Genomic DNA, 56,573 nt, shown 5'->3' with positions numbered 1-56,573 from the left:
TGTTCGCGTGCTGTCGGACGCCTCCGAGGGGGATATCCCCAGTTCTATTATCTTTCAGTTGTTATCGCTGAATTTGCCGGCCTTGTTGGCATTGATCATTCCGTTGAGTCTGTTCTTGGGAATTCTGTTGGCGCACGGGCGCATCTATGCAGACAATGAGATGACAGTATTACATGCCTGTGGTGTCAGCGAATGGTATGTCACACGGGTGACTCTCGTGGCTGCTTTTCTATTAGCCTTGGTCACTGCTGCACTGACAATGTATGTTGTGCCGTGGTCACTCGAGCAAGAACAAAAAATTGAGGATAAGGCACGTGCTGATAGTGGACTTACCGCGCTGATTCCTGGTCGATTCCAACAGTCGAGCAACGGTAAGGCGGTGATTTTTATTCAAAGCCAGAATGACCAAGGTGATCTTCAGAATGTGTTTGTTGCTCAACACCAAGCAGAACAAGGACAGATTCGCTCAGGCAGTGTTGTGGTCTCTAACTCCGGTGAGGTCAGTACGGAGAGTTCTGGTTCGCAATGGTTAGAACTCCGTGACGGTAAGCGATTTGCAGGTGACGGTGAACATTATCAATTGATGAGCTTTGAACAGTATCGGTTGCAGATAAAAGAACAGCCCGTGGATGAGCAACTACGTGACTTAGAGGCGTACACGATCACTGAGTTATGGCAGGAGAACTCAACAGCGGCGGCAGCAGAGCTGCAGTGGCGTATTGCTATCCCGCTTGCGATGCCGCTACTGACACTCATTGCTGTGCCGTTAAGCCGTGTTAACCCACGTCAGGGCAAGTTTGCGCGTATGGCACCCGCGATATTAATTTACTTAGGTTACTTCTTGGTGCTTATGGCGGCTAAGTCCGCTGTACGAGATGGTGTAATACCCAGCTATATTGGCTTATGGTGGATACATGTTGCGTTGCTGGTTTTTGGTATCGCGTTGTTAAGTCGCGCGCGTCCCGTTGGACTGAAGTTCTGGGCGCACCTGATGTTTTGGCGTCAACGTAGCCGAGGGGTATAACCATGCTGAGTATTTTAGACCGCTATATTGGCGCGACTGTGCTAAGAACCTCGTTAATGAGCTTGATCGTACTGACGGGCTTATCGGGGCTGATACGCTTTGTTGAGCAGCTCAAGTCGGTTGGGCGAGGTAACTACGAAGTATTAGACGCAGCACTTTTTGTGTTTTATAGCATTCCCCGAGATATAGAAGTGTTCTTTCCAATGGCCGCTTTGCTCGGTGGGTTAATTGGTATGGGTGTGCTGGCGAGTAATTCAGAATTGATTGTGATGCAGGCGGCTGGGCGCTCCAAACTGAATATCGCAGGAGCCGTTATGAAAACAGCGATTATTATGATGATCGCTGTGATAGCCATTGGCGAATGGGTGGCGCCGCCGATGGAGGCAAAAGGTCGCTTGATCCGTGCGCAGGAGATTTCGGGTGGCAGCCTTATTTCGGCACAACGTGGTGTATGGGCAAAAGATGGTGACGACTTTATTAATATTTCTGAAGTCGAGGATACAGGGCGGTTAAATGGCGTTCTAATTTACGATTTTGATGGTAAACAGCAGCTCGACAAAGTCACATACGCCCAAACAGCGGTTTTTAACAACGATGCGTGGCGGTTAAACAACGTTGTTGAAACCCAGTTGACCGAACAAGAGGTCATTGAAAATCGCTTTGACTCAACGATGTGGCGGCCGAGTTTAACGCCTGATAAATTGGGTGTGGTCACCATCAAACCGGAGTCACTATCCATTACTGGTCTGATAGATTATCTCACCTATTTAAAAGCGAATGAGCAATCAGCGCAGCGTTATGAACTGGCTTTATGGCGTAAGCTGCTTTCACCCATCACGGTGGCGGTCATGTTGTTAGTTGCCTTGTCATTTATATTTGGTCCGCTGCGTGAGACCAGTATGGGGGCTCGTATACTGATGGGCGTGATTACAGGCTTTGCGTTTCATGTGAGTAATGAGATTTTTGGCCCCTTGGCACAGGTTTATCAAGTGCCTGCAGTCCTTGGAGCCTTGTTACCGAGCTTAGTGTTTGCCGGTGCTGCAGTATTTATCATGCAGCGTAAAAGCTAGAGTTCTTTCCAATAAAACAGCTGGTTGGCTTCTTTTGAGAGGGTAACCAGCTCGGTCTTTGCTGCATAGTCTTGCCAAGCGCGTCGGTTTTTAAAATCGATCAATACCCAGAGATTGCCCAAACCAAAAGCACAGGTGACTAACCTTATCATAACCTGTTTGTTGGTTAAGCGAGCGCCATTGCGTTGTTGTAACTTTAACCGCCATGCTCGCATACCTACGGTTTGTCCTGAGGTTTTCCAGAAGTAACCGAAAAACAACGCCAATACGGCCACTAAATAAATACTTAACCAAGGCCCTTGGTCAATAAATTCGGCGTGGTCCATTCCTTCAGGTAAGTGAACCCAGCCCAAGCTCGTGGTCATTGCCGCAGCTCCGAGCGCCAAGCCAGTAGCTAGCATCACCATTGCACAGGCGACTAAAAAATCATAAATCCATGCTGCGACACGACGTAGAAAAGTCGCTGATGGGAAACTGGCGTGCAATTTTTGAGCTTCTGATGGCATAATTTTATCTCTAACAACCGATGACCCGAACAGTTTATCATGAGGTGAGGCGAGGCGCAGTAGGGTCGTTCGGTTAAGGAATGAGCAAACGAACGTCATTCAGCAAAATTTCTGCAATATTTGCTTGATTAGAACGATGTCATGGGTATAATCCCACCCGTCGACCAAGACAACCTATCTTATGCCGAGGTGGCGGAATTGGTAGACGCAGTGGATTCAAAATCCACCGCTGGTAACAGCGTGGGGGTTCAAGTCCCCCCCTCGGCACCAATAACGCTTTTCAGTTATATCTACCTACACCCCTTAAAACACACTAGCGGATCAAATGCCACTGAGTTTGGCGTCCAGCACTGTAGCGTACCTTATTTCCGTCAAAAAACGCCGTCTGTTCAAGCATGATTTGAATCATCTGACCATCCCATTCGGGTACTGACTGTTTGATATTGCCTTCAATCGCATAGGCGGTATTGGCATATAATGGCCAGTCGCCGCGCACTGGTGTAGGGCCCTGGTTATCCCACATGCCAATTGTCGGACCTGGCGCATGCCCGTAAAAACCAATCGGATGTGTATAAGTGCTACTGTTGATACCCGCCGCGTTGCTCGCCTTGATCGTTGCTGCCAATACTTGATTGCCGCTGCGGCCAGTAACAAACTCAGCGGTTAACGTGTCCTGCCAGCGATTGCCGGTTGCTAGAGCGGCGATTAGGCCCTCAGGCGCCTGGTTTTCATCGTGCTTGAGCACATAGGCCATTTCCTGAGTATCGGTGCACATGGTCAGATAACAAATGCCGACGTCGGTGTGCAGTGCGTCACCACGTTTGATAACTCCCTTACCTGTGCTGCAGAACGGTGTGTTGTCGTCGCATTGATTGCCTTCTCGCTGAAAGGTCACATAAGGCATAAACCACGCATCCAATCCCAGTTGTTCAAAGCGCTCGCGAATGTACCAAGCCACATCATCGGTGGTGGTGACACCGGGGGTGATGGTTTTATTACTGAATGCCTCGGCGATGACGCCGCGGGCAAGGGCAACAGCGGTACTGAGTATGCTTGCTTCTTGCTCAGTACGGGTTTCTACCCAACGCACGACGAGGTCCTCGGCGGAAACAAGTCGCTGTTGATACTGCTGAGGTAACACCTCAAGTAGACGCTCATGTAGACCTTTCGTCAGCCCGTCAGCGACCGGCCAGTCCTTTGATACGTTGATGCCAATACGTTGAGGGTTTTTATCGACGATCAGTTTCGCCAACGCCTCCCATTGCTCGGTTAGGTTGCCCCCAGACCAGACGGACTCATAGGGCTTACCAAACGGATAGGTATTGACTGATAACTTTTCGACATGGCCGTCCTTATGACGATTAAAAATAAGCATGGTGGTGCGTCGAGCAGCGAAAGTAGGTTGAGGTACAAGGGAAAAGTAGACTGGATCTTCAGCGTATTCGCGGTTGATGACCAGCCACATATCAAGGTCGGCTGCATCCATTAATGCCGGGAGTAATGTATCAAGTCGCTCATGCATCATGGCGTTCACAGGTTCAATGCGGTCACGGTGTTCAACAACCTGAAACTGTGCCGCCGATTTAATATCAGGTTCTGGTGCTTGCACCGCCTTGCTATGTAACGGTGTAAATGCGATTAGGCAAATGGTAACTAGCGTAGAAATAGGATAAGTCATAAATTATTCTCGTTATGGTTTTTTGCCAGTTTTGCATAACTTTGCTTGAGTTAGTAGAGGTTAATTTTTCGGCAGCTGTACTGGATTTGATTTATCAGTGTGAAGGTCAGCAGTGTGGGGACGATGCTCAGGTAAAAAAATACCGACCGGTCTAAACGACCGGTCGGTATCCGTGTTAACAAGGTTTAAATCACCTTATGACTTTTCTAAGTCGAAGCGATCAAGCTGCATTACTTTCGTCCATGCTTTGATAAAGTCATTGATGAACTTGTCATCGGCATCATCAAGTGCATACACTTCGGCAACAGCGCGCAACTCTGAATTTGAACCAAAGATCAGATCGACCGTGGTAGCCGTGTACTTTTCTTCACCAGAAGTACGGTCACGACCAATATACAGTGATTCGTCGTCTTTTGATGGCTCCCATTGGGTATCCATGCTTAACAAGTTGACGAAGAAGTCATTGGTGAGTGTGCCGGGTTCATCAGTGAACACACCGTAGTCTGTGCCTTCGTAGTTAGCGCCTAAAGCGCGAAGACCGCCGACCAAAACAGTCATTTCAGGCACTGTTAAGTCTAGGGTATCGGCTTTATCAACCATCATTTGAGCAGGGTTCAAACGGCTTTCTTTACTGTAATAATTACGGAAAGCGTCTGCCGTTGGTTCCAAGAACGCAAACGACTGAACGTCAGTCATTTCTTGCGTCGCATCTGCGCGTCCAGCAACAAAGGGAACTGTTACGTCATGTCCAGCATCTGCAGCGGCTTTCTCAATGGCAGCAGCGCCCGCTAGTACGATGGTATCTGCTAGAGATACTTGCTTATTACCAGAGAGCGATTTATTGAACTCAGTGCGAATGGTCTTAAGTTCATTAAGTACTCGTTTGAGCTCCTCAGGGTTATTCGCTTCCCAATTGATCTGTGGTTCTAATGCAATACGTGCACCATTAGCACCACCACGCATATCTGTGGCACGGAAGCTTGAAGCCGCTGCCCAAGCAGTGCGAACAAGTTCTTGTACCGTCAAATCGCTTGCTAGAATCTGCTCTTTTAGCTCGGCGATTTCGCTGTCATTAATCAACGTGTAATTGATCTCAGGGATTGGATCTTGCCAAATCAAATCATCTTTAGGTGCTAAGTCGCCCAAGTAGCGCGCTTTAGGTCCCATATCCCGGTGAGTTAGCTTAAACCATGCTTTAGCAAAGGCGAGTTCAAACTCCTCAGGGTTTTCTTGGAAGCGTTTTGCTATTTTGCGGTACTCAGGGTCAAACTTAAGCGAAAGATCCGTCGTGAACATAATAGGTGCATGACGTTTACCCTCGGCATGAGCGTCGGGCACCATGTTAGCACCTTGGCCATCTTTCGGGATCCACTGAATAGCACCGGCTGGGCTGCGCGTTTGTTCCCATTCAAAGCCGAACAAATTATCAAGGTACTGAGTGGTCCAAGCCGTTGGATTGACCGACCAGGCACCTTCTAAGCCACTGGTAATAGTGTCTTCAGCGTTACCTTTGCCGCAACTGTTTTTCCAACCCAAACCTTGCTCTTCAACCGGTGCGGAAGCAGGTTCAGCACCTAAACACTCCTCAGGTTTGTGCGCACCGTGTGCTTTACCAAAGGTGTGACCACCTGCAATCAACGCCACGGTTTCTTCGTCGTTCATCGCCATACGACCAAAGGTATCACGGATGTCTTTAGCCGCCAGTAATGGATCAGGCTTACCGTTAGGACCTTCAGGATTGACGTAGATAAGCCCCATTTGCACAGCTGCGAGTGGGTTCTCTAACTTGCGGTCACCCTTGTAACGTTTGTCGCCCAACCACTCGGTTTCTGGTCCCCAATAGACGATATCAGGTTCCCAAGCATCCTCACGTCCACCCGCGAAACCATATGTTTTAAAGCCCATCGACTCGAGCGCCACGTTGCCGGTCAACACCATCAAGTCAGCCCAAGAAATATCGCGTCCATATTTTTGCTTTACAGGCCACAGCAAACGGCGTGCTTTGTCTAAGCTCACGTTATCTGGCCAACTGTTTAAGGGTTCAAAGCGCTGTTGTGCGCCTGCTGCACCACCGCGACCGTCTTGAACTCGATATGTACCCGCACCGTGCCAAGCCATACGAATAAAGAAAGGACCATAGTGACCATAATCTGCTGGCCACCAATCTTGATCAGATGTCATTAGCGCTTCGATATCTTTTTTAACAGCTTCGAGATCAAGTGAATTAAAGGCTTTGGCATAATCAAAGTCAGCGTCAAGAGGGTTTGACTCGGGACTGTGTTGGCGTAGGGGTTCTAAGTTCAGCTGATTAGGCCACCAAAAGCTATTTTCCTTTGCTTGTTGGCTTTGCTGTTGCTTGCCATGGTGATAATCATGTCCTTGCTGAGCCAGAGTCGGCGCAGAGAGCGTCAACGCAACTGCTGCAGACAATGCTGAGATACTAAAATGTCTTCCAATGTTCATTTTGTTAACCTCGTGTTAATTAAACGGCGTTCATCGAGGTGTAATATAGACTAGTTTTATGAATTTATCCCGCCAATATAAATCATAAAAAACGATTAGAATAATCGATTTATCATTAATTTCCGAAGTTAACCTTACTTCGAATAGCTTTTCTCGCATTTGGTATGCGCCTTTGTTGAATATTTAGTATGATAATTGGGTTATTAACTTTGTTATGAGGTTTACATGGTCAAGTTTAGGCTCTCACTCGTTGTAAGCGCATTAGTCAGCGTTTTACCTCTTTCCTCGGTTAATGCGCATGATGGTATTGAGCGTATTCTTGTCTCGGGACATCAGGCGAACCTTCTTGGGCAGTCGATGTCCGCTTCGGAGGGCGTGTTAGGTCAACCAGAGATTGAAATAAGACCGATGTTACGCACCGGTGAGTTGATGGAGCTCATTCCGGGCATGAGTGCCACACAACACAGCGGAAGTGGCAAAGCGAACCAGTATTTTTTACGGGGTTTTAATCTGGACCATGGTACCGACTTTGCCACATACGTTGATGGTATGCCGGTAAACATGCGCAGTCACGGTCATGGGCAAGGTTATACCGATATTAATTTCCTAATCCCAGAAATTATCGCACAGGTGACCTATCAGAAAGGCACCTATTATGGCGACGTAGGGGACTTTTCAGGTGCTGGAAGCGTTGGTTTTAGCACACAAATGACACGACGTGACGGACTCGCTTCGGTCACAGTGGGTGAGGATAACTACCGGCGTACGCTGATTACGGACAGTATCAACTCGGGCAGCCGAAATGCGACGTTATACGCGTTTGAGTATCAAACTTATGATGGACCATGGTCTGATATCGATGAAGATGCCGACAAGCTGAATGGCGTGCTCAAGCACAGTATTCGACTCGATGACGGCGTATTGACACTTGGAGCGATGGGTTATCACAACGAGTGGAACAGCGCTGATCAGATTCCAGCACGAGCGGTACAGTCAGGACTCATCGATGAACTTGGCTCGATTGATCCGACGTTAGGTGGAAAAACACATCGTTACAGTCTTAACGCAATATATACGACAGCCGACTATGCACTGAGCGCCTACGCTATCGACTACGGGCTGTCACTGTTTTCTAACTTTACCTACTATCTTGATGATCCCGTAAATGGCGACCAGTTTGAGCAGGTGGATGACCGTATGATTTATGGCGCGTCGGGTAGTTGGCATATCAATAATAACGTGACTGTTGGCTTTGATACGCGTTACGACGATATTGGCGAAGTGGGCTTATATAAAAGTGAGGCGCGCGAGCGACTTGGTGCAGTGCGCAGTGACCGCGTTGATGAATGGAGCTTTGGCTCCTATGTCACCCACGATTATCAATGGACCGGGCGGTTACGAAGTTCCGTATCGCTGCGCTACGACTATTTTGATTTTGATGTGGCTAGCCGACTTAACCAGAACATCTACGATGTGGCATTAACCGAAAATAATGGCAAAGAATCCGATGCGTTATGGTCGCTCAAGGGAAGCCTCAATTATCTGCTAAAGGACGACATGGAGATCTATTTGTCGGCGGGTCAAGGGTTTCACTCGAACGATGCACGAGGCACGGTTACACGCATTGACCCTAACTCAGGCGATGACGTCGCGCCCGTCGACCCGTTAGTGCGTGCCTTAGGCTATGAAGTGGGTATGCGCTGGCGCCCGAATAGCCAGTTCAACAGCTCGGTTGCGTTGTGGGCACTCGAGCAAGATAGCGAACTATTGTTCGTGGGCGATGCGGGTAATACCGAAGCAAGTCGTCCGTCATTTCGCCATGGTATTGAGCTGGCAGCCTACTATAATGTGAATGACAATCTGAGTTTTGACCTTGAATATGCCTATACCGACGCTGAGTTTGATGATGCGTTGCCGGATACCTATATCCCCGGTGCGGTAGAAGATATTTTGCAGGTCGGTGCGACACAGCGGTTTGGTGACAATTGGCTGTCTACATTGCGTGTGCGCTACATCGGCGAACGCCCGTTGACTGAAGATAATAGCGTGCGTTCGGAGAGCTCGACAGTGGTCAACTTTTTACTCGCTAAGCAATGGGCTAATTGGTCAGCACAAGTTCAGGTACTCAACTTACTCGACAGCAATGACCATGACATCGATTACTACTATGCATCACGTCTACAAGGTGAGCCGGCAGCTGGCGTTGATGATTTACATTATCATGTGATGGAGCCAAGAACGGTGCGCTTTGAAGTGAGTTATACGTTTTAATGCCGTTGGTCGGCATGTAGGGTCAATAAAAAAGGCGGCTTAGCCGCCTTTTTACTTAATCATTTAAGTGTGAGTGATTCACGGCAGATATAATTTCTGCAAACGTTGATGCTGAATGGTAAATATTGACTGATTCACCGGTCACTTGCGCGATACGCAATGATGAAACAACACCTCGAATTGAGCCCGACTCAAATACCAATAAAAAGTCGCGACCTGCTGACTTAAGTGTTGCGGCGGCATCACCAATGCGTGCTTTTTGCAGCTGTTTGTATTCTGCTTGAGGCAATTCGTCCAGCTTTCTCATCAAATCACCTACTGTGAGCTCTGCCCATGGCAGTTGGGTGGATTGGCTCACTTGCATTGCATGGCGACTATGAAACTCTCGCAGCGCAACCAGTCCGATGATCTGTTCGTTGTTATTGACAACACAGGCGTAGCGAACTTTAGCCGAGTGCATTAACTGCTCTGCACGGTCCAAGCTGGTAGTGGCGCGCAGCAGCAACGGGTCATGACGCTCGAAGTCGTCGAATACATGCAGTGCATTGGCGTGCCAATCACATACGAACGGGTCACGTGCTTGTGACGATAAAGTAACAGCATCACCATGAGACACTGATTTGAGTGATTTAAACTCAGTCATAACGTACTCCTTAATTCCAAAATTAATAACTTAAATACAGCGGAATTAAACAGTCGTTGGTGGGGCTCTCAGTTGCGGGCGTATATATTCGACCTCAGCTACGTGCCGAATAGTCGTAAGGATGCGAGCATCTGTTAAGACAACCGACGAACAGAGGTGTTGGCTTGTGATCGTGGGCGTGTGATCAGACTGCTCTGAACCTATATCACTGGCAGAGGATGTCTGGAGGATTCCTTGACAATGCTCGGCATGATATACGGATAAGTCGACATTAGAAGAAACACTATGGACGCTATGCGCACTCAAAGAAGCCATCGCGGGTTGCGCGAGTAGCGTTATCGTGACAATGAGTAGAGCAAAAAATTTCCGATACATCTTAGCGTTCAGCTCTCAACTAATTTAACTTACAGCCTATGTCACCAACATGAACGGTTTCGTGATTTAACGAGACTCAAGTTGATTACACAATTAGGTTTATACCTATTTAGAGGAAAACACAAGGAATTAGTTCAATGCAACTTTCTTTATATCAAGTTGATGCCTTTACAGAAAAAGTATTTGGTGGTAACCCCGCAGCCGTCGTGCCGTTGCTAGAAACCCCGCTGCCTGATGCAAAACTTCAACAGATAGCTGAGGAGAATAACCTCTCCGAAACGGCATTTCTGACACCTACGTTAAGCCCCGAGGTTTTTGATTTACGTTGGTTTACTCCAGCCGCGGAAGTCGACCTCTGCGGGCATGCAACATTAGCAGCCGCTTTTGTTGTATTTAGCCATTTGCGTCCAAACATCACGGAAGTGCATTTCAATACACGCAGTGGCACGTTGAGTGTGAGTCAAGCGACCGCAGGAATGATGATGGACTTTCCGGCGACACGTCCGCAACCGATTGCTACCGATAGGCTAATTAATGAGGGGCTACGAGCGGAGCCCGCCGAATTATTACTCGGATTTGACCATATTGCTGTGTTCGATAGCGCTGCGCAGGTACGCGCCTTGTCACCTGATTACAACGCCCTGAAGCAACTGAGCTCACGTGGCGTGGTCGCGACGGCAGCCGACGGGGATGGTTTCGTCAGCCGTTGTTTCTTCCCTAAGCTGAATGTGAACGAAGATCCAGTCACCGGCTCTGCCCACTGTCAGTTAGCACCTTTCTGGAGTCAACGTTTGCAACGCCAACGGGTCGTTGGTACGCAACTCTCTGCACGCGGAGGGCAGGTTATTTGTGAGCTAGATGGCGACCGCGTGAAGCTTTTTGGACAGGCAGTCGAATATTTGCGAGGAACGATCACGATTTAGTGGTTGGACCATGCTTAAATAACGCGTTATAACAGAGCGTATAAGTTGCCCATGTGATTTACATTGAGTTAAAGCATGTGGTCATTATTTCAACAATTAGATGCGAATAAAGCAGTCTCGCTGTTGTGCTAATAACAATAATTTAAACTTCACAAGGAAAGCGCGATGAGAATTTACAAGACCTCACTGCTCTATCGAGCCTTGCTAATTGCAGGACTCGTATCGTTAGGCGGCTGTAACTTCAGTAACGAAGTGGCTGACTACCAAGCGCCAGAGCCCCCACCAGAACCTGATTACAGCAGTCCGCTACCTGTTCAAGATCCATTGTCAACGTTTGACGACGATGATGAGCTAAGCGCCGACATTCGATGGACCACGTACGGTGTGCCTTACGTTAAGGCGGACAACTTAGAAAGTTTGGGTTTTGGTGTTGGCTTTGCCTTCGCCAATGATAATATTTGTGTGTTAGCTGACCAAATCGTTAAGTTTAACTCGCAACGCTCAATGTATTTCGGTCCCAACAACCCGATTGGCTCGAACAACAATCAAAATTTGATTGATGATTTTGGCTATCTGGCTTTGGGTATTCGCGAGAATGCTGAACAAGGTTTTGATTCACTGAGTGAAGAATCTCAAGCCCTACTGACGGGTTATGCTGCGGGATACAATCAGTATTTGCGCGAGACGGGTGTGAATAACATCGATCCGACCTGTGCTGGGCAGCCGTTCGTACAAGAGATCACGCCGATTGATCTGTTAACTTATGCACAAGGTGTGGCGCTGTTGCCGGGCGCGAGCAACTTTACTGGCGCAGTCTTTGTTGCTGCACCACCTAATCAAAATTATCTGCCGCAGCCTGTCGCACCCACTCAGCAGGCGATGGATTTAGCGCCTGTGCACGTTGAAATGCCAGAGCCTAACCCGACAGAAATGGGATCCAATGGCTGGGCAATTGGCTCCGAATTGTCCGCGACCGGAAACGGCATGGTGCTCGCCAATCCGCACTTCCCCCATACGGGCAATCAACGTTTCTGGCAGTTTGGCACAGAAATTCCAGGTGAATTGAAAGTTGTTGGCGGTTCGTTATCGGGTATGCCGGGCATCGTAAATATTGGCTTTAATGACCACGTTGCATGGACTCATACGTTCTCGACCGCTAATCGTTTTGTGGTGCATCAGTTAGCGCTCGATCCTGAAGACGAGACAGGTACTCATTACATGGTTGATGGTGAGTCCGTGCCGATGACAACCAAAACGCATCAGATCCAGGTGAACACTGGAAATGGCCTCATCACATTAGAGAAAACGAGTTATCACAGTGAGTTTGGTACAATCATTAAAGTGCCAAACTCGCCACTGACTTGGGGAACAGACCCGTACGGAAAAGACGTTGCCTACGCAATTTACGATGCGAACTTACCCAACTTTGAAATTTTCGATCATTGGTTGGCGATGAATCGGGCACGTAATATCGAAGAGTATCGTCAATCGTTCGTCGATTACACAGGGACGGTGTTCAATAACGCGATGGCTGCTGACGAAGACGGCGACGTATTCTTTACTGACGGATCTTCTGTACCTAACCTCAGTGACGAGACGATTGCACAGTGGCAGGGCAATACTGTGTTACAAGGTATTAGTGCATCAGCCGGTTTCCCTGTGGTGCCTGGCACTTCGGCGAGCCATAAAGCGGATGGTAAAATGCCATTCAGTAAGGCGCCACAGCTATTGCGCAACGACTTTGTGCAAAACTCAAATGACAGCTTCTGGCTCACCAATCCAGATAGCCCTATCGAAGATGTCTCTCCGTTATGGGGACCGATTGGTAACCAGCAGTCATTACGTTCACGCTTAGGTCAACAGATGTTGGCTGAAGGTGGCTCGGTCGATGGCTTATTCAGTCGAGATGATATTGAAGCGAAGTTACTTAACAACCGCGCATTCCTTGCCGACGCAATTTTGGAAGATCTCGTGGCGCTTTGTATGGCGCAGGGCGAGAACCCCGTTAATACCGCCGCTAGCGCTATGAGTGTCAAACCCGCCTGTGACGTGCTTGCACAGTGGGATGGCACGATGAACAAAGAGAGTGTCGGGGCTGTGTTGTTCCGTGAATTTGCATCGGAGTGGTCACGCGATCCACAGTGGCAGGTCCCTTATGATGCCGAACAGCCACTGACGACGCCGAGCGGCTTGAAACAGTCAACTGCGCCGTTAGTGTTGTTGGGCAATGCTATGGCACGTATTCAGTCGGTGGGCCTGTCGATTGATGCGCCGTTGGGTGAAGTTCAATTTGTTGAGCGAGCGCTACCGGATGGTACGCCAAGCGGAAACCGCTTGCCTTGGGGCGGCGCAAACAATATTGAAGGTGGTTTCAACGTGTTCCGTGCGAATACTGGATCGGATGGTACGATTTATCCGCGCTTGATTTACCCGCAGCTTGAAGGCTCTAACCTAGCGGCCAATGGCGCCGGTTATCATATCAGTTATGGCTCGAGCTGGATGTTTACCATGGAGTTTACGGATGATGGTCCGCAAGCGCAGGGTTTACTGAGCTATTCGCAGTCGCGCAATATTCTATCTGATCATTATCTCGATCAAACTCAGTTGTATTCGCAAGAACCTCAGCTGCGCCCGATTTGGTATGATGACGCAGATATTGATGACAACGTCATTGAACAGCGCACTATCACGCAATCGCCTGCTAACTAAGGTGACGATATGAAACCCCAGCTTCGGTTGGGGTTTCTTTTTTCTGTCACTGACAATAAGGCATATAAAGCGTATACTGCACGCATAGTAGTCAATATTTACTTTCAACTTTAAAGAGAACTTATGTCAGAAACAGATTCGAACGACCAACGCACCCCAACCTACGAGGTTGAAATACCAAGCAGAGAAGAATTGCTTGAGTTGGTACAGAAGCAGCTAAAGCCTGTTTCGTTTGATGAATTTGTAAATCATTTCAAACTTGATGATGAACGCCAACATATCGGCATCAAACGTCGCTTGCGAGCGATGGAGCGTGACGGTCAGTTAGTGTATACCAAGGCCAACAGCTATGGCCTGCCTGAACGGATGCAGTTGATTAAAGGCCGTATCATCGGACACCGCGAAGGTTTCGGCTTCTGCCAACCTGAAGAGGGCGGTGGGGATATTTTTATCCCACATCACCAAATGTATTCTGTACTTCACGGCGATGTGGTACTCGTAAAAGTGGCCGGTCATGACCGTAAAGGCAAGCGCGAAGGTCGAGTCGTTCGCGTCATCGAGCCACGCGACAATGACATTGTCGGTCGTTACTTTGTCGACCACGACATGGGTATCGTGGTACCTGATGACAGCCGCATCAATCAAGATATATTAATTCCGCCACAGGCAAACGCTGGCGCGCGTCATGGACAGCTGGTAGTGGTAAAAATCACACGCCGCCCGAACAAACGCACTAGCCCGATTGGCGAGATCACTGAAATTTTGGGCGATCATATGGCGCCCGGGATGGAAATTGAAGTCGCAATTCGTGAGCATGATATTCCGAATGAATGGCCAGAAGGGCTCAGCCAAGAGCTCAGCAAAATTGCCGATGAAGTACCGAAGCAAGCTTACGAAGGGCGTGTCGACTTACGTGAACTCCCGCTCATTACGATTGATGGCGAAGATTCGCGTGATTTTGATGACGCGGTATTGGCGATGCCAGAAGACGGTGGTTGGCGGCTGTGGGTTGCCATTGCCGATGTATCATACTACGTCAAGCCCAATACGGTGCTCGACCAAGAAGCTTGGACTCGCGGTAATTCGGTATACTTCCCCAACAACGTCATTCCAATGCTACCGGAAAAGCTATCGAATGGGTTGTGCTCGCTTAACCCGAACGTTGATAGACTTTGTATGGTTGCTGAAATCGAAGTCGGTCCGCGCGGGAAATTAAAGTCTTCGCGTTTTTATCCTGCGGTGATGAACAGCCATGCGCGATTGACTTACACCAAAGTTAAACAAATTTTGGATGGGGATGTCGAGCTGCGTGAGCAGTATAAGCATGTGCTCAGCAATATCGAGTCGTTGCATAGCTTGTACAAAGCACTTGCTTCGGTCCGTAAAAAGCGCTCGGCGATTGAGTTTGATACACAAGAAGTACGTTTCATTTTTAATGCAGAGCGTAAAATCGAACGTATCGAGCCTGTTAAACGTCATGTGGCGCACAAAATCATTGAAGAATGTATGATAGCTGCGAACGTTGCGGCGGCTAAATTGGTGGAGTCGGAAGATGACATCAATGCGCTGTTTCGGGTTCACGAGCCACCGGCTGACGAACGTTTAACCAACTTCCGCAGCTTCTTAGGTGAGTTAGGCCTCGAACTAGGTGGTGGCGAAGAGCCTACACCGACAGACTTTGGTAAGTTGTTATCGGAAGTCGAAGGGCGTCCAGACCGTGAACTGATCGAAACCATGCTGTTGCGTTCAATGCAGCAAGCCGTTTATCAGCCTGACAACGTTGGTCACTTTGGCTTGGCGCTAAAGTCATATTCACACTTTACGTCACCGATCAGACGTTATCCTGACTTGATTTTACACCGTGCTATCAAAGCTATTTTGAAACGTCGTGGCGAGTATAAAGGCGCATTAACGGGCGCGTGGTCATATGATGATGCGGGACTGGATGACTTGGGCGTGCATTGCAGTCACACCGAACGTCGTGCAGATGACGCGACACGACAAGTGGATGAATGGCTTAAGTGCGAATTCATGCAGGACCACATTGGTTCGAGTTTCTCGGGTGTTATTGCGGCTGTGACCAACTTCGGCTTGTTCGTCAGGTTGGACGAATATCAAATCGATGGGCTCGTGCATATTAGTAATCTAGGTGATGATTATTACCAGTTCGATAACACTAAAAACATGCTTGTAGGTGAGAACAGTCACCGTGTGTTCCGACTTGGCGACAAAGTGGATGTACGTGTTAAGCAAGTGAATCTGGATGATCGCAAAATCGATCTTGAGTTACTTAACGCAGAGAGTCCCACGGGCAAATCGCGTATGCCGAAAGGCAATAAAGGTAACCCCAAAGGTCTAAAAAAAGGTGGAAAGAATAACCGCGGTAAACGCTCCAATAAGCGTAAGTCTGGGAATAATAAGCCGACAGGCGAAAAGCAGAATCGCGGCCAAGCAAGCAGTAAAGGACGCACTAAGTCATGAGTCAAAAGGTTACGGTTTTTGGTTTGCATGCCGTTCGCTCGGTGCTCACTCAGCACCCAGAGCGACTTATCGAACTATTTGTTTCACGCGAACGGCAGGATGCTTCTGTTGCCGAGGTGATTGGTCAGGCGGAGGCAATTGGCATTCGTCCGCAGTGGATACCTCGACAGGCGTTGGATAAACGTGCCGAGTTTGGCAACCACCAAGGCGTGGTTGCAACAATAAAAGCAACACCGCCGCTTAATGAAAACGATTTTTCGGGTTTAATCGAAAAGGCCGGTGGTCAGCCGTTATTTTTAGTACTCGATAATGTCACGGACCCTCATAACTTAGGCGCTTGTATGCGTACAGCGGATGCAGCTGGCGCAACCGCGGTGGTGGTGCCAAAAGATAAATCCGCGCAAGTCACACCAACAGTTCGCAAAGTGGCGTGTGGCGCAGTGGACAATATTCCACTGGTCGTGGTCACCAATTTGGCTCGCGCTTTACGTACGCTGCAAGAACTTAATGTGTGGGTGGTCGGTACCGCTGGCGAGGCCGATAAATCGCTTTATGATATTGATTTTAAAGGGCCGCTTGCACTGGTCATGGGTGCCGAGGGTAAAGGTATGCGTCGTTTGACCCGTGAAACCTGTGATGAACTGGCGTCTATCCCACTTAATGGCTCGGTAAGCAGTTTGAATGTCTCTGTTGCCAGTGGCGTCTGTTTGTTTGAAGCAGTGAGACAACGCAATGCCGGTTAGTCGTCGTCTGCTACCCATTATTATTGCGCTAGCACTTATTGGGTTGCTGTTTTTAAGTTGGACACCTAATTGGAATGACGACACGTTTGTGCGTTCGACTAAACCCTATGTCAGCATTGATTATCAGTCTGCGACTGATGCGCCCGTTGTGAATCAGGTTATTGAAGATTTGCAGAATCGCTTTGATGTGCGACATGAATGGCACATCGAATCGGCACAGAACGCAGAATATGCGATTCGTGTCGAGGTCAGCCAAGCCGATGACTTTTTAGCGTTACAAGCGGATATCAGTCAGTCAGGAAGCCCGTTGGATCGTGTCATGGTGCGCGGTCCTGTCGGCGTTAAAACTGAACTTGCCGGACGCTTGGTGTCACTCGTCACCGACGAAGTAAGTTCAGCACACAAAGCATCTCATCCAGAAGCGCGCGATTATTAACCATTGCATTTTGCTTGTAATTTAGTTAAACTCGCGCGGCTCAAATCAGCCGTTTTATCTTTTTAACTAGAGTATTCCTTGCTTCTATGTCAGTTTGGCTGAACTGAAAAGAGGCTACTGAACCAAAAGGAAGCAGTAATGCGTCATTACGAAATCGTATTTATGGTCCATCCAGACCAAAGCGAGCAAGTACCTGGCATGATCGAGCGCTATAGCGAAACGATCAAGCAAGGTGGTGGCCAGATCCATCGTCTAGAAGACTGGGGTCGCCGTCAACTAGCTTACCCAATCAACAAGCTTCACAAAGCACACTATGTATTGCTTAACATTGAAGCGAGCTCAGAAGTTGTTGACGAGCTGGAAACAGCTTTCCGTTTCAACGACGCTGTTTTACGTAACCTTGTTATGCGTAAAAAAGAAGCCATCACTGAACCATCTCCTTTGACTAAAAAGGAAGAGCGTAAAGGTGATAGCGAAGCCGCTTAATTGAGGTTTTGCGCTTCAAGCAACTATGAATCGACTTCACCTAACTGGACACGTTTGTAAGCCTGCCCGACTCGAAAAGAGTCCATCAGGTATTGAGCACATCCAATTCTCTATTGAGCACCGCTCAATGCAAGCAGAAGCGGGAATGAGCCGACAATCGTTTGTCCGTTTACAAGTCATCATGAGTGGCGAAGGGCTTACGCACTGGTTGGATAAATTGACGGTGGGCAGTGAAGTACATACTGAAGGGTTCTTGCATCGTCATGAAGACAAGCAAGCACTAGCCAAGCTGGTTCTTCACGCTCAGCATCTAGAAATGATTTAAGGAGGCCATAATGGCTCGTTTTTTCCGTCGCCGTAAATTTTGCCGTTTTAAGGCTGAAGGCGTAAAAGAGATCGATTACAAAGACATCGCTACGCTAAAAAACTATATCACTGAATCTGGCAAGATCGTTCCAAGCCGTATCACTGGAACATCAGCTAAGTATCAGCGTCAGTTAGCACGTGCTATTAAGCGTGCTCGTTATTTGTCTCTGCTACCTTACACTGATTCACATCAGTAAGTTAGCAAGGGCTCGGATACCAAGATTTAGAGGTAGCGAAAATGAATGTCATCTTATTAGATAAGATCGCTAACCTAGGTAGCTTAGGCGACCAGGTTGCTGTTAAGTCAGGTTACGCGCGTAACTTCTTGTTCCCACAAGGTAAAGCGGTTCCTGCAACAAAAGAAAACGTTGAACTTTTTGAGCAACGTCGTGCTGACTACGAAGCGAAATTGGCTGACCAATTAGCTGCAGCTCAAGCGCGCGCTGAGAAAGTAAATGCTTTGGAATCTGTTACTATCGCTTCTAAAGCGGGTGACGAAGGTAAATTATTTGGCTCTATCGGTACTCGCGATATCGCTGACGCAATCACTGCGGCAGGCGTTGAAGTGAAGAAGAGCGAAGTACTTATGCCTAACGGCACTTTGCGTGAAGTAGGTGAGTTTGAAATCGAACTTCACTTGCACGCAGACGTTTTTGCAAACATCACTGTTAAAGTGGTTCCAACTGAGTAATTATTAACTCCGTTGTGAAAAAAGCTGCCTTCGGGCAGCTTTTTTTTTGCCTGCTTGTAAACCTAGACTCGCGTTAACTCGACTTACTCTATAGATTAGCTAATTACATGTTTTGCAGGGAGAGGACATTGTCAGACAGCAACGATATTAAGTTGGCTGCTAATGGCGATAAGCATGCGTTCAAACGCCTATATGAGCGACATGTGCGTGGAGTCTATGGAATGGTGTTTAGGTTAACCGCCGATCGCTCATTGGCCGATGATTTAGTGCAAGAAATTTTTGTTCAAGCGTGGCAATCGCTGCCCAAATTTGATGGTCGAGCAAAGTTTTCGACTTGGTTATTTAGCTTGGCGAACAACGTTGGCATCACCGAGATGCGCAAACAGACACGTTGGTTTAAGCGCAATGAGCGCGCTGTCGAGTTTAACACCAAGGAAGAAGCCGACAGTACAACACTCGATCTGGGTGAGCTCGATAAGTTAATTGTCCAACTACCTGAGCAAACCCGGCAAGTATTTGTGTTGCACGCTTTACAAGACTATTCACATCAGCAGATCGCCGACATGTTAAATATTGCTGAAGGCACGAGTAAGTCGCAGTTTTTTCGTGCTAAGAAAATGATGCAGGAGTGGTTATGAGCAAAAACAAAGAGCAGCAACTGGACGCATTGATTGCACGCCACCGCAGTGATCCGGATGGGATAGAGCCACCTGAGAGCTTGTGGGATGGCATCGAGCAACGGTTGCAGGCACAGACCACTGAGCGCCACGATAACAGTCATCGTACTTGGTGGGCTGCTGGCGGTGGTGCGTTAGCCGCAAGCCTGTTAGCCGTTGCTGTACTGGTGGGTTACAACGGTACACAATCTGGAACCGCTAAGGCACCGTATGAATCACCTTACTATGCCGCTGCTGCACAAATGATTAGCACGCAAGCGCAGCAAGTTTCGGCACTTCAGAGTGGCTATAAGCTCGCGGGCTTGGAGCAAAATGACGAACAGTTAGCAACGCAATTGCAACAGCTCGCTAACGCAAGACAATCGGTGTTAGAGGCACTCGCCTCAGGACCAGGTAATGCGCAACAACTGGAATTATTGCGTTGGATTAATGAACAGGAGTTGGCTTTGCTTGAGCAAAGTTATCAACAAAAGCCAACACTGAAACAGATTTAAGATTAGCCGAACGAGGAGAGTGTTATGAAATTTTTAACCGCATTATTCGTAGGTGCTGTTGCACTGGCGACAACCAGTGCAGTTGCGCAACAACGCGTGGATGAAAAAATGGAAGTGCCTAAAGGTACAGAAGTGTTCGTCGACAATGAACGCGGCTCGATAGAAGTGATGGCGAGCGACGATAACCTTGTTCATGTCACAGGCACATTAGACAAACGTACTGAGCGGTTCATTTTTGAATTACGTGGAACGACCTTGCATGTCCAAGTGAAAACGCCAGAACAAAATGGCTGGTTCGATGACGAAGAAGGCTCTAAGTTGACTTTATATATGCCGAAAACGAGCCACCTCGATATTAAAGGTGTATCGATGGACGTTGAAGCATTTGACCTACAAGCGGGCGTAGAGACGGATTTAGTCAGTGGCGATGTGAAACTGGAAAATATTGATGGGGGTATCGAGGTTAGCACTGTGAGTGGGGATATCAGTACCCGAGCAGTGGCAGGTTCGGTGCGCCTAGAGAGTGTGAGCGGCGATATTAGTGATAAGAGTAGTAAAGCCACTGTGGCGCACTATCAGGCGGTGAGTGGGGATATCGATGTGCAGGCAGAAGTGCTTGAGGAGTTTTATCTGCAGAATGTATCGGGTGACGTGAGTGCAGAGTTACCTAAACTTAAGAAAGGCAATCTTAAGAATGTGAGTGGCGATATTCATATCTCACTTAACCTGGCAGACAACGGTGAACTTAAGGCGTCATCGGTCAGTGGAGATATGGCGTTTATCTTTGCCTCAATGCCTAACGCGAGCTTTGATATTTCGACCAACGCCGGTGGTGATATTACTAACCAATTGAGTAATGATAAGGCGACCGAATCTCGTTGGGGCACGTCATCAGAGCTTAATTTCGAAGTCGGTTCTGGAAGTGCGCGTGTTGGGCTAACAACGGTATCGGGAACTGTCGAAATTCGTCGCGATTAACGATATAGTAGCGACCATTAGAGAGTGCTTAGAGATCTCAACAATGGTCGAGAAAAATAAACAACGAGATAAATCGATTGAGGCGCTGCGTTCAGCGCCTCATTCGATCGAAGCCGAACAATCTGTGTTAGGTGGCTTGATGCTAGATAATGATGCTTGGGATAAAGTATCTGGTCTTATTATCGCACAAGATTTCTATCACCGAGCTCATCGATTGATTTTTTCCGCGATGCAATCGCTCGCGGATAGCAGCCAACCCATGGACTTGGTTACTGTCTCGGAAGAGCTAGAAGCGAATGCCGAGCTTGATGCTGTTGGTGGCTTTGCTTATCTAGGCGAAATATCTAAAAACACACCAAGTGCGGCGAATATTGTTGCTTACGCTAATATCGTTCGTGAGCGAGCGGTGTTACGTGAAATGATTGCGGCAGCGAATGATATAGCCGAGTCGGGTTACGATACGCAAGGTCGCACCAGCCAGCAATTACTCGATGAAGCCGAGAGTAAAGTCTTTCGAATTGCAGAAAAGCGCACAAGTGCCACAGAGGGACCCAAAGGCGTAAGTGACATCTTGGCAAAGACGATTGAAAAAATCGAAACACTGAGTAATATCAAAAATCACAACGGTGTCACGGGCACCTCAACGGGGTTCCACGACCTGGATCAAATGACAGCTGGGTTGCAACCCTCCGATCTGATTATCGTCGCTGCGCGTCCGTCAATGGGTAAAACCACGTTTGCAATGAACCTTGCGGAAAATGTTGCAATGAACGAGGAAAAGCCGGTATTGGTGTTTAGCCTCGAAATGCCAGCGGAGCAAATCATGATGCGTATGCTCGCTTCACTGAGCCGCGTCGATCAGAACCGTGTCCGCACAGGTCGTCTCGAAGACGATGATTGGGCGCGCATCGCATCAGTGATGAATATTCTGAACGATAAAAGCAATCTGTATATCGATGACTCTTCGGGGTTAACACCGACTGAAGTGCGTTCTCGAGCGCGTCGTGTAGCCCGTGACCATGGCGGACTGTCGATGATCATGGTGGATTACCTTCAGTTGATGACCGTGCCGGGGATGTCAGAAAACCGTACACTTGAAATTGCTGAAATCTCGCGTTCACTTAAGTCGCTCGCGAAAGAGTTGAGTGTACCGGTTGTCGCATTGTCACAGCTTAACCGTTCACTCGAGCAGCGTTCTGACAAGCGACCAGTGAACTCAGACTTACGTGAGTCGGGCTCGATAGAGCAAGATGCCGATGTCATCATGTTTATTTATCGTGACGAGGTATATCATCCGGAAAGCGCTGAAAAAGGGTTGGCTGAGATTATCATTGGTAAGCAACGGAATGGCCCGATAGGCAAAGTTGAGCTTAAATTCCACGGGCACTTGTCGAGGTTTGATAACTTTGCGCGTGCGTCGGATGACGAACGCTATTAAACATAGATAAGGAGAGCTTAGTAAAGACTAGGCTCTCAGTTTATCAAAACAAATTTCAATATACGCTTTACCAGCGACGTGGTTGAAAGGCATGATCAATTTCGCGCCCTCAGATTTATGAGAAATTGTATGATCACGACCTGACACCACAATCGGCGTTGCCATATCGAAATCAAAACCACGCTCTGCGAGCTCTTTCTTTGCCCCACCTGTAACCATATTGGTTATTTCACCCACCATGTCACAGACTTCTTCATCCACTGAATCAGGCAGTTCTCCTAGCATTTTGTGCATAATTTCGCACGCTAGATTTTCTTCAAACGAGATTGAAAAAGAGCCCTTTACTTGAGGGCCAACCATGCCAATAATCCCGGATACATCACCCCGAGCATATTCGTCTTTCTTAATCTGAGGCTTACCTGGTTTGAGCTCCATTTGAGCCATCATCGAAAGTACGTTTTGGAGCGCATTCAAAAATGGATTCACGAACTCTGCGTCCATAAATAATTACCCTTTATTCACCGCAATTAATTTTTTTGGTATCCCGTTGCTCATTGAGCGTAACGCCTCGCGTTATGTTGCCAGTCTCCACATTAACCGTGTTTACTTGAGCTGGATATGTAGAAAGCATAACACGGTTTGTTATGTTCCAATTACAAAAATCCGTTTTTGTATGAGGTTTTTCTTGGTATATCCACAAGTTTTGGAAGTCGGCTTCGACGCCAACCCAGTTCAACTTAGTTGGATTACCAGACGCGTCGTTCATGGAGAAACGAGCGTTGATCCACTCTTTAACGCGTTGGTCTGCGTCGGGTTGATCGATCCGAAACGGTTCATCAAAGAAGCGACCGATGGCGAGCTCAACGTCATGCAGTGTGTACTGATGTATGACTTCGATGTTGCCAGAATGCGGGTTCCAACTGACATCGGTTAAGCCGAAAAAATATTTGTGCGCTGCTACCTGAGGTAGCAGCGCACAAGAGGCAATTAAACCGATAATAGAACGCGCTATATTATTCTTCAGCGTTTTCATCATCCGTGTCGAGTTCCTCATTATAGCGTTCCATCATGCTATCGTCGCCGCGATTACGCTTGTAAAGCTCGATACGCGATGGGACCGCACGTGCAGGCCAGAAGTTGTTTGACGTATCGGTATCTGCGGTTTCCCAATATGGGTCAACGACAACTTGTTCAATGGTTTTTTCACGAATAAGCAGTTTGCTTACGTGCTCAGGTGAACGGCGCCATACTTCAGCTGGAATACGCACGTGCTCTTTAGTGCCGTCAGCGTAGTGAAGGTCCAGCAAGATAGGCATGACCAATCCGCCTTTGTTACTAAAGTCGAGTACATAGAAGTTTTTGCCATTTTTCAGCATTTGCTTCTGTTCGTCGTTAAGACCTTCGAGTAACTGCTTATACTCGTTACGGTCGGCGTTAGTGACGGTGTACTCGTCATGCTCGTTGTAGAAGTCGCGCAGATGCGTTTGCTGATCAATTTTCTTAGCCATGTCTTCATTACGAATTGCCGTAATCGACTTAGGATCGCGATCATCAATTTGTTTCTGCCATGCTTTCTCGACTTCAGGATCTTGCGTGTTCACTGTAAGCAAATGGACTTTATCCAGCGAGATATCGACGTGGTCGGTGGTGTAGAACCAGCCACGGATAAACCAGTCGAGATCGACGCCAGATGCATCTTCCAAGGTACGGAAAAAGTCTTCTGGCGTTGGACGTTTAAACTTCCAACGACGAGCGTACTCACGGAATGCAAAGTCGAAGAGCTCACGACCAACGATAGTTTCGCGCAGAATGTTCAACGCGGTGGCAGGCTTACCGTAGGCATTATTACCGAACTGCAGAATAGATTCTGAGTTGGTCATAATTGGCATCTGATTTTGGCTTGCCATGTAACGCGTGATATTACGCGCTTCGCCGCGCCACGATGGGTAGTTATCTTCCCACGCTTGTTCGGCTAAGAACTGCAGATAAGTATTCAGGCCTTCGTCCATCCATGTCCATTGACGTTCGTCTGAGTTGACGATCATTGGGAAGTAGACGTGACCGATTTCGTGGATGATGACGGAAATCAAACCATACTTAGTACGTTTTGAGTAATACTTCTCGCCACTGTCTTCATCGACGTAAGGACGCGGTCCGTTGAAGGTCAGCATCGGGTATTCCATACCGCCAACCGGTCCGTTGACTGAGATCGCTACCGGGTATGGGTACGCAAAACTATACTTATTATAGTGTTCGATAGTATGGATAATGGATGCTGTTGAGTAGCGCTCCCACAAAGGATTACCTTCTTCTGGGTAGAACGACATCGCGAGCACATCGCTTTCGCCATTATCAAAACCTTGTGCATCCCAGATGAACTTGCGCGAAGAAGCCCATGCGAAGTCACGCACGTTATCAGCTTTGAATACCCAGGTTTTGGTATCCGAGGTGCCTTCTTTTTCATTCTCTAGCGCTTCTTCTTGCGTGACGATTTTAACCGGTTTGTCAGCCGTCTCGGCCTCTTCTAAACGGTCTTGCTGCTCTTCTGTCAGCACGTCGTCAGGGTTTTGCAGTTCACCCGTTGCAGCGACAATGTGGTCGGCGGGTACGGTGATAGCAACTTGGTAGTCACCAAATTCTAATGCGAACTCACCATTACCAATGAACTGTTTGTTTTGCCAGCCTTCGGCATCGTAATAGGCTGCAACGCGCGGGAACCACTGAGCCATTTCATAGAGGTAGTTACCATCATCTTCGAAGTACTCATAGCCACCGCGACCACCGAGTACATCAGCCTCGATGATGTTGAACTTCCAGCCGATATTAAATTCAACAGACTCGCCGGACTCGAGTGGTTCAGCTAAATCGATACGCATCATTGTGTCATTAATGATGTAATCCATTTGCTCGCCACGAGGGTCCGATACGTCCGTGATAGTGTAACCCGCAGGAAACTCTTCCTGCGTCATCATCGTTTCCATTTGGCTAAAGCTGACTTTCTGCATCCGCTCAGCGCTAGAAGCCGAGGTTTGTGGACCGATAGAGTCTTTCTTGAAGCGGTTCTGATCCAGCTGTACCCAAATGTAACGTAATGTATCGGGTGAGTTGTTGGTATATGTAATTGTGCTACGGGCATTGATGCTTTGATTTTCATCATTCAAGGTAACTTGAATATCGTAGTCAGCTTGCTGTTGCCAATATCCGTGACCTGGTGCACCCGAGGCGGTTCTATAAATATTAGGGGAACGATACTTGTCATCATTCAACTGGCGAAACTTGTCGTCGAACGCTTGGGCATTAAGGGCCTGAGAGACCGCCATGCTCGCGACAGCTACACCAAGGAGGTGAGTTAACTTCATTGGTATTTCCTGTTGTTATAGTAAGTACTAATGGCACTTAGCACATAAGCCATGTGCTTCGATGGTTTGCTCTTTTACCAAAAAACCCTGACCTTCTGCTTGTGATTGCAGTTCTGAGTAAACGCCTTCAGAGTGGATTTCTTGTACATCACCACAGCGATCACAAATTAACATTTGTACAGGGTGTTGGTGCTCGAAATGCGAGCAAAGAACAAAACTATTCGATGAAGTGATCTTGTGAACAAAGCCTTGCTCTTGTAAAAAATCAAGCGCGCGATAGATGGTAGGCGGCTTTGCATTAGGGACAGACGTTTTTAACATGTCCAAGAGATCATATGCCCCTACAGCTCCACTTTGAGCAGCCAGTATGCGAAATACTTCGCGACGGGTTGATGTTAGCCGAGCTCCGCGTTGTTGGCAGAGCTTTTCTGCCTTGGTAATTAAACGCTCTGTTTCAATAGTTCCCATATGTGACCTTTTCATCTGCTGGCTTCGATTTTAATTAGATTTGTTCGCCAAGCAATGCTCGACCTAATATTCGTTTTCAACAAAGTGTAAATCATATCATCCTATTACGGAACTTACGTGGTGTTCTGAATAGCGCAAAACAGGTATAATGATACTTCACGCACCCGTCGAGTTTTTAGAGTTACTGCCGTTAAGGCACAGGAGTTTTCGTTGTCAAAGCTATATCCTCATTTTGCCTCAGTCGCCCCGATGCTGGATTGGACGGATCGCCATTGTCGCTATTTTCACCGTCTATTGAGTCCGAGTACCTTGTTGTACACCGATATGGTTACAACGGGGGCGATTATTTACGGGCAACAAGACTTCTTGGCTTACAATGACGAAGAGCATCCTGTTGCATTGCAGTTAGGGGGCGCCGATCCGGATGCCATGGCGAAATGTGCCGCTCAAGCCCAGGCGCGGGGTTATGATGAAGTGAATATTAATGTCGGGTGTCCGTCTGATAGAGTGCAAAACGGGAGTTTTGGTGCGTGTTTGATGGCTCAACCTGAGCGAGTTGGCGAATGCATTAAAGCCATGAAAGCCGAAGTTGATATTCCTGTGACAGTGAAAACTCGCTTAGGCATTGATGAGCAGGATAGTGACGCGTTTCTTTACCAGTTTTTAGACGCCTGTGTTTCAGCGGGCGCTGACCAACTGACGCTTCACGCACGTAAAGCCTGGCTTAACGGTTTAAGTCCAAAAGAAAACCGTGAAATCCCTCCACTCCAATATGACCGAGTCTATCGCGCTAAACAGCGCTATGGCGAGCTACCAATAGCAATCAATGGTGGCATTAAGACGCTGGCCGAGAGCAAGGCGCACTTACAGCATGTTGATAGTGTTATGATAGGTCGTGAGGCCTACCAAAACCCTTGGCTATTAACTGAACTTGAGACGCTCTATACCTCTCAGCCTGTAGTCATAGAACGCGACAACATCGCACGTCAGATGATCCCCTATATCCGTCAGCACATCGCTGCGGGGGGACGCGCATGGCATGTTGTTCGCCATATGTTGGGCTTATTTCAGGGCCAACCAGGCGGTAAAAAGTGGCGTCAGTACTTAAGCATAAAAGGGCCTCGTGCTGACGATGCGGAAGGTCTCATCGAAGGCGCTCTCAAATTTAGGCAGGACAGCTCTTTAAGACTGGCGGATATTCAGTAGCGAGATTGACTAAAAAATCGCGTGTTTTGTAAAGGACTGTAAGGCTTTTCGCCACTCATTGAGTGGGACTGAATAAGAGATTTTGAAAACCTCTTTAAAAACATAGGGTTAATAATTTTTAGAAGTTGGCACAACCTTTGAAAGAGTAATAGCGACTTATTAAATACGTTACCTTCAAAGGAGCACAGCCATGAAAAAATTAATCATTACCTTGTCAGCAGTTGCCGCATTGAGTTCAGTTCCTGCAATGGCACAAGACAGTCAAGAGAGCAGCATCCGTAGTGCTATTCAAACTGAGATTAGCTCATTTTCTGAATCACTATGGCAAGCATCCAAAGATGCGATGGTCTCTACGTTACAAGAAATAGAGACCGAGCTGTTTAGCGAGCAAGCCGTTGCTTCAGCGGAGTCCAATTCTGACGCAGTCGAGTCAAAAGAAGACAATAAGAGCGAGTAACCCCATGGCATACCTTAATCATTGGTGGTTAGTCTGGCTTATTGCGCCGGTGTTAGGCACGGTTATCATCGGCGCAGTGACAGCAGCAAGCTCATCGTTAGTGCGTCAAGGTTAAAGTTTTGTTAGTCTGCAAGTTCTCTGTTTTGGTTGTGTTAAGGAACTTGCATGTTAAAAAAGACAATTACAATGACAGCACTAGCGGTACTTGCCGCTACCGCAACATCCAGCTTTGCTGAAAAGTACACTGCTAGCGAAAAGGCCCGTAAGCTGGCACATGAAAACCTACTTGTCGACACGCACATCGACGTCCCCTATCGTATTCATAACGAATGGGAGGATGTGACGGTCGCCACCAAAGGCGGCGATTTTGATTATCCTCGAGCGGTAGAAGGGGGCCTTAACGCGCCGTTTATGTCGATTTATATACCCGCCCATTACGAACAAAGCGGCGGTAGTATTCAATTAGCCAATGAACTCATTGATGGAATGGAAGCTCTCGTCGGGCGCGCTCCTGACAAGTTTGCTATGGCTTACACAACCGATCAGGTTATCAAAAATACTGAAAAGGGTTTGATGTCACTTGCATTGGGAATGGAAAACGGCACACCCATCGAAGGTGACTTAGCTAATCTCGAGCATTTTTACGAGCGTGGCATCCGCTACATTACATTGGCGCACTCTCAGTCTAACCACATCTCGGACTCATCTTATGACATCCGCCGTCAGTGGGATGGCTTGTCTCCATTTGGTAAGAAGCTTGTTAAAGCGATGAATGATATGGGCGTCATGGTCGATGTTTCGCATATTTCGGACGACGCGTTTTATCAAGTCATTGAGATCAGTGAGGCACCCGTGATTGCGTCGCACTCTTCGTTACGCCAGTACACGCCAGGTTTCGAACGTAACATGAGCGACGATATGTTGAAGAAGCTCGGCGAGAACGGTGGTGTGATTCAAATTAACTTTGGTTCGTCATTTGTTGCACAACAAGCGAACCGCTACCGCGATATGCTTAAAAAGCGCATTGAAGCCGTAGAAGAGCAATATGGCGAAGAGTCAGCGGAAGCACAGCAGCGTATCGCTGAGATCGAGAAGAACAATCCTTACCCCTATGCCACGCTTGACCAAGTGCTTGACCATATCGATCACGTAAAGGAGCTGATTGGTGTTGAGCATATTGGGATTGGCTCGGACTACGATGGCGTAGGCGATTCATTACCTGTGGGTCTAAAAGACGTATCAAGCTATCCAAATCTAGTACAAGGCTTACTTGATCGGGGTTACACAGACGACGAAATCAAAATGATCCTGGGTGGTAACCTGATGCGCGTTTGGCAACAGGTCGAAGACCTCGCGAAGTAACTTACCCGTTCGCGCAGCTTGCGCCTTTGGGTAGCTTGCGCCTTTGGCGCAAGTCACACATGAAGTCGCGCCATAGGCGCGACCTACTTACTGCTAAATGTTGACATACGGTCGCGAAGCTGTATAATTCGCGACCACATCAATTTTTATCTAAGTTTAACGACTTGCTTTATTGATGTTCCACAACAGTCCCGATAGGGGATTGAATGGTTGACGTAGATAATCGCACCCCCGGTATGTGCCAGGGAGGTTGCGTTTGTCTGTGCTCTTTTTTAAATGCTCTTTAATTTGAGGCTTTGATTTTTTATGGCTAATCAAAGAATTCGGATTCGATTGAAAGCGTTCGATCACCGTCTGATTGACCAGTCGACTGCAGAGATCGTTGATACTGCAAAACGCACTGGCGCGCAGGTACGTGGACCAATTCCACTGCCAACTCGGAAAGAACGCTTCACCGTGCTGATTTCTCCACACGTAAACAAAGATGCGCGTGACCAGTACGAAATCCGCACCCACAAGCGTCTGATCGATATCATGGACCCAACTGACAAAACTGTTGACGCATTAATGCGTTTAGATTTGGCAGCTGGTGTTGATGTACAGATCAGCTTGGGTTAAGTGGGCAGTAATAGGATTACACACGAGAGGTTTTAACAATGGCTATAGGTCTAGTCGGTCGTAAAGTAGGAATGACGCGTGTCTTCCAGGAAGACGGCGCTTCTGTTCCTGTTACTGTGATCGAAGTGCTGGCTAACCGCGTGACTCAGGTTAAAACTGAGGAAACTGACGGTTATCGCGCGCTTCAAGTAACCACAGGCGAAAAGAAAGCTAGCCGAGTAAACAAGCCTTCAGCAGGTCATTTTGCTAAGGCGGGTACTGAGGCAGGTCGTGGTCTTTGGGAATTTCGTCTAGAAGATGGCGAAGGCGACGATTTCGCAGTAGGTTCTGAGATTACAGTAGACGTTTTCTCAGAAATCAAAAAAGTGGATGTTACAGGTACGTCTAAAGGTAAAGGCTTTGCCGGTACCGTTAAACGCTGGAACTTCCGCACTCAAGACGCTACCCACGGTAACTCATTGTCACACCGTGCCCCTGGTTCAATTGGTCAAAACCAATCACCAGGTAAAGTTTTCAAAGGCAAGAAAATGGCCGGTCAAATGGGTAACGAGCGCGTAACAACTCAATCACTTGAGTTGGTTCGTGTAGACGCAGAACGCAACCTTTTATTGATTAAAGGTGCTGTCCCTGGCGCTACTGGTGGCGATGTGATCGTTAAACCTGCGGTCAAGGCGTAACGTCTGAGGAGAATGGTGATGGAATTAACATTGAAAGACGCAAAAGGCGCTCTTGAGGTTTCCGAAGCTACCTTTGGACGTGAGTTCAACGAAGCACTTGTCCACCAGGTAGTAGTTGCATATGCAGCGGGTGCTCGTCAGGGTACCAAAGCTCAGAAAACTCGTTCTGAAGTTGCTGGCGGTGGTAAGAAACCATGGCGTCAAAAAGGCACGGGTCGTGCACGTGCCGGTACTATCCGAAGCCCAATCTGGCGCTCAGGTGGTACTACTTTTGCGGCAAAACCGCAAAACCACGAGCAGAAAGTTAACAAAAAAATGTACCGTGGTGCTGTAAAAAGCATCTTGTCAGAATTGATTCGTCAAGAGCGTTTACAGGTTGTTGAGAACTTTGAGCTTGAAGCGCCAAAGACTAAACAACTCGTTGCGAAGTTGAAAGAATTGAACCTGAACGACGTTTTGATCGTGACTAAAGAAGTTGACGAAAACTTGTTCCTTGCGTCACGCAACTTGCACAAAGTTGACGTACGTGATGTACAAGGCATCGACCCAGTAAGCTTAATCGCGTTTGAAAACGTCCTGATGACTGCGGACGCAGTTAAGCAGCTTGAGGAGGTGTTGTCATGATGCGCGAAGAACGTTTACTTAATGTAATCTTGGCACCTCACGTTTCGGAAAAAAGCACCATGACTGCTGAAGGCTACAACACTGTAGTTTTCAAAGTAGCTAAAGATGCGACTAAGTCCGAAATCAAAGCAGCTGTCGAAAAACTTTTTGAAGTTGAAGTTAAAAACGTACGCACAGTGAACGTTAAAGGTAAATCTAAACGCACTGGTTTCCGCTTCGGTAAACGTAGCGATTGGAAGAAAGCGTATGTTGCCCTGAAAGAGGGTGCTGACATCGACTTCGCTGGCGGCGCTGAGTAACAGGAGGAATTATCATGGCTGTAGTTAAAAGTAAGCCTACGTCTCCGGGTCAACGCCACGTCGTAAAAGTCGTCGGTCAGGACCTGTACAAAGGCAAGCCTTTTGCTCCATTGCTGGACAAAAACAGCAAGAAGGGCGGTCGTAATAACAATGGACGTATCACTGTACGTCACATTGGCGGTGGTCATAAGCATCACTACCGTATTATCGACTTTAAGCGTAATAAAGACGGTATCCCTGCAAAGGTAGAGCGTATTGAATACGATCCTAACCGTTCAGCGAATATCGCATTGGTATTGTACGCAGACGGTGAGCGTCGCTACATTTTGGCTCCTAAGAACTTGAACGTGGGTGACCGCATTGCTTCTGGTTCTGACGCGCCAATTAAAGCGGGTAACAGCTTGCCTATGCGCAACATCCCAGTGGGTACAGTAGTACACGCAATCGAAATGCAACCAGGTAAAGGTGCACAGCTGGCTCGTTCAGCCGGTGCGTATGGCCAAATCCTGGCGCGTGATGGGGCTTATGTCACTATCCGTTTGCGTTCTGGCGAGATGCGCCGCGTGCAGTCTGAAGGTCGAGCGACCATCGGTGAAGTGGGTAACGCAGAACACATGCTGCGTCAATTGGGTAAAGCGGGCGCGAAGCGCTGGCGTGGTGTTCGTCCTACCGTTCGTGGTGTGGCGATGAACCCAGTTGATCACCCTCACGGTGGTGGTGAAGGTCGTACTTCTGGTGGTCGTCACCCTGTGACACCTTGGGGTACTCCGACCAAGGGCTACAAAACCCGTAAGAACAAGCGTACCGATAAATTCATCGTACGCCGTCGCAACAAATAAGAGTTGAGGATTTAACATGCCACGTTCTCTTAAAAAAGGTCCATTTATTGACCTTCACCTGCTAAATAAGGTGGAGAAAGCGTTGGAAGCCGGGGATAAGAAGCCAATTAAAACTTGGTCCCGTCGTTCAATGATTATTCCAGATATGATCGGCTTGACTATCGCTGTACACAACGGTCGTCAGCACGTACCGGTTTTCGTTTCTGACGAAATGATCGGTCATAAACTGGGTGAATTCGCACCAACCCGTACTTATCGCGGTCACGCCGCTGATAAGAAAGCGAAGAAACGGTAAGAGGTAGAAAGTGATGGAAGCTATTGCTAAACACCAATTCGCCCGCGTTTCTGCTCAGAAAGGCCGTTTGGTTGCTGACCAAATTCGCGGTTTGCCAGTTGAAAAAGCACTGGACATTCTTGCGTACAGCCCTAAAGCAGCCGCTGGCTTGGTTAAGAAAGTACTTGAGTCAGCGATCGCTAACGCGGAGCACAACGAAGGTGCGGACATCGATGAGCTGAAAGTGGCTCGCGTCTTCGTCGACGAAGGTCCGACCATGAAGCGTATCAAGCCACGTGCCAAAGGCCGTGCGGATCGTATCTTTAAGCGCACCAGCCACATTACTGTGGTCGTGTCGGATAGCTAGGAGATAAATTATGGGTCAGAAAGTACATCCTAATGGTATTCGCCTAGGTATCTCCAGACCATGGAATGCAACCTGGTATGCGAATACAAACGAATTTGCTGACAACTTGCACAGTGATCATCAGGTACGTAAGTTCCTGACTAAAGAACTACGCAACGCATCAGTATCTCGTATCGTTATCGAGCGTCCAGCTAAAAGTGTTCGTGTGACTATTCATACTGCACGTCCTGGCGTTGTTATCGGTAAAAAAGGTGAAGACGTTGAAAAACTTCGCCAACAAGTTCAGAAGTTGACTGGCGCTCCGTCGCAAATCAACATTTCTGAAGTGCGTAAGCCAGAATTGGACGCGCAACTTGTTGCTGATAATATCTCAGGTCAGTTGGAACGTCGTGTTATGTTCCGTCGTGCTATGAAGCGCGCTGTACAAAACGCCATCCGTCTTGGTGCTAAAGGTATCAAGGTTGAAGTAAGTGGTCGTTTGGGCGGTGCAGAGATTGCACGTACTGAGTGGTACCGTGAAGGACGCGTTCCGTTGCACACACTTCGTGCAGACATCGATTACGCAACTTCTGAAGCGAATACCACTTACGGTATCATCGGCGTTAAAGTTTGGATTTTCCGTGGTGAAGTTCTTGGTGGACTTCCAACCGAGGAAAAACCAGCTCCAAAACGCGGCAAAAACCGTAAGTAAGGGGAGACGATATGTTACAACCAAAGCGTACAAAATTCCGTAAGGTTCACACAGGCCGCAACCGTGGTCTTGCGCAGTCAGGTAACAAAGTCAGCTTCGGAAGCTTCGGACTTAAAGCAGTTGACCGTGGTCGTATGACTGCGCGTCAAATCGAAGCCGGCCGTCGTGCGATGACTCGTCACGTTAAGCGTCAAGGTAAAATCTGGATCCGTGTATTCCCAGATAAGCCTATTACCAAGAAGCCATTAGAAGTTCGTATGGGTAAAGGTAAAGGTAACGTTGAATACTGGGTTGCTCAGATTCAACCAGGTCGCGTACTGTACGAAATGGACGGTGTTTCTGAAGAGTTGGCACGTGAAGCGTTCCGCCTTGCGGCACGTAAGTTGCCATTCAAAACCACTTTTGTTACTCGGACGGTAATGTGATGAAAGCAAGTGAACTTAAAGAAAAAACCGTTGAGCAGCTGCAAGAAGAATTGCTGAACTTGCGTCGTGAGCAGTTCAATCTGCGTATGCAAGCGGCAACAGGTCAGCTGAATCAGACTCACATGATGAAGCAAGTACGTCGCGATATCGCACGTATTAAAACCATCTTAAATGAGAAGGCAGGTGCGTAATGGCTCAAGAAAAACGTGTTCGTACACTGCAAGGCAAAGTTGTTAGCGACAAGATGGACAAAACCATCACTGTTGCAGTAGAGCGTCGTGTTAAGCACCCGATCTACGGCAAATATATTTCGCGTACAACTAAAGTACACGCACATGATGAAGAGAATCAGTGCAAGACGGGCGATACCGTGATTGTTCGCGAATCACGCCCTCTTTCCAAGAACAAATCTTGGGCACTTCTTGAAATCGTTGAACGTGCTGAAATTGTCTAATTGCAGTTCGTAACAAGAAATATCAAAAGGCCTCCTTGCGGAGGCCTTTTTTTTGATCTAAATAATTTCAAACACGGTATACTTTATAGCAAAATAATAACTTAACTCTTTTTTTACCTAAAGTAAGGAGCACAACATGGCAAAAGGTTGGGTGCTAGCCGCCTCTATGCTAGCTGCGAGCCCGATCTATGCAGCACCGGTACAGCAGGATCAGCAGTCGGTACAGCAGGAGATTGAAGCGCTAAAACAAAAATTATCTGAGCTTGAAGAGCGTTTAGCTGAGCAGGAGCAAGCAAAAGAGAAAATGAAAGAGCGTCATCAAGAGATGATGTCTAAAAAGGAGTATTCTTCAAAAACTAAGCGTTCTAACAGAATGCGTGGCGAGGAAGTCGCCGACTCAGGTGTTCAAGCGCGTCTTGCAAAGCTAGAAGACAAAGCTGAGGAAAACGAAAACTGGCCGATCAAAGTCCACGGTGCTGTTCGTTTTCAGTATGAATACAATAATTACGATCAAGATAATGAAAACCGTACAGGTGACCTCGATTTTGATATCTTCCGTTTGAACTTTGATGGTGAAATTGGCGACGTGATTTTGTCGGCCGAGTACCGCTGGTTCCAATATCAAGATGTCGTGAAGCACGCATGGTTTGGTTATAACTTTACCGATAAGTGGCAAGGTCAGATCGGTGTCGTAAAAGTGCCTTTCGGTAATATGCCATACAACTCTCACAGTTATTTCTTCAACTCGACATTTTATGTGGGCTTAGAAGATGAACACGATAATGGTATTCGATTCCTCTACCGTGGCGATGACTGGGACTTTGATATCGCTTATCATAAGTCTGATGAGCAAGGCGGTGTAGATGGCTCTGCAACCGATCGTACAGCACGTTATAACTATGACACCGTCGGCATCCGCTTGCCAGGTCAAGGCGCATATGACACGCCAGGATTGCCAATCGGCGAGAGTAACAGTTATGCATTACGTGCTGCCCGTAAGTTTACCTTCAGCGATGAAGAAAACTTAGAGGTTGGTTTATCGGCACAAGGTAATAACTTCTACTCAGGTTCAGCTGCAGAAGGCTTTACCGCAGCGCAAGAATTTGAGAACCAGAACGTGGGTAACCGGTTTGCGTGGGGTGTACACGGTAACTACAACAACGGTCCTTGGAACGTTCAGTTACAATACGCGGATTACGAGTACGATTTAGAAGTTGAAAACCGCGGCGTTTACATGGGTGCATATGCATACTATGACGCGATCCCAACCGAAGCCAAGATCTACACAGGTAACGTTGCTTACACCTTGCCGGTGAGTATCGGACCTATTACATCACTGACATTCTATAACGACCACAGCATTATTACTGATAAGAAAGGCTATCAGGATGATACCTGGATGAATGTCTTAGGTGTTGCAGTAGCAGCTGGTGGTGGTTTCTACACTTACGTCGACTTCGTAAGAGCGAAAAACCAACCATTCATCGGTGGCAACACAGCTACAGATGGCGGCGATGTTAATAACCGTTTCAACATCAATTTTGGTTATTACTTCTAATGCTCTACACTATATAAGTTAACTAAACAATATTGGTTTTCAAAGTGGCGCTTAGGCGCCACTTTTTATTCAAGGAGAAAAAAGAGAACGGGAGAATATATGTTCAGTTATAACAAGCTGAGTACAGCTATCTTTATAGCACTCGCTGCTTCTTCGTCAGCAGTTGCACAAGATCAAGAGCAACAAGAGGAAGCAGATAGTAAAAGCCAAATCGAAACGATTAATGTCACCGCTACTAAGCGGACAACAAATATCCAACAAACGCCTACAGCTGTTCAAGCACTCAGTTCGCGAGATCTCAAAGAGCAAAATATTGGCAACTTTGATGATTACGCGCAGTATGTTCCGAATGTTTCCTCAAGCGGTCGCGGACCTGGTCAAAATGATGTTTTTATTCGCGGCATGTCAATTCAGCCGATTTCAGTTATGTTATCTGGCGCGCAAGGCACCATGCCAAACGTCGCGCTGTATGTTGATGAGCAACCTGTAACGGCACCTGGTCGCAATCTTGACGTTTATGCAACTGATTTACAGCGTATTGAGGTATTACCAGGGCCTCAAGGCACCTTATTTGGCGCAAGTTCGCAAGCAGGGACTATTCGATACATTACTAATAAGCCAATATTGGGGAGCTTTGAAGCAGGTTTCACAACCGGGTTTGAGAGCATGCCCGAGGGCGAAATGAGTAGCTCCGCAGAGGGTTATATTAACATCCCTGTGACTCGTGACTTTGCCGTGCGGGGTGCTTTTTACAATGTAAATCGCGGCGGCTACATCGACAACAAAGCGGGCGAGTTTTCAATTGATCCGAATAATCCTAATTTCAGAGGCCTTAACCCGGCTATCGCGGGATTAGTGGATGAGGGAACTGAGTTTACCAGTGCGTTTAATACTGACTTAGCAGAGGATGACTTTAACGACAGTTATTATAAAGGCTTTCGGTTAAGCGCGAAGTACCGAATAAACACCAATTGGGAGCTACTGTTACAGCACCAGGCGCAGGACCTCGGCGCAGACGGCGTTTTTGATTACGATCCAGAAGTCGGGGATCTCGAAGTTGAACGCTATTATCCAGATGAACTTGAGGATAGTTTTGATCTAACCACGTGGACTTTAGACGGTCGTCTTGGTGCGCTCGAAATCCTCTATACAGGCGGTTATTTAGATCGTGAAATTGAGCAGTCTATTGACTACACCGGATATAACACCTCTGGTTCATATATCATCTACTACACCTGTGTTTACGGCGAAGACGGCATTGCGGAAAAATGCGTTGACCCGACCAAAGGGTTTAAAGGTCACCAAGAGCACGAGCGTTTCACTCAAGAAGCTCGCATAAACTACGATTTCAACGCGCGTTCTCGTATTACTGCGGGTGTGTTCTATGATGATTACGAGATCAATACACAAGACGATTATGTATACTTTGCTAATCCTGAAGCGCTCGGTTTCGTACCCAATGCACCCATATCTGATGCTTACGCGAATAACCGCGATACCCGGGCGCCGGGGATTGGTTTCTTTAACGATATTACGCGTACTGAAGAACAAATCGCTTTGTTCGGTGAGTTCACCTACGATCTAACGGATAAGCTCTCTGCAACCTTAGGCTTAAGATGGTACGACATTGAGTCAGATTTCACCGGCCAGTCGAGTTTTGCTTCGAAAGGAGAGGACGGAGACGCGGGGCGTGATTATGACTCCACTGCAGGACATACTAATGAGCCGCTAGAACAGGATGATGTTATTCCGAAGTTCACCTTAAGCTATCAATACACCCCAAGCACTTTATTCTTTGCGACTTACTCAGAAGGCTTTAGACCAGGCGGCTTTAACCGTGCGGGTGGTCAAGGTAGCGATGAAACTGGCTACGTTAATACGGTCTATAAATCGGACGAGGTTAAAAACTACGAGTTTGGGTGGAAAACGCTACTATTCGATAATACGTTGCGTTGGAATGGTAACGCGTACTTTGTCGAGTGGAACGACATGCAGATTACCCGACTAGATACTGATATATCGATTCTAACATTCGTCGATAATGCAGCGAATTCGGAAATCCGTGGCTTAGAAACCGATATGACATGGCGATTGACCGATAACTTCACCTTAAATGGCGCGTTATCTTATAACGACACGGAATTGGTGAGCACGGGTCAAGGTATTGTGAGAACCTTGCCAATAGGTTCGGAACTCCCTTTGACACCAGAAGTGCAAGCTAGCGTGCGTGGGCGTTACACATGGACACTCGAAAATAAGTGGGATGCTTTTGCGCAAGTTGGTTGGATTTATGCTGGCGACACTTACCCGTCAATTGTGGCATCAGAGGTTGAACAAGCGGGTGGACGCCAAGATTCCTATAATATCGGTAATGCGTCAATCGGCGTGATGAAGGACCAATGGAGCGTCAAACTCTATGTTAAGAATCTGACTGATGAGCGTGCGGAGCTCTACACCAATACCCAGGATGATATTTTAAGAACAACAACAAACCGTCCTAGAACCTTTGGTTTATCAGTTTCTTACTCTTTCTATTAAGGTGTAATCTAATCAAGAGGTCGTGATGAGCACGACCTCTTAGCTTTGCTTAAGGGGTATCATGGATACGATTAAAAAGTTACTTGCCGCGGGTAAGTTTGACGTCGTGCTCAACCAGCTGCAGGAGCGCATGCTCAGTGATGAAAGTGAAGAGCGAAAGGACGCGTTATATTACTCGGCGGTTGCGCTACGCTATTTAGGTCGATTAGAAGAAGCGCATCAACGTTTGGATGCGCTGCTGGATTGTTGGTCAGATTTTGGCCGGGGTCATCAAGAATTAGGGCACACCATGTATGCGCTTGGACGCGAAGAAACCGCTTTACAAGCCTATTATCAAGCCTTGAAACTTAATCCTGCTTTGTATGCAAGTTGGGATGCTACTGCAAGAATTGAGGCAAAACTTGGCAATCTACAGCAAGCCGAATTAAATGCTGAACAAGCTCAGTTTTTGCAAAAGCAACCCAAGCAAGTGGTTGGAGCGCTGAACTTGTTCCACGAAGGTAAACTATTTAAAGCAGAACGTATTTGCCGTGCCTATTTACAACGCAATCCACACCATGTTGAGGCAATGCGCACATTAGCGTTGATAGGCGCAAAACTTGATGTGCTAAATGACGCCGAGTTTTTGCTAGAGAGTGTCTTAGTATTAGCACCAGACTATAACCGTGCGCGTTATGACTACATAAAAGTATTGCAGCGACGACAAAAGTTTCCTCAAGCATTAGCGCAAGCGAAACTTCTGCGCAGCGACGAACCGTACAACCCATTATACAAAGCGTTACATGCAAACTTATGTAGCGCATTAGATAATCACGATGAAGCACTTAGCCTTTATGACGAGCTACTAAGCGATAAGGTGGGGGATGTTGCCGGAGTCTACGTTGCCAAAGGCCACTTATTAAAAACCTTGGGCGATACAAAAGGCGCGGTTGCATGCTACCAACAAGCGTATCAGCTCCAGCCGTTATTCGGTGATGCGTTTTGGAGTCTTGCTAACTTGAAAACTTATCGTTTTGATGAATCAGAGTACCAACGCATGCAAGCCGCGGTGAGTGCAAATGAAACGCGTGTAGAGGATAAAATTCATCTGAACTTTGCACTGGGTAAGGCGCTTGAGCAGCAAGAAGCCTATGACGAAAGTTTTAGTTACTATCGGCGAGGTAACGTGTTAAAACGCGAAACCAGTCAATATAAGTCGGAGGTCTTGAGTCAACGCGTTGACGCACAAGTTGAGTATTTTGACCGCGACACTGTCGCCCGATGGACTCATACGTCTGCGCAACACCGTCATCTTACGCCGATTTTTATCGTCGGACTCCCGCGCTCGGGTTCAACATTGGTCGAGCAGATCTTAGCAGCTCACTCGCAAGTAGATAGCACACTCGAGCTACCAAATATTCCCGCCATCGCACATGAGTTAAACGGGCGACAAGTTGATCGCAAGAAGCCGCTTTACCCTTACATTTTGGATGAGCTTTCAGCACAACAAGTCGAACAGCTCGCGCAGCGTTATGTGGATGAAACACGAGTTTATCGAAGTGAAGCGCCTTTTTTTACAGACAAGATGCCAAATAACTTCCGTCACATTGGTTTGATTAAACGACTCTTTCCCGAAGCGAAGATCATCGACGCAAGGCGTGACCCTATGGACTGCTGTTGGAGTGCCTACAAACAACTATTCGCCGAGGGACAAGAGTTTAGTTACGGGTTTGATACGCTCGCAGATTATTATCGAGATTACCTGAGGATGATGAAGCACTGGAATCAAGTGTTTCCGGGACAGATATATACAGTTTTCCATGAACGCTTGGTAAATGACCCAGAACTACAAATTACAAACTTGCTTAACCATCTTGAACTGGAGGTTGAACAGCAATGTTTCAGTCCACACCAAAGCGACCGCTCAGTAAAAACCGCGAGCTCAGAGCAAGTAAGGCAACCGATCAATACGAAAGGAATTGGACAATGGCGCAAATTTGAAGCACACCTAGCACCTTTAAAGAAGGCACTAGGTGACGTGTTGAGTGAGTGGGCGTATTAATCGCGGCAGTTATTTCTTGGGCTCATGTTGATAGGCGTCGTCTTCATCGCGAAAGTCGCGTGTCGCAGAAAACTTGGGTAGCTCAGTGTGTAACGCTGCTTTAGCCAGAATATGGGCACTAATGGGCGCTGTTAAGAACAAGAAAATTGCAATCAATAGTTCATTTAAGGTGAGCGTGCCCTGCGCTGAAGTCGAAATGATCGCTGCTATTACAATGCCACCAATACCCATGGTGGTATTTTTCGTGGGTGCATGTAACCGAGTGAAAAAGTCAGGCAAGATGGCTAACCCAAGCGATCCGATAAACGCGAATACTGCGCCGAGTAGAATAAAGAAAGCAATAATCCACTGCGTCCACTCGGGTAATTGATTTAACGCTTCCATCCCATTCCTCCTTACTCAATTAAATCGCCGCGAAGCAAAAACTTACCTGCCGCGATAGTACCGACGAACCCAAACATCGCGATCAACAACGCTGCTTCAAAATAGGTTTGGGTATTTTGATAAATACCGAGCAGCAACAGCAACGCAAGTGAATTAATATAAACCGTATCGAGCGCTAGAATGCGATCGGGTAAGTCGGGGCCTTTTACTAAGCGCCAAAAATTCATAATAATCGACAAACTAAATAATACGAACGCAATGTGTATCACTGTCGTTAGCATTGGAAAATCTCCTTCAGGCGACGTTCGTAACGGTGACGTATCACTTTGATTGTTTCTTCTGGAGTCTCATCAGAAAATGCGTGAATCAAAATGCCACGGCGCCCGCGCGTGATTTCACAGGATACGGTGCCCGGCGTGAGGGTGATGGTGCTCGCCAAAATGGTCACAGGTAGCTCGTCTACCATATCAAGTGGAAATACAAATAACGCCGGCTTCAAGTGTTTACGACGGCCCAGTATTAAAGCAGCCACTTTAAAGTTCGCTACGATAATGTCGTAAATCAAAATCACCAAGTATCCCAAAGCAAGATGGGGCTTTTTAATTGTTTTGAACGTGGGCCACGCAGGGCGTAATAACAATGGAATCAATGACGTGACGATAAGACCCAAGATCACTACGCCTGGTGCAATGGAGTTAAACAGCAATAGCCAGATAGCGAACAGGCAAAGTGTTAGAAATGGGGCTGGAAACAACTTACTCATATTGGCCCTCTCCATTACGTGATGGAATGATATTATTCGGATAAGTCTCAGTATCGAGCAGCTGCTCAGCGACCGCGTCGGTATAATCACGGACTGGGTTCGCGAAAATAGTGAGGAACAACGATAACGAGAGCAGTACACCGATAGCGACACGTTTGCCCATCGGTGCAGACTGGTCATTGGGTTTGCCTTGTAGCGTGTGCCATATCATCTTACTACCTGTGCGGCTCATCATAATGAGCATAACTAAGGTAGCAACGAGCATAGTCCCCCATAACCAAAAACCACTGGTTGAAACGGGCGCAGCTTCTAAAATCATTAACTTGCCAGCAAACCCACTCAGCGGTGGGAGACCGATAATGGCGATACTCGCAACAAGAAACATGATGGCATAGGTGTTGTGATTTGCCATACGCTTGCCTGTAACAATGCGAGAGGCGGTTTTTCCGCGTTCGAATGCCATGACATCAGCAAGTAAAAATAACGCTCCTGTGATAACAGTAGAGTGAATAAGGTAAAATAACGCGGTACTTATCCCTGCTACTGAACTAAAGCTGTATGTGGCTAATAGGGTGCCGACAGAAACGATAACTAAATAGGCGACCAGTAGCCTGAAGTCTCGCGCACCGAGCATACCAATAATACCGAAGATGAGCGTGAGAATACCTAAAATCCACAGCCAATCGGCTGCAAGCCAAGTCAGTTCATTAGCTTCAGGACCGAAAATTAGTGTATATACACGAATAATCGAGTACACACCGACTTTTGTCATGATTGCAAATAATGCCGCAACAACACCTGTGGTTGTTGAGTAGGCTTGTGGCAACCAAAAATGTAAGGGCAGTATCGCTGCTTTAATACCAAACACAGCGAGCAACATGAACCCACCCGCTTTCGCAAGTGCGGCTTCATCACCCGAAAGCTGAGCTACTTTCTCAGCCATATCCGCCATGTTTAGCGTACCCGTCGTGGCATACAGTGTGCCCACACTGATCAGGAATAATGCCGAGCCGAGTAGGTTCAGCAACACATAGTGAAGTGTAGAGCGGACACGGAATTTGCCGCCGCCATGCATCATAAGCCCATAGGACGAGATCAACAGTACTTCGAAGAAAACAAAAAGGTTAAATAAGTCACCTGTTGCGAAGGCACCAATAATACCCATCACTTGAAACTGAAAGAGGGCGTGAAAGTGTGAACCTAAATTGTCTTCAGCATAGCAACCGTAAACCAGCACCGGCAGTGCTAGCACGGCGGTTAGTAAGATCATCAACGCACTCAGTTTATCGAGCACCAAGACAATACCAAAGGGTGCCGGCCAGTCACCTAAGGCATAAACCATCATGCCTTGCTGATTCACGTTAAAGAGTAACAGCGCTGCAAATACGAGCGTTAATATACTGGATGCTAAACCAAGCGCACGCCGCTTAGGTTGTGGACGGTCGCCCCAAGGGAGCAACTGCAATAACGCAGTAAATAATGGAATTAATATTGGTAATATTGCTAGATGTTGTTGCCACATTAGCGTGAAGACTCCCCACTATCTTGTTCATTGACTTCATCTGTGCCGATTTCGCCACGGGTACGTACCGCGAGAATCACCGAGTAAGCGGTCATCGCGAAGCCGATGACGATGGCGGTAAGCACCAAGGCTTGGGGTAATGGGTCTGCATATTCCGTGTTGGTCCCAAGGATAGGTGCACCATCGATGGTAAGACGACCTGTAGAAAATAAGAACAGGTTAACGGCATATGACAGCATCGTGATACCCACGACGACAGGAAATGAACGTCCACGCAGTATAAGAAACACACTGCAGGCTGTTAATACTCCAACGGTAACTGAGAATAACGCTTCCATTTAATTCCCCTCCTCACGAGGACGATGACGCGTGGTCATTTTCCCGAAGTTACTTAAAATCATCATGGTGGCCCCAATTACAGTGAGGAAAACACCTAAATCAAACAGCAACGCAGTTGCAAACTCGAACTTACCCACCACTGGCCACTTAAGGTACGTAAACCAAGAGGTGAGGAAAGGGCGGTCAAAGAACCAGCTACCTATACCCGTCAATGCGGCAATCATCACGCCGAAAGACATGAGTGATTGGTAGTTAACGTTAAATCGGTCTTTAACCCAATCAACACCATTGGCGATGTACTGAAGGATCATCGCAGAGGCAGCAATGAGGCCAGCGATAAATCCACCACCAGGTAAGTTGTGACCGCGTAAGAAGATGTACACAGCAACGACCATCGCCATGGGTAAAACCAGGTTGGCGACGTTGGTTAGCATCAGAGGGTGCTTAATACGATGCCAAGGTCGACCATCAATATCACTGGATGGGATGAACGGTTTAAGTTTGTTCAGTAGCTTGTGGATACCCGCTGCCGCTATTGCGAGGACGGTAATCTCACCTAAGGTATCAAAGCCACGGAAATCGACCAGGATCACGTTCACCACGTTGGTACCGCCACCGCCAGTCTTCGCATTTGCAATAAAGAAATCCGAAATGGTTTCAAAGTCGCTGGTGAGTATTCCATAGTTCAGTGTAGCGACAATACCGCCGAAAAGACTGGCGATCAAAATATCGCGAAATACACGATGTCCTGTCGATGCACGCGCTGTCTTTTGCGGCATGAAGAAAAGTGCAAGTACCATCAGGATAATACTCACCACCTCGACGACTAACTGGGTCATCGCCAAGTCGGGCGCGGAAAAATGTGCGAACGCCAGTGACACAATCAAACCTACCACCGACAGCATCATCAGCATAATGAAACGGTGGCGGTGTAGGATCGCCGTCGCAAAACCCGCAATCATCAACACTGAAGCGCCCACTAACGAAACAAAGTCGACAGGCTGCTGAGACCGATCGCCTTCTAAGCTGACGATATCAATCAACTGCGGTATCACTAGAACAATCACTGCAATAAGCACTAACGCCATATAGCGCTGCAGCGAGCCGGTATCGAGATGAGTAAATAAGCGATTAGCACTATCACACACCGTTTGTACTAATCGTTCAAAGTTGTGCTTAGCGTCCTGACCCTCGAACTGGCGATTAAACGTGAACAGCTGGTCGCGTTGGCTGTATATTACGATACCGCCGATAATAGCGACTGCGCTCATCAATAATGGGATATTAAAGCCGTGCCAAAGGCTCAGTTTCACCTCGACCGGCGCGAGCACTACGCTGCTCACGGCTTGGTTAAGAATGCCCGACACAGCAAGCATTGGAATCAAACCAATAACAATACAGAGCGACGCCAATACAAGCACTGGTAATGCCATCATCTTGGGCGGGTCATGAGGTTGTTTAGGTAGCTCCTTATATTCACCGTTAAAGAACACGTCGTGAATAAATCGGATTGAATAGGCAACCGAGAGCGCTGCACCCACGGTTGCAAGTACTGGCACGAACCAGCTTAAACCACCAAATAATTGTTGATTGAGAGCCTGGTCAAGAAACAGCTCCTTGGACATAAAGCCGTTAAATGGAGGTATGCCCGCCATCGCAGCCGTCACGACCATGGCGAGTGTGGCGGTAATCGGCATGAAGCCAAGCAAACCTTGCAACTTCCGCATGTCACGCGTACCAGTTTCATGGTCAATAATACCTGCAGTCATGAACAAGCCTGCTTTAAAGCACGCATGATTAATCACGTGAAATAGTGCTGCAATCACTGCCGCTTGAGAGCCGATACCCAACAACATACAAATCAAACCGAGATGGCTGACAGTTGAGAACGCGAGTAATCCTTTCAAATCGTGTTTGAGAAGCGCAAAGTATGCACCAACCAGCATGGTGATGAGACCAATAAGGGTGACAGTAATGAACCAAAATTCTGTACCTGCCAATGCTGGGTGCATACGTGCGAGTAAAAAGATACCTGCCTTCACCATCGTCGCGGAGTGTAAGTAGGCACTTACTGGCGTAGGTGCAGCCATTGCGTGCGGTAACCAGAACTGGAACGGAAACTGTGCTGACTTAGTAAATGCGCCTAAAAGGACGAGAATTAAAGCAGGGACATATAAACTATGCGCTTGAATCGCATCTTTTGCCGCGAATATGGCATCCAGTTGGTAGCTTCCAGCAATATGACCGATGATCAGCAAACCCGCCAATAGCGCAAGCCCGCCAGCGCCTGTTGTCGCCAATGCCATCCGAGCGCCTCGGCGAGCGTCACTTTTATGGTGCCAGTAGCCAATCAGTAAGAACGAAGAAATACTCGTTAGCTCCCAGAATGCCCACATCAGTAATACGTTATCCGCTGTGACAATACCAAGCATCGACGCCATAAAGAGCAGTAGGCAGGCATAGAATCGACTATCACTGTCTTTACTCGAAAGGTAATAGTGCGCGTAGAGAATAATTAATACGCCAATACCTAAAATCAAACTGACAAATAACAATGATAAACCGTCAAGCCGGAAGGCAAGGTCAAAATCAATATTCGGTAACCAGTGTTGGATGGCGGTGGGAATATCGCCAGCAAGCGTTTGTTGCGCCAGTGGCCATGCAACCAAAATACATGAGAGTGGGATTGCCACAGTGGCAATCGTCTTTACAGGGCGACTCGTTCGTCGAAGCAGTAAAGGAATCAGAGCACCAATCAATGGCGCGAACACAATATAAAATAGGTTCATAAGCTAATACTTCGGGCCTCGGTTGCTATTCCACAAAACTATACAAGTCAAACATGAACAATGTTTTACGAATTTACCATTGTAAAGGATGAGTGCCAACTGATAGTGGTGGAGATCCGATGATTAGCAAAAAAAGTGAGATAACCCTATCACTTCATATTTTTATCTGTTACAATTCGCCGCCCTTTTTATAAGGGAAAAACCAAAAGGCAGCACGACCCGAGAGGGTCTGTTTTTTTAACTAAGCGGGGCACTGAAATGATCCAAATGCAAACTACCCTGGACGTTGCCGATAACTCCGGCGCGCGCAGCGTACAATGTATTAAGGTTCTAGGTGGTTCGCACCGCCGCTACGCGAACATCGGTGATATCATCAAAGTTACTGTCAAGGAAGCAATTCCGCGCGGTAAGGTGAAGAAAGGCGATGTTGTGAATGCGGTGGTCGTTCGCACCAGAAAAGGCGTCCGTCGTCAAGACGGGTCGGTCATCCGTTTTGACCGCAACGCGGCTGTGTTGTTAAACAACAACCAACAGCCAATTGGTACTCGTATCTTCGGTCCGGTAACTCGTGAACTGCGTTCAGAGCAGTTTATGAAGATTATCTCGTTGGCACCAGAAGTTTTATAAGGAGTCCATTATGGCGGCAAAAATTAAACGTGATGACGAAGTAGTCGTCCTGGCCGGTAAGGACAAGGGCAAGCAAGGCAAAGTCCTTAAAGTTCTTACCGATAAGAATCGCGTGATTGTGGAAGGTGTTAACGTTGTCAAGAAACACCAAAAGCCGAACCCGGCTTTAGGTGAATCTGGTGGCATCGTTGAACAAGAAGCACCAATCCATATTTCTAACGTAGCGATCCTTAACCCAGAGACAGGTAAAGCAGATCGTGTTGGATTCCGATTCGAAGACGGCAAAAAAGTCCGTTTCTTCAAATCGAACAACGCAATCATTTAATTCAATTTTGGAGTTTTACGATGGCGAAACTGCATGATTTTTATAAAGAATCGGTAGTTCCTGGACTGATGAAAGAGTTCAGCTACAACAGCGTCATGCAAGTCCCTCGGATTGAGAAAATCACCCTTAACATGGGTGTTGGTGAAGCTCTGGCTGACAAAAAAGTACTTGACAATGCAGTGGCAGACTTAGAGGCAATCTCTGGTCAAAAGCCAATTCGTACTGTAGCGCGCAAGTCTGTCGCCGGTTTCAAAATCCGTGAAGGCTTCCCGATTGGCTGTAAGGTAACTCTGCGCGGCGAGCGTATGTGGGACTTTTTGCAACGTCTAATCTCGATTGCAATTCCACGTATCCGTGACTTCCGTGGCCTCAACCCTAAGTCGTTTGATGGTCGTGGTAACTACAGCATGGGTGTTCGTGAGCAGATCATCTTTCCGGAAATCGACTATGACAAAGTCGACAAGGTACGTGGTCTGGATATCACCATTACCACTAATGCTGGCACAGATGACGAAGCTCGTGCTTTGCTAGCTGCCTTTAACTTCCCGTTCAGAAAGTAAGGTGTAGAGTTATGGCAAAACAGTCAATGAAAGCGCGTGACGCGAAGCGAGCAAAGCTTGCGTCAAAATACGCAGAAAAACGCAATGCACTGAAAGCGGTCATTAATGACCCGAAAGCATCAGACGAAGAGCGTTGGGAAGCCGTACTTAAATTGCAACAGCTCCCACGTGATGCCAGTCCGACACGTCAACGTAATCGTTGTCGTATCACTGGTCGTCCTCACGGTTTCCTCCGTAAGTTCGGCATGAGTCGAATCAAGGTGCGTGAGATGGCGATGCGCGGTGAAATTCCTGGCTTGAAAAAAGCTAGCTGGTAAGCCACGAATCACGGGAGAAAGCAAATATGAGCATGCAAGATCCAATTGCGGATATGTTCACACGCATTCGCAACGCTCAAGGTGCTAACAAAGTGTCAGTAAAGATGCCTTCATCTAAGCAAAAAGTGGCAATCGCCGAAGTGCTTAAGAAAGAAGGTTTCATTGTTGATTACCGCACTGAGAGTACTGCTAAACCTGAGCTTGAAATCGAACTTAAATACTTCGAAGGAAAGCCAGTTATTGAATCTATCGAGCGCGTTAGTCGCCCTGGTCTGCGTATTTACAAAAAACGCAACGAGTTGCCTAACGTGATGGGTGGTCTGGGTATCGCTGTTGTTTCAACATCGAAAGGCCTCATGACCGACCGTGCCGCTCGCCAAGCTGGTCTTGGTGGCGAAGTCATCGGTTACGTAGCGTAATTAGGAGGTAGGAGATGTCACGTGTTGCTAAAGCACCTATTGAGATTCCTGCTGGCGTTGAAGTTACGCTAAACGGTCAGGAAGTTACCATTAAGGGTGCCCAAGGCTCACTGAGTCACGTTGTTAACGACGCAGTTGAGCTTGTTCAAGAAGAGAACGAGCTACGCACTGTACCGCGCGAAGGAGTTGCAAACTCTACTGCGCAAGCTGGTACTGCGCGTGCGTTGCTAAACAATATGGTAGTTGGAGTAAGCAAAGGGTTCGAACGTAAGCTGCAATTGATGGGTGTTGGTTACCGTGCGCAAGCGCAAGGTAAAAAACTAAACCTAACTTTGGGCTTCTCACACCCTGTAGAGTTCGAGATTCCAGAAGGAATCACAATCGAAACTCCTTCTCAAACTGAGGTTGTCGTTAAGGGCGCAAATAAGCAGCTTGTTGGACAAGTTGCAGCTAACATCCGCGCATATCGCAAACCTGAACCTTATAAAGGTAAAGGTGTTCGTTATTCGGATGAGCAAGTGCGCCGTAAAGAAGCCAAGAAAAAGTAGGGTAATACGATGGACAAGAAAGCAGCTCGCTTACGTCGTGCTACTCGCGCACGTAAACAAATCAAAGAGTTGGGTGCAAACCGTCTGGTTGTACACCGTACGCCACGACACATTTATGCACAGTTGATCGCACCTAACGGATCTGAAGTGCTAGCAGCCGCTTCGACGGTTGAAAAAGCGATCCGTGACCAAGTGGAAAAAACAGGTAATGCTGATGCCGCTAAGGTTGTGGGTAAAGTTATCGCTGAACGCGCGGTTGAGAAAGGTATCAAAGACGTTACTTTCGACCGCAGTGGTTTTAAATACCACGGTCGCGTTGCTGCATTAGCAGACGCTGCGCGTGAAGCTGGACTTCAGTTCTAGGAGACGAACATGGCAAATGTAGAAGCTCAAAACGGTGAACTGATCGAAAAGTTGATCACAGTTAATCGTGTAGCAAAAGTTGTTAAAGGTGGTCGTATCTTTAGCTTCACTGCACTGACTGTGGTTGGCGATGGCAAAGGTAAAGTCGGTTTCGGTTACGGTAAAGCACGTGAAGTGCCTGCCGCTATCCAGAAAGCGATGGAAAAAGCACGTCGCAACATGGTGACCGTGCAGCTTAAGGGTGATACCTTACAGCACCCTGTTAAAGGCCGTCACTCAGGTTCACAGGTATATATGCAACCAGCCTCTGAAGGTACCGGTATCATCGCAGGTGGTGCGATGCGTGCGGTATTGGAAGTCGCAGGTGTTCATAACGTGCTTTCAAAAGCATATGGTTCAACCAACCCAATCAACGTTGTTCGTGCAACTATTAAAGCATTGAACGACATGAAGTCGCCTGAGCAAGTAGCGGCTAAGCGTGGATTGCGCGTTGACGAGATACTGGGGTAGTGAACAATGGCGAAAAAGACATTAAAAGTAACACAGACGCGTAGCTCTATCGGTCGTTTACCGAAACATAAAGCTACACTACGTGGCTTGGGTCTCCGCCGTATTGGTCACACAGTAGAGTTGGAAGACACTGCTGCAGTCCGCGGTATGGTGAACCAAGTAATTTATATGGTTAAGGTGGAGGACTAAGCGATGAAACTTAATACTCTTGCTCCTGCACCGGGTGCAAAAAGCAGTAAGAAGCGCTTAGGTCGTGGTATTGGTTCTGGTCTCGGTAAGACTGGTGCTCGTGGTCATAAAGGTCAGAAGTCTCGTTCTGGCGGTACCGTGAAGCCAGGTTTCGAGGGCGGTCAAATGCCAATTCAACGTCGTTTGCCGAAGTTTGGCTTTACTTCACGTAAAGCGGCATTGACGGCTGAAGTAAACCTAGCTGAGATCGCAAAAGTTGACGGCGATGTCGTTGACTTGGCAGCGCTTAAAGCGGCTAACCTGGTTCGTAAAGATGCATTGGCTGCTAAAGTCATTAAGTCTGGCGAAATCAGCCGTAAAGTAGCTGTTAAAGGTCTTAAAGTTACAAAAGGCGCTCGCGAAGCTATTGAAGCTGCTGGCGGAAACATCGAAGGATAGGTCTCATGGCTAAACCAGGATTGGAATCAAATCGAGCGCAAGGTGGCTTGTCGGAACTCAAGCGTCGCCTGTTGTTTGTGTTAGGAGCGATTATCGTCTTCCGAGCGGGCTCCTTTGTGCCTATTCCTGGTATTGATGCCGCCGTGTTAGCTCAGCTGTTTTCACAGCAAAAGGACACCATCGTTGCCATGTTTAACATGTTCAGCGGTGGTGCACTTGAGCGTGCATCCGTTTTTGCGCTGGGAATCATGCCTTACATCTCTGCTTCGATTATTATGCAATTGGCAACGGTGGTTCACCCACGCCTAGCAGAATTGAAGAAAGAAGGTGAGGCAGGACGTCGCAAGATAAGTCAGTACACTCGTTGGGGTACGCTGATCCTTGCTACATTCCAGTCAATAGGGATCGCCACGGGCTTACCTAACTTGATGCCTGGCCTAGTCATTGACCCAGGCTTTCAGTTTTACTTCACCGCTGTGGTGAGTTTGGTCACTGGTACCATGTTCTTAATGTGGTTAGGTGAGCAAATTACTGAACGAGGCATCGGTAACGGTATCTCTATCCTGATTTTCGTGGGTATTGTTGCAGGCTTGCCTTCTGCTATCGGTCAGACAGCAGAACAGGCGCGTCAAGGCGATTTAAATATATTACTCTTGTTGCTTATTGGTGTAATCGTGTTAGCGGTTACTTACTTTGTTGTTTTCGTGGAGCGTGGCCAACGTCGTATCGTTGTTAACTATGCTAAGCGTCAACAAGGACGTAAGGTATTCGCGGCACAAAGTACACACTTGCCATTGAAAGTTAATATGGCGGGTGTTATTCCACCGATTTTCGCATCAAGTATCATCCTGTTCCCAGGTACTATCGCGACTTGGTTTGGTTCAGGTGACGGTGTTGTTGCAGATGTACTGCAACAAGTTTCTATGACTTTATCTCCAGGTCAGCCTCTTTATGTGTTACTATATGCGGCTGCGATTATTTTCTTCTGCTTTTTCTACACAGCGTTGGTTTTCAACCCGCGTGAAACAGCAGATAATTTGAAAAAATCTGGAGCGTTCATCCCGGGTATTCGCCCAGGTGAACAAACGTCTAGATACATCGATAAAGTAATGACTCGCTTGACGTTGGCAGGCGCGCTATACATTACCTTTGTATGTTTGGTTCCTGAGTTTATGATGATCGCTTGGAACGTTCAGTTCTATTTCGGTGGCACATCGCTACTGATTATTGTGGTAGTCATCATGGACTTTATGGCACAGGTACAGACGCATATGATGTCTCATCAATACGATTCTGTACTTAAAAAGGCTAACCTGAAAGGCTACGGTCGCTAAGGTTAGGTAGAAACGGAGAGTAGCAATGAAAGTTCGTGCTTCCGTGAAGAAAATCTGCCGTAACTGCAAAATCATCAAGCGCAACGGTGTTGTGCGCGTGATTTGCACTGATGCAAAGCATAAGCAACGGCAAGGTTGATTCGAAGGAAAGGGCGGCGACTTTAGGGTCGCCACCTTTAGTATTTGCAATTCGGCAATCGGTTGAGTATCCTAACGGGCTTTTCAACTGAAGCCTACAAATTAAAGGAGACGTGTTAGTGGCCCGTATCGCTGGCATTAACGTTCCTGACAATAAACACGCGGTGATTGCATTGACTGCAATCTATGGTATTGGTCGTACTCGCTCTAGCGCAATTTGCGAAGCAGCGGGCATTGCTGAAAATACCCAGATCGGTACATTGTCAGAAGAGAAATTAGACGTTCTTCGTGAAGCAGTAGCTAAGTACGTAGTCGAAGGTGACCTGCGTCGCGAAGTTTCAATGAACATCAAACGGTTGATGGATCTCGGATGTTTCCGTGGTCTTCGTCATCGTCGCAGCCTCCCTTTACGTGGACAGCGCACTAAGACAAACGCGCGCACTCGTAAAGGTCCGCGCAAACCGATTAAGAAATAAGGGGGATTGAGTAATGGCTAAAGCACAAACTCGTTCTCGCAAGCGCGTTAAAAAGCAAGTCGCCGATGGCATGGCTCACGTGCATGCATCTTTCAACAACACCATCATCACCATCACAGACCGTCAAGGTAATGCGTTGGCATGGGCTACAGCTGGTGGATCTGGGTTCCGTGGTTCACGGAAATCAACCCCGTTCGCTGCGCAGGTAGCTGCTGAGCGTGCTGGTGAAATGGCGAAGGAATATGGTCTCAAAAACTTGGAAGTATTTGTAAACGGTCCAGGTCCAGGTCGTGAATCATCAATTCGCGCACTGAACGCAGTAGGATACCGCATCACGAATATTACCGATGTGACACCTATTCCTCACAACGGTTGTCGTCCGCCTAAGAAACGTCGCGTTTAAAGGCGTGAATCGATAGTTGGAGAAAGATCATGGCAAGATATTTGGGTCCTAAACTCAAGCTAAGCCGTCGCGAAGGAACAGATTTGTTCTTGAAAAGCGGCGTACGCGCAATCGATTCTAAATGTAAGATCGAAACTGCTCCTGGTCAGCATGGTGCCCGTCGTGGCCGTTTGTCTGATTACGGTGTTCAGTTGCGCGAGAAGCAAAAAGTACGTCGTATGTACGGCGTTTTAGAGAAGCAATTCCGTAACTACTACAAAGAAGCTGCTCGTCTTAAAGGCAATACCGGTGAAAACCTGTTGCAGTTGCTAGAACAGCGTTTGGATAACGTAGTTTATCGTATGGGTTTCGCGTCTACACGCGCTGAAGCTCGTCAGCTAGTAAGTCACAAAGCGGTCGTTGTTAACGGTCAAGTGGTTAACATTCCATCATTCACGGTTCGCCCTGAAGATGTTGTGTCTGTTCGCGAGAAAGCGAAAAAGCAAGCACGTATCAGTGCTGCGCTTGAACTTTCTGAACAGCGTGAAAAGCCAGTTTGGTTAGAAGTTGACAGCAACAAAATGGAAGGTCAGTTCAAACGTCTTCCAGAACGTAGTGATTTGTCTGCTGAAATTAACGAACAGTTGATCGTAGAGCTTTACTCTAAGTAAAGCTTAAGCATAGAGAGAGGACACAATGCAGGGTTCTGTTACCGAATTCCTAAAGCCGAGGTTAGTTGACATCGAGCAAATTAGCACGACTCACGCCAAGGTGACACTGGAGCCTCTAGAGCGTGGCTTTGGTTACACCCTAGGCAATGCTTTACGTCGTATTCTATTGTCGTCAATGCCAGGCTGTGCAGTGACTGAAGTAGAAATCGACGGCGTGCTGCACGAATACAGCAGCAAAGAAGGCGTGCAAGAAGATGTCATCGAGATTTTGTTGAACCTCAAAGGGCTGGCTGTCAGCTTAGAAGGTAAAGACGAAGCGACGTTGACCTTGAATAAATCCGGTGCAGGTCCTGTAACCGCAGGTGATTTCCAGCACGATGGTGATGTTGAAATCGTCAATCCTGAGCACGTAGTTTGTCACCTTACTGGCGACAATGAATTAAACATGCGTGTTAAGGTTGAACGTGGTCGTGGTTATGTTCCTGCGTCGGCTCGTCAGTCAGAAGATGACGAGGAGCGTCCGATCGGTCGTCTGTTAGTGGATGCCTCTTTCAGTCCAGTTGAGCGTATTGCGTACAGCGTTGATGCTGCACGTGTTGAACAACGCACCGACTTGGACAAGCTGATCATCGAGATGGAAACCAATGGCACATTGGATCCTGAAGAAGCAATTCGCCGAGCGGCTACTATCCTAGCTGAACAGCTAGAAGCGTTCGTCGAGCTTCGTGATATCAGCGAGCCGGAAGAGAAGGAAGAGAAACCGGAATTCGATCCGATTCTACTCCGTCCGGTAGATGACTTAGAATTGACTGTTCGTTCTGCAAACTGCTTGAAGGCAGAAGCAATTCAGTACATTGGTGACTTAGTACAACGTACCGAGGTTGAGCTGTTAAAAACGCCTAACCTAGGTAAGAAATCGCTTACTGAAATCAAAGACGTCTTGGCGTCTCGTGGTTTATCTCTTGGCATGCGCCTTGAGAACTGGCCACCAGCAAGCTTGATCGACAACGACTAAGTTGCCTTGGTAATTGATTTACTGAGAAGGGTATAGGTATGCGCCATCGTAAGAGTGGTCGTCAACTCAATCGTAACAGCAGCCATCGTCAAGCGATGTTCCGCAATATGGCTGGCTCGTTGGTGCGTCATGAGATCATCAAAACGACGTTGCCAAAAGCGAAAGAGTTACGTCGCGTAGTTGAGCCGTTGATCACAATGGCTAAACAAGACAGCGTTGCAAATCGCCGTTTAGCATTTGCACGTACACGTGATAAAGAAGTAGTGGGCAAGCTTTTCAATGAACTTGGTCCGCGTTATGAATCTCGCCCAGGTGGCTACACTCGCATCATGAAGTGTGGTTTCCGTGCAGGTGATAACGCTCCAATGGCTTACATTGAATTGGTTGGCCGTCCAGAGGTTGAAGAAATCGAAGAAGTAGCGGAAGCTGCAGAATAAGATTTCTAAACCCCAAATAAAAAGCCGGCTCTTGAGCCGGCTTTTTTTATGCCTTTCTTTTACTAGTTAGTTGGTTGTCTGGTTTTTCGTTCCGAATAAACCTGGGCAATCTGTTCTTCGGTTAAGTATCCTTGTTCTTTAAACCACTCTAATTCTGCCCGAGTAATTCCTTGAGCTTTAGCTTCAACGATAAAACGTTGCCATTGTTCAGCTTCTGGTATCTGTCGCTCATCTGATTCATTAAAACTAAAAAAGTCGCGAACTGCTACAAAGGCAGATTTAGTGACTTGCGGTATTTCTTTTATGGATGACACCACAGCATCTAGAAAGCCATTCGGCGCACTTTCAGCGGCAGATTTAACAACCGTTTCGCTCATTCTTGGTTCACTGACTATAGCAACACGTACGATGGTATCTAATTTTTCGGGCGCCAATTGGGTAGCTGTTGTTACGATATCATCGATATAGCTTGGCTCAACATCTATGGCTTGCGCTATGGTTTCATCAAATGCTTGCGGTGCGACCAGGTGAGTGGTGGTTAGCACGTCAGACGTAAGTGCTGGCTCGACTTGAATGACAGCGCGATTAATTAAGGGTATTCGCGTTGGATAGTGTTGGTACGCAGCCACTAATATTTGATTGACGTGTTGTGGGTAGTGATTCACCAATATACGTACGGTACGGGTAATCGAGAAGTTATAGTTGAGGTGGTCATCAATGACATTATTGTATTTCTTGATTAAATTGACTTCACGCTCGGTCAGTGCAGTGAGATCGATCTCACTTGCTTTAACACCAATCACAGGATTCGTTGGCTCTGCACTATAAATATTAAACGGTTTTGCAACTGCTGGTGCGATGAATAAGCTCGCACTAAAAATACTCACGAGCGAAAATCTCGTATAAGCGTGCATTATAATTCCCCCAATACTACTGAGTAACGTCCGTGTTTAAGTTACTTAGTGAGTTTGTGTGTTAGTTATAGTTAAAAGTTCCCACGAATCAAACAATAAAGCAACAAAGTTGGGTAAAAACTAGCCATATAAAATTAATTTCAAAAAAGTGCTTGCAAGTCTGAATAGGATCTCTATAATTCGCCGCCGTTGTCACAGAGAAAGACGCGAAAGCGGGAAGTGATAACGGCCAGCAAAACGAGTTGAAAAAAGTACTTGACGCGCTGGCAAAGGGATGTAGAATACGCATCCCTGCTTCGGGAACGAAGCAACGCTCTTTAACAATATATCAAGCCAAGCAAACTGTGTGGGCACTTGCAAAAGTAAGCAACAAAGAAATATTGCAACTTTTGAATGAGTGTCTA

Annotated in this window: 65 protein-coding genes and 1 tRNA gene (1 of these 66 running past the window's edge); 51 read left to right on the top strand and 15 right to left on the bottom strand. The window is 47.4% G+C overall.

Annotated features, from left to right (window positions below; genetic code table 11):
• Both lptF and lptG read left to right on the top strand, forming a co-directional pair.
• Positions 1-1,024: the 3' portion of an LPS export ABC transporter permease LptF gene (lptF, locus tag DFP83_RS09280; protein WP_110575047.1), read on the top strand. The gene continues 92 nt to the left of window position 1, outside the view; only the last 1,024 of its 1,116 coding nucleotides appear in the window; its start codon lies beyond the left edge, outside the window; the stop codon is at positions 1,022-1,024.
• A gap of 2 nt (positions 1,025-1,026) precedes the next feature.
• A complete protein-coding gene (gene lptG / locus DFP83_RS09275; protein WP_110575045.1) occupies positions 1,027-2,094 on the top strand; it encodes an LPS export ABC transporter permease LptG in 1,068 nt (355 codons plus the stop codon).
• Here the strand turns inward: lptG and DFP83_RS09270 are convergent.
• Entirely contained in the window at positions 2,091-2,600 is a 510-nt protein-coding gene (locus DFP83_RS09270; protein ID WP_110575043.1) for an RDD family protein, read from the bottom strand. The two genes, lptG and DFP83_RS09270, sit on opposite strands and share 4 nt — an antisense overlap.
• A 183-nt stretch (positions 2,601-2,783) precedes the next feature.
• Here DFP83_RS09270 and DFP83_RS09265 point away from each other — a divergent pair.
• Positions 2,784-2,870 (top strand) — tRNA-Leu (locus DFP83_RS09265).
• Between the two features lie 43 nt (positions 2,871-2,913).
• Here the strand turns inward: DFP83_RS09265 and DFP83_RS09260 are convergent.
• Positions 2,914-4,278 (bottom strand): M24 family metallopeptidase, encoded by a 1,365-nt coding sequence (locus tag DFP83_RS09260; RefSeq protein ID WP_110575041.1) that lies wholly within the window; start codon positions 4,276-4,278, stop codon positions 2,914-2,916.
• A 195-nt stretch (positions 4,279-4,473) separates the two neighbouring features.
• Positions 4,474-6,741 carry a catalase/peroxidase HPI gene (gene katG, locus DFP83_RS09255; RefSeq protein WP_110575040.1) on the bottom strand — a complete coding sequence of 756 codons (2,268 nt, stop codon included), beginning with the start codon at positions 6,739-6,741 and terminating at the stop codon, positions 4,474-4,476.
• 225 nt (positions 6,742-6,966) lie between these two features.
• On the opposite strand from katG, the gene DFP83_RS09250 reads away from it, so the two are divergent.
• On the top strand, positions 6,967-9,012 hold the full coding sequence (locus tag DFP83_RS09250; protein WP_110575038.1) for a TonB-dependent receptor: 2,046 nt from the start codon (positions 6,967-6,969) through the stop codon (positions 9,010-9,012).
• Between the two features lie 55 nt (positions 9,013-9,067).
• Here DFP83_RS09250 and DFP83_RS09245 read toward each other — a convergent pair whose 3' ends face one another.
• Positions 9,068-9,655 (bottom strand): CBS domain-containing protein, encoded by a 588-nt coding sequence (locus tag DFP83_RS09245; RefSeq protein ID WP_110575036.1) that lies wholly within the window; start codon positions 9,653-9,655, stop codon positions 9,068-9,070.
• 512 nt (positions 9,656-10,167) lie between these two features.
• On the opposite strand from DFP83_RS09245, the gene DFP83_RS09240 reads away from it, so the two are divergent.
• The 13 genes from DFP83_RS09240 (at position 10,168) to dnaB (ending at position 22,452) form a co-directional block, all read left to right on the top strand.
• Positions 10,168-10,953: a PhzF family phenazine biosynthesis protein gene (locus DFP83_RS09240; RefSeq protein ID WP_110575034.1), complete on the top strand. Its 786-nt coding sequence runs from the start codon at positions 10,168-10,170 to the stop codon at positions 10,951-10,953.
• Positions 10,954-11,118: 165 nt separating this feature from the next.
• Complete coding sequence (locus DFP83_RS09235; RefSeq protein WP_110575032.1) at positions 11,119-13,662, top strand: acylase; 2,544 nt, start codon at positions 11,119-11,121, stop codon at positions 13,660-13,662.
• A gap of 123 nt (positions 13,663-13,785) precedes the next feature.
• On the top strand, positions 13,786-16,143 hold the full coding sequence (gene rnr / locus DFP83_RS09230) for a ribonuclease R (RefSeq protein ID WP_110575031.1): 2,358 nt from the start codon (positions 13,786-13,788) through the stop codon (positions 16,141-16,143).
• Positions 16,140-16,886, top strand: a complete 747-nt coding sequence (rlmB, locus tag DFP83_RS09225) for a 23S rRNA (guanosine(2251)-2'-O)-methyltransferase RlmB (protein ID WP_110575029.1) — start codon at positions 16,140-16,142, stop codon at positions 16,884-16,886. Before rnr ends, rlmB begins: the two co-directional genes overlap by 4 nt.
• A complete protein-coding gene (locus DFP83_RS09220) occupies positions 16,876-17,322 on the top strand; it encodes a signaling protein (RefSeq protein WP_110575026.1) in 447 nt (148 codons plus the stop codon). Before rlmB ends, DFP83_RS09220 begins: the two co-directional genes overlap by 11 nt.
• 138 nt (positions 17,323-17,460) lie before the next feature.
• On the top strand, positions 17,461-17,808 hold the full coding sequence (rpsF, locus tag DFP83_RS09215; RefSeq protein WP_110575025.1) for a 30S ribosomal protein S6: 348 nt from the start codon (positions 17,461-17,463) through the stop codon (positions 17,806-17,808).
• 25 nt (positions 17,809-17,833) lie between these two features.
• Entirely contained in the window at positions 17,834-18,133 is a 300-nt protein-coding gene (gene priB, locus DFP83_RS09210) for a primosomal replication protein N (RefSeq protein WP_110575024.1), read from the top strand.
• Between the two features lie 10 nt (positions 18,134-18,143).
• Positions 18,144-18,371, top strand: coding sequence for a 30S ribosomal protein S18 (gene rpsR / locus DFP83_RS09205; RefSeq protein ID WP_006956988.1), 228 nt, complete (start codon positions 18,144-18,146; stop codon positions 18,369-18,371).
• Between the two features lie 41 nt (positions 18,372-18,412).
• A complete protein-coding gene (gene rplI / locus DFP83_RS09200) occupies positions 18,413-18,865 on the top strand; it encodes a 50S ribosomal protein L9 (protein WP_110575022.1) in 453 nt (150 codons plus the stop codon).
• 128 nt (positions 18,866-18,993) lie between these two features.
• Positions 18,994-19,503 carry an RNA polymerase sigma factor gene (locus tag DFP83_RS09195; RefSeq protein WP_181416397.1) on the top strand — a complete coding sequence of 170 codons (510 nt, stop codon included), beginning with the start codon at positions 18,994-18,996 and terminating at the stop codon, positions 19,501-19,503.
• Entirely contained in the window at positions 19,500-20,036 is a 537-nt protein-coding gene (locus tag DFP83_RS09190; protein ID WP_110575017.1) for a hypothetical protein, read from the top strand. Before DFP83_RS09195 ends, DFP83_RS09190 begins: the two co-directional genes overlap by 4 nt.
• A gap of 24 nt (positions 20,037-20,060) precedes the next feature.
• On the top strand, positions 20,061-21,014 hold the full coding sequence (locus tag DFP83_RS09185) for a DUF4097 family beta strand repeat-containing protein (RefSeq protein ID WP_110575015.1): 954 nt from the start codon (positions 20,061-20,063) through the stop codon (positions 21,012-21,014).
• Positions 21,015-21,057: 43 nt separating this feature from the next.
• Positions 21,058-22,452 carry a replicative DNA helicase gene (gene dnaB / locus DFP83_RS09180; RefSeq protein WP_110575013.1) on the top strand — a complete coding sequence of 465 codons (1,395 nt, stop codon included), beginning with the start codon at positions 21,058-21,060 and terminating at the stop codon, positions 22,450-22,452.
• A 27-nt stretch (positions 22,453-22,479) separates the two neighbouring features.
• On the opposite strand, the gene DFP83_RS09175 is transcribed toward dnaB, so the two are convergent.
• The 4 genes from DFP83_RS09175 to zur are packed head-to-tail and all read right to left on the bottom strand — an operon-like array spanning position 22,480 to position 26,279.
• On the bottom strand, positions 22,480-22,953 hold the full coding sequence (locus tag DFP83_RS09175) for a chemotaxis protein CheX (protein WP_110575011.1): 474 nt from the start codon (positions 22,951-22,953) through the stop codon (positions 22,480-22,482).
• A gap of 13 nt (positions 22,954-22,966) precedes the next feature.
• Positions 22,967-23,488 (bottom strand): DUF6702 family protein, encoded by a 522-nt coding sequence (locus DFP83_RS09170; protein WP_110575009.1) that lies wholly within the window; start codon positions 23,486-23,488, stop codon positions 22,967-22,969.
• Positions 23,466-25,811: a M1 family metallopeptidase gene (locus tag DFP83_RS09165; RefSeq protein ID WP_110575007.1), complete on the bottom strand. Its 2,346-nt coding sequence runs from the start codon at positions 25,809-25,811 to the stop codon at positions 23,466-23,468. The genes DFP83_RS09170 and DFP83_RS09165 overlap by 23 nt, the downstream gene beginning before the upstream one ends.
• Before the next feature lie 27 nt (positions 25,812-25,838).
• Positions 25,839-26,279, bottom strand: coding sequence for a zinc uptake transcriptional repressor Zur (zur, locus tag DFP83_RS09160; protein ID WP_110575005.1), 441 nt, complete (start codon positions 26,277-26,279; stop codon positions 25,839-25,841).
• A 210-nt stretch (positions 26,280-26,489) separates the two neighbouring features.
• Between zur and dusA the strand changes: the two genes are divergently transcribed.
• The 17 genes from dusA to DFP83_RS09075 all read left to right on the top strand — a co-directional run bounded on the left by dusA (position 26,490) and on the right by DFP83_RS09075 (position 40,709).
• Positions 26,490-27,485, top strand: a complete 996-nt coding sequence (gene dusA / locus DFP83_RS09155; RefSeq protein ID WP_110575003.1) for a tRNA dihydrouridine(20/20a) synthase DusA — start codon at positions 26,490-26,492, stop codon at positions 27,483-27,485.
• Between the two features lie 190 nt (positions 27,486-27,675).
• Positions 27,676-27,942, top strand: a complete 267-nt coding sequence (locus tag DFP83_RS09150; RefSeq protein ID WP_110575001.1) for a hypothetical protein — start codon at positions 27,676-27,678, stop codon at positions 27,940-27,942.
• 186 nt (positions 27,943-28,128) lie between these two features.
• Complete coding sequence (locus tag DFP83_RS09145; protein WP_420843788.1) at positions 28,129-29,304, top strand: dipeptidase; 1,176 nt, start codon at positions 28,129-28,131, stop codon at positions 29,302-29,304.
• 306 nt (positions 29,305-29,610) lie between these two features.
• A complete protein-coding gene (gene rpsJ, locus DFP83_RS09140; protein ID WP_006956423.1) occupies positions 29,611-29,922 on the top strand; it encodes a 30S ribosomal protein S10 in 312 nt (103 codons plus the stop codon).
• Between the two features lie 38 nt (positions 29,923-29,960).
• Positions 29,961-30,599 (top strand): 50S ribosomal protein L3, encoded by a 639-nt coding sequence (gene rplC / locus DFP83_RS09135; RefSeq protein WP_110574991.1) that lies wholly within the window; start codon positions 29,961-29,963, stop codon positions 30,597-30,599.
• Positions 30,600-30,617: 18 nt separating this feature from the next.
• Complete coding sequence (gene rplD, locus DFP83_RS09130; protein WP_110574989.1) at positions 30,618-31,223, top strand: 50S ribosomal protein L4; 606 nt, start codon at positions 30,618-30,620, stop codon at positions 31,221-31,223.
• Entirely contained in the window at positions 31,220-31,522 is a 303-nt protein-coding gene (rplW, locus tag DFP83_RS09125) for a 50S ribosomal protein L23 (protein WP_110574987.1), read from the top strand. The genes rplD and rplW overlap by 4 nt, the downstream gene beginning before the upstream one ends.
• Before the next feature lie 14 nt (positions 31,523-31,536).
• Positions 31,537-32,361, top strand: coding sequence for a 50S ribosomal protein L2 (gene rplB / locus DFP83_RS09120; protein ID WP_110574985.1), 825 nt, complete (start codon positions 31,537-31,539; stop codon positions 32,359-32,361).
• A gap of 16 nt (positions 32,362-32,377) precedes the next feature.
• Positions 32,378-32,656: a 30S ribosomal protein S19 gene (gene rpsS, locus DFP83_RS09115; RefSeq protein ID WP_026860408.1), complete on the top strand. Its 279-nt coding sequence runs from the start codon at positions 32,378-32,380 to the stop codon at positions 32,654-32,656.
• 13 nt (positions 32,657-32,669) lie between these two features.
• On the top strand, positions 32,670-33,002 hold the full coding sequence (gene rplV, locus DFP83_RS09110; RefSeq protein WP_006956456.1) for a 50S ribosomal protein L22: 333 nt from the start codon (positions 32,670-32,672) through the stop codon (positions 33,000-33,002).
• Between the two features lie 10 nt (positions 33,003-33,012).
• Complete coding sequence (rpsC, locus tag DFP83_RS09105; RefSeq protein WP_006956455.1) at positions 33,013-33,693, top strand: 30S ribosomal protein S3; 681 nt, start codon at positions 33,013-33,015, stop codon at positions 33,691-33,693.
• Positions 33,694-33,704: 11 nt separating this feature from the next.
• Positions 33,705-34,118 (top strand): 50S ribosomal protein L16, encoded by a 414-nt coding sequence (gene rplP / locus DFP83_RS09100; protein ID WP_006956454.1) that lies wholly within the window; start codon positions 33,705-33,707, stop codon positions 34,116-34,118.
• Positions 34,118-34,309: a 50S ribosomal protein L29 gene (gene rpmC, locus DFP83_RS09095; protein WP_006956453.1), complete on the top strand. Its 192-nt coding sequence runs from the start codon at positions 34,118-34,120 to the stop codon at positions 34,307-34,309. Before rplP ends, rpmC begins: the two co-directional genes overlap by 1 nt.
• Positions 34,309-34,572, top strand: coding sequence for a 30S ribosomal protein S17 (gene rpsQ / locus DFP83_RS09090; RefSeq protein WP_110574983.1), 264 nt, complete (start codon positions 34,309-34,311; stop codon positions 34,570-34,572). Before rpmC ends, rpsQ begins: the two co-directional genes overlap by 1 nt.
• 136 nt (positions 34,573-34,708) lie before the next feature.
• On the top strand, positions 34,709-36,130 hold the full coding sequence (locus tag DFP83_RS09085) for a carbohydrate porin (protein WP_110574981.1): 1,422 nt from the start codon (positions 34,709-34,711) through the stop codon (positions 36,128-36,130).
• 99 nt (positions 36,131-36,229) lie between these two features.
• Entirely contained in the window at positions 36,230-38,668 is a 2,439-nt protein-coding gene (locus DFP83_RS09080) for a TonB-dependent receptor (protein ID WP_110574979.1), read from the top strand.
• Between the two features lie 61 nt (positions 38,669-38,729).
• Complete coding sequence (locus DFP83_RS09075) at positions 38,730-40,709, top strand: tetratricopeptide repeat-containing sulfotransferase family protein (protein WP_110574978.1); 1,980 nt, start codon at positions 38,730-38,732, stop codon at positions 40,707-40,709.
• Between the two features lie 9 nt (positions 40,710-40,718).
• Here DFP83_RS09075 and DFP83_RS09070 read toward each other — a convergent pair whose 3' ends face one another.
• From DFP83_RS09070 to DFP83_RS09045, 6 genes are read right to left on the bottom strand one after another with little or no spacing between them, the layout of a single operon-like run.
• Positions 40,719-41,093, bottom strand: a complete 375-nt coding sequence (locus tag DFP83_RS09070) for a Na+/H+ antiporter subunit G (RefSeq protein ID WP_110574976.1) — start codon at positions 41,091-41,093, stop codon at positions 40,719-40,721.
• 11 nt (positions 41,094-41,104) lie between these two features.
• The gene (locus DFP83_RS09065; RefSeq protein WP_110574974.1) at positions 41,105-41,374 is read right to left on the bottom strand and encodes a K+/H+ antiporter subunit F; all 270 of its coding nucleotides are present in this window, start codon (positions 41,372-41,374) and stop codon (positions 41,105-41,107) included.
• Complete coding sequence (locus tag DFP83_RS09060) at positions 41,368-41,856, bottom strand: Na+/H+ antiporter subunit E (RefSeq protein ID WP_110574972.1); 489 nt, start codon at positions 41,854-41,856, stop codon at positions 41,368-41,370. Before DFP83_RS09060 ends, DFP83_RS09065 begins: the two co-directional genes overlap by 7 nt.
• A complete protein-coding gene (locus tag DFP83_RS09055) occupies positions 41,849-43,378 on the bottom strand; it encodes a monovalent cation/H+ antiporter subunit D (RefSeq protein WP_110574971.1) in 1,530 nt (509 codons plus the stop codon). The genes DFP83_RS09060 and DFP83_RS09055 overlap by 8 nt, the downstream gene beginning before the upstream one ends.
• Complete coding sequence (locus tag DFP83_RS09050; RefSeq protein WP_110574969.1) at positions 43,378-43,716, bottom strand: Na+/H+ antiporter subunit C; 339 nt, start codon at positions 43,714-43,716, stop codon at positions 43,378-43,380. Before DFP83_RS09050 ends, DFP83_RS09055 begins: the two co-directional genes overlap by 1 nt.
• A complete protein-coding gene (locus DFP83_RS09045) occupies positions 43,717-46,506 on the bottom strand; it encodes a monovalent cation/H+ antiporter subunit A (RefSeq protein WP_110574967.1) in 2,790 nt (929 codons plus the stop codon).
• A gap of 258 nt (positions 46,507-46,764) precedes the next feature.
• Here DFP83_RS09045 and rplN point away from each other — a divergent pair, with 258 nt between their 5' ends.
• From rplN to rplQ, 17 genes are all read left to right on the top strand, one after another.
• Positions 46,765-47,133, top strand: a complete 369-nt coding sequence (gene rplN, locus DFP83_RS09040; RefSeq protein WP_006956444.1) for a 50S ribosomal protein L14 — start codon at positions 46,765-46,767, stop codon at positions 47,131-47,133.
• A gap of 10 nt (positions 47,134-47,143) precedes the next feature.
• The gene (rplX, locus tag DFP83_RS09035) at positions 47,144-47,458 is read left to right on the top strand and encodes a 50S ribosomal protein L24 (protein WP_006956443.1); all 315 of its coding nucleotides are present in this window, start codon (positions 47,144-47,146) and stop codon (positions 47,456-47,458) included.
• A 20-nt stretch (positions 47,459-47,478) separates the two neighbouring features.
• Positions 47,479-48,018: a 50S ribosomal protein L5 gene (gene rplE, locus DFP83_RS09030; protein WP_006956442.1), complete on the top strand. Its 540-nt coding sequence runs from the start codon at positions 47,479-47,481 to the stop codon at positions 48,016-48,018.
• Between the two features lie 11 nt (positions 48,019-48,029).
• A complete protein-coding gene (rpsN, locus tag DFP83_RS09025; RefSeq protein WP_071463929.1) occupies positions 48,030-48,335 on the top strand; it encodes a 30S ribosomal protein S14 in 306 nt (101 codons plus the stop codon).
• Between the two features lie 26 nt (positions 48,336-48,361).
• Positions 48,362-48,754: a 30S ribosomal protein S8 gene (gene rpsH, locus DFP83_RS09020; protein ID WP_071463928.1), complete on the top strand. Its 393-nt coding sequence runs from the start codon at positions 48,362-48,364 to the stop codon at positions 48,752-48,754.
• Between the two features lie 14 nt (positions 48,755-48,768).
• Complete coding sequence (gene rplF / locus DFP83_RS09015) at positions 48,769-49,302, top strand: 50S ribosomal protein L6 (protein WP_110574965.1); 534 nt, start codon at positions 48,769-48,771, stop codon at positions 49,300-49,302.
• Positions 49,303-49,311: 9 nt separating this feature from the next.
• A complete protein-coding gene (rplR, locus tag DFP83_RS09010) occupies positions 49,312-49,665 on the top strand; it encodes a 50S ribosomal protein L18 (RefSeq protein WP_006956438.1) in 354 nt (117 codons plus the stop codon).
• Between the two features lie 9 nt (positions 49,666-49,674).
• Complete coding sequence (gene rpsE / locus DFP83_RS09005; protein ID WP_110574963.1) at positions 49,675-50,175, top strand: 30S ribosomal protein S5; 501 nt, start codon at positions 49,675-49,677, stop codon at positions 50,173-50,175.
• A gap of 6 nt (positions 50,176-50,181) precedes the next feature.
• Positions 50,182-50,364, top strand: a complete 183-nt coding sequence (gene rpmD / locus DFP83_RS09000) for a 50S ribosomal protein L30 (protein ID WP_006956436.1) — start codon at positions 50,182-50,184, stop codon at positions 50,362-50,364.
• Between the two features lie 3 nt (positions 50,365-50,367).
• Positions 50,368-50,802, top strand: a complete 435-nt coding sequence (gene rplO, locus DFP83_RS08995; protein WP_110574961.1) for a 50S ribosomal protein L15 — start codon at positions 50,368-50,370, stop codon at positions 50,800-50,802.
• Positions 50,803-50,807: 5 nt separating this feature from the next.
• Positions 50,808-52,136, top strand: a complete 1,329-nt coding sequence (gene secY, locus DFP83_RS08990; protein WP_110574959.1) for a preprotein translocase subunit SecY — start codon at positions 50,808-50,810, stop codon at positions 52,134-52,136.
• 25 nt (positions 52,137-52,161) lie between these two features.
• A complete protein-coding gene (rpmJ, locus tag DFP83_RS08985) occupies positions 52,162-52,275 on the top strand; it encodes a 50S ribosomal protein L36 (RefSeq protein ID WP_006956433.1) in 114 nt (37 codons plus the stop codon).
• 118 nt (positions 52,276-52,393) lie between these two features.
• Entirely contained in the window at positions 52,394-52,750 is a 357-nt protein-coding gene (gene rpsM / locus DFP83_RS08980) for a 30S ribosomal protein S13 (protein ID WP_110574957.1), read from the top strand.
• A gap of 13 nt (positions 52,751-52,763) precedes the next feature.
• Positions 52,764-53,153, top strand: a complete 390-nt coding sequence (gene rpsK / locus DFP83_RS08975; RefSeq protein WP_006956431.1) for a 30S ribosomal protein S11 — start codon at positions 52,764-52,766, stop codon at positions 53,151-53,153.
• Between the two features lie 29 nt (positions 53,154-53,182).
• Positions 53,183-53,803: a 30S ribosomal protein S4 gene (gene rpsD, locus DFP83_RS08970; RefSeq protein ID WP_110574955.1), complete on the top strand. Its 621-nt coding sequence runs from the start codon at positions 53,183-53,185 to the stop codon at positions 53,801-53,803.
• A gap of 25 nt (positions 53,804-53,828) precedes the next feature.
• Positions 53,829-54,818: a DNA-directed RNA polymerase subunit alpha gene (locus tag DFP83_RS08965; RefSeq protein WP_071463924.1), complete on the top strand. Its 990-nt coding sequence runs from the start codon at positions 53,829-53,831 to the stop codon at positions 54,816-54,818.
• A 38-nt stretch (positions 54,819-54,856) separates the two neighbouring features.
• A complete protein-coding gene (rplQ, locus tag DFP83_RS08960; RefSeq protein ID WP_110574953.1) occupies positions 54,857-55,255 on the top strand; it encodes a 50S ribosomal protein L17 in 399 nt (132 codons plus the stop codon).
• Between the two features lie 62 nt (positions 55,256-55,317).
• On the opposite strand, the gene DFP83_RS08955 is transcribed toward rplQ, so the two are convergent.
• Positions 55,318-56,142 (bottom strand): hypothetical protein, encoded by an 825-nt coding sequence (locus DFP83_RS08955; protein ID WP_126753155.1) that lies wholly within the window; start codon positions 56,140-56,142, stop codon positions 55,318-55,320.
• Positions 56,143-56,573: the final 431 nt, after the last annotated feature.

The sequence above is a fragment of the Idiomarina fontislapidosi genome (assembly GCF_003226255.1).
Classification (GTDB): domain Bacteria; phylum Pseudomonadota; class Gammaproteobacteria; order Enterobacterales; family Alteromonadaceae; genus Idiomarina; species Idiomarina fontislapidosi.
Note: the sequence above shows the minus strand (reverse complement) of the source record. Positions and strands in the feature narration are given on the sequence as shown.

Coding starts and splice junctions, on each gene's coding strand:
- rplE (WP_006956442.1), top strand. CDS start 47,479: ATGGCGAAACTGCATGATTTTTATAAAGAATCGGTAGTTCCTGGACTG.
- rplX (WP_006956443.1), top strand. CDS start 47,144: ATGGCGGCAAAAATTAAACGTGATGACGAAGTAGTCGTCCTGGCCGGT.
- DFP83_RS09170 (WP_110575009.1), bottom strand. CDS start 23,488: ATGATGAAAACGCTGAAGAATAATATAGCGCGTTCTATTATCGGTTTA.
- rpsR (WP_006956988.1), top strand. CDS start 18,144: ATGGCTCGTTTTTTCCGTCGCCGTAAATTTTGCCGTTTTAAGGCTGAA.
- rplR (WP_006956438.1), top strand. CDS start 49,312: ATGGACAAGAAAGCAGCTCGCTTACGTCGTGCTACTCGCGCACGTAAA.
- DFP83_RS09055 (WP_110574971.1), bottom strand. CDS start 43,378: ATGTGGCAACAACATCTAGCAATATTACCAATATTAATTCCATTATTT.
- DFP83_RS09245 (WP_110575036.1), bottom strand. CDS start 9,655: ATGACTGAGTTTAAATCACTCAAATCAGTGTCTCATGGTGATGCTGTT.
- rpsH (WP_071463928.1), top strand. CDS start 48,362: ATGAGCATGCAAGATCCAATTGCGGATATGTTCACACGCATTCGCAAC.
- DFP83_RS09060 (WP_110574972.1), bottom strand. CDS start 41,856: ATGAGTAAGTTGTTTCCAGCCCCATTTCTAACACTTTGCCTGTTCGCT.
- DFP83_RS09080 (WP_110574979.1), top strand. CDS start 36,230: ATGTTCAGTTATAACAAGCTGAGTACAGCTATCTTTATAGCACTCGCT.
- katG (WP_110575040.1), bottom strand. CDS start 6,741: ATGAACATTGGAAGACATTTTAGTATCTCAGCATTGTCTGCAGCAGTT.
- DFP83_RS09260 (WP_110575041.1), bottom strand. CDS start 4,278: ATGACTTATCCTATTTCTACGCTAGTTACCATTTGCCTAATCGCATTT.
- DFP83_RS09085 (WP_110574981.1), top strand. CDS start 34,709: ATGGCAAAAGGTTGGGTGCTAGCCGCCTCTATGCTAGCTGCGAGCCCG.
- secY (WP_110574959.1), top strand. CDS start 50,808: ATGGCTAAACCAGGATTGGAATCAAATCGAGCGCAAGGTGGCTTGTCG.
- DFP83_RS09070 (WP_110574976.1), bottom strand. CDS start 41,093: ATGGAAGCGTTAAATCAATTACCCGAGTGGACGCAGTGGATTATTGCT.
- rplP (WP_006956454.1), top strand. CDS start 33,705: ATGTTACAACCAAAGCGTACAAAATTCCGTAAGGTTCACACAGGCCGC.
- rnr (WP_110575031.1), top strand. CDS start 13,786: ATGTCAGAAACAGATTCGAACGACCAACGCACCCCAACCTACGAGGTT.
- rpmJ (WP_006956433.1), top strand. CDS start 52,162: ATGAAAGTTCGTGCTTCCGTGAAGAAAATCTGCCGTAACTGCAAAATC.
- DFP83_RS09250 (WP_110575038.1), top strand. CDS start 6,967: ATGGTCAAGTTTAGGCTCTCACTCGTTGTAAGCGCATTAGTCAGCGTT.
- lptG (WP_110575045.1), top strand. CDS start 1,027: ATGCTGAGTATTTTAGACCGCTATATTGGCGCGACTGTGCTAAGAACC.
- rplN (WP_006956444.1), top strand. CDS start 46,765: ATGATCCAAATGCAAACTACCCTGGACGTTGCCGATAACTCCGGCGCG.
- rplD (WP_110574989.1), top strand. CDS start 30,618: ATGGAATTAACATTGAAAGACGCAAAAGGCGCTCTTGAGGTTTCCGAA.
- DFP83_RS09165 (WP_110575007.1), bottom strand. CDS start 25,811: ATGAAGTTAACTCACCTCCTTGGTGTAGCTGTCGCGAGCATGGCGGTC.
- rplF (WP_110574965.1), top strand. CDS start 48,769: ATGTCACGTGTTGCTAAAGCACCTATTGAGATTCCTGCTGGCGTTGAA.
- DFP83_RS09235 (WP_110575032.1), top strand. CDS start 11,119: ATGAGAATTTACAAGACCTCACTGCTCTATCGAGCCTTGCTAATTGCA.
- zur (WP_110575005.1), bottom strand. CDS start 26,279: ATGGGAACTATTGAAACAGAGCGTTTAATTACCAAGGCAGAAAAGCTC.
- DFP83_RS09240 (WP_110575034.1), top strand. CDS start 10,168: ATGCAACTTTCTTTATATCAAGTTGATGCCTTTACAGAAAAAGTATTT.
- DFP83_RS09065 (WP_110574974.1), bottom strand. CDS start 41,374: ATGCTAACGACAGTGATACACATTGCGTTCGTATTATTTAGTTTGTCG.
- DFP83_RS09050 (WP_110574969.1), bottom strand. CDS start 43,716: ATGGAAGCGTTATTCTCAGTTACCGTTGGAGTATTAACAGCCTGCAGT.
- rpsF (WP_110575025.1), top strand. CDS start 17,461: ATGCGTCATTACGAAATCGTATTTATGGTCCATCCAGACCAAAGCGAG.
- DFP83_RS09190 (WP_110575017.1), top strand. CDS start 19,500: ATGAGCAAAAACAAAGAGCAGCAACTGGACGCATTGATTGCACGCCAC.
- rpsS (WP_026860408.1), top strand. CDS start 32,378: ATGCCACGTTCTCTTAAAAAAGGTCCATTTATTGACCTTCACCTGCTA.
- DFP83_RS09075 (WP_110574978.1), top strand. CDS start 38,730: ATGGATACGATTAAAAAGTTACTTGCCGCGGGTAAGTTTGACGTCGTG.
- DFP83_RS09145 (WP_420843788.1), top strand. CDS start 28,129: ATGACAGCACTAGCGGTACTTGCCGCTACCGCAACATCCAGCTTTGCT.
- DFP83_RS09175 (WP_110575011.1), bottom strand. CDS start 22,953: ATGGACGCAGAGTTCGTGAATCCATTTTTGAATGCGCTCCAAAACGTA.
- rplW (WP_110574987.1), top strand. CDS start 31,220: ATGATGCGCGAAGAACGTTTACTTAATGTAATCTTGGCACCTCACGTT.
- DFP83_RS09185 (WP_110575015.1), top strand. CDS start 20,061: ATGAAATTTTTAACCGCATTATTCGTAGGTGCTGTTGCACTGGCGACA.
- rpsC (WP_006956455.1), top strand. CDS start 33,013: ATGGGTCAGAAAGTACATCCTAATGGTATTCGCCTAGGTATCTCCAGA.
- rplV (WP_006956456.1), top strand. CDS start 32,670: ATGGAAGCTATTGCTAAACACCAATTCGCCCGCGTTTCTGCTCAGAAA.
- rpsJ (WP_006956423.1), top strand. CDS start 29,611: ATGGCTAATCAAAGAATTCGGATTCGATTGAAAGCGTTCGATCACCGT.
- rplO (WP_110574961.1), top strand. CDS start 50,368: ATGAAACTTAATACTCTTGCTCCTGCACCGGGTGCAAAAAGCAGTAAG.
- rpmC (WP_006956453.1), top strand. CDS start 34,118: ATGAAAGCAAGTGAACTTAAAGAAAAAACCGTTGAGCAGCTGCAAGAA.
- rpsE (WP_110574963.1), top strand. CDS start 49,675: ATGGCAAATGTAGAAGCTCAAAACGGTGAACTGATCGAAAAGTTGATC.
- rlmB (WP_110575029.1), top strand. CDS start 16,140: ATGAGTCAAAAGGTTACGGTTTTTGGTTTGCATGCCGTTCGCTCGGTG.
- rpsK (WP_006956431.1), top strand. CDS start 52,764: ATGGCTAAAGCACAAACTCGTTCTCGCAAGCGCGTTAAAAAGCAAGTC.
- DFP83_RS09270 (WP_110575043.1), bottom strand. CDS start 2,600: ATGCCATCAGAAGCTCAAAAATTGCACGCCAGTTTCCCATCAGCGACT.
- rpmD (WP_006956436.1), top strand. CDS start 50,182: ATGGCGAAAAAGACATTAAAAGTAACACAGACGCGTAGCTCTATCGGT.
- DFP83_RS09220 (WP_110575026.1), top strand. CDS start 16,876: ATGCCGGTTAGTCGTCGTCTGCTACCCATTATTATTGCGCTAGCACTT.
- rpsN (WP_071463929.1), top strand. CDS start 48,030: ATGGCAAAACAGTCAATGAAAGCGCGTGACGCGAAGCGAGCAAAGCTT.
- DFP83_RS09045 (WP_110574967.1), bottom strand. CDS start 46,506: ATGAACCTATTTTATATTGTGTTCGCGCCATTGATTGGTGCTCTGATT.
- rplB (WP_110574985.1), top strand. CDS start 31,537: ATGGCTGTAGTTAAAAGTAAGCCTACGTCTCCGGGTCAACGCCACGTC.
- priB (WP_110575024.1), top strand. CDS start 17,834: ATGAATCGACTTCACCTAACTGGACACGTTTGTAAGCCTGCCCGACTC.
- DFP83_RS09150 (WP_110575001.1), top strand. CDS start 27,676: ATGAAAAAATTAATCATTACCTTGTCAGCAGTTGCCGCATTGAGTTCA.
- rpsQ (WP_110574983.1), top strand. CDS start 34,309: ATGGCTCAAGAAAAACGTGTTCGTACACTGCAAGGCAAAGTTGTTAGC.
- rpsD (WP_110574955.1), top strand. CDS start 53,183: ATGGCAAGATATTTGGGTCCTAAACTCAAGCTAAGCCGTCGCGAAGGA.
- rplQ (WP_110574953.1), top strand. CDS start 54,857: ATGCGCCATCGTAAGAGTGGTCGTCAACTCAATCGTAACAGCAGCCAT.
- dnaB (WP_110575013.1), top strand. CDS start 21,058: ATGGTCGAGAAAAATAAACAACGAGATAAATCGATTGAGGCGCTGCGT.
- rplI (WP_110575022.1), top strand. CDS start 18,413: ATGAATGTCATCTTATTAGATAAGATCGCTAACCTAGGTAGCTTAGGC.
- rplC (WP_110574991.1), top strand. CDS start 29,961: ATGGCTATAGGTCTAGTCGGTCGTAAAGTAGGAATGACGCGTGTCTTC.
- DFP83_RS08965 (WP_071463924.1), top strand. CDS start 53,829: ATGCAGGGTTCTGTTACCGAATTCCTAAAGCCGAGGTTAGTTGACATC.